General features: G+C 57.9%; 49 protein-coding genes, 1 tRNA gene, 1 other RNA gene and 1 pseudogene (1 of these 52 running past the window's edge). 27 read left to right on the forward strand and 25 right to left on the reverse strand.

Annotated features, from left to right (window positions below; genetic code table 11):
- Positions 1–92: 92 nt before the first annotated feature.
- From EII23_RS06180 to EII23_RS06205, 6 genes are all read right to left on the reverse strand, one after another.
- Positions 93–554: a pyridoxal-phosphate dependent enzyme gene (locus EII23_RS06180; RefSeq protein WP_124792522.1), complete on the reverse strand. Its 462-nt coding sequence runs from the start codon at positions 552–554 to the stop codon at positions 93–95.
- Positions 555–589: 35 nt separating this feature from the next.
- Positions 590–3,022: an endopeptidase La gene (gene lon, locus EII23_RS06185; RefSeq protein ID WP_124792523.1), complete on the reverse strand. Its 2,433-nt coding sequence runs from the start codon at positions 3,020–3,022 to the stop codon at positions 590–592.
- 173 nt (positions 3,023–3,195) lie between these two features.
- A complete protein-coding gene (clpX, locus tag EII23_RS06190; protein ID WP_124792524.1) occupies positions 3,196–4,488 on the reverse strand; it encodes an ATP-dependent Clp protease ATP-binding subunit ClpX in 1,293 nt (430 codons plus the stop codon).
- 1 nt (position 4,489) lies between these two features.
- Positions 4,490–5,098: an ATP-dependent Clp endopeptidase proteolytic subunit ClpP gene (gene clpP / locus EII23_RS06195; RefSeq protein WP_124792525.1), complete on the reverse strand. Its 609-nt coding sequence runs from the start codon at positions 5,096–5,098 to the stop codon at positions 4,490–4,492.
- Between the two features lie 211 nt (positions 5,099–5,309).
- Positions 5,310–6,650 (reverse strand): trigger factor, encoded by a 1,341-nt coding sequence (tig, locus tag EII23_RS06200; protein ID WP_124792526.1) that lies wholly within the window; start codon positions 6,648–6,650, stop codon positions 5,310–5,312.
- A 29-nt stretch (positions 6,651–6,679) separates the two neighbouring features.
- A tRNA-Leu gene (locus EII23_RS06205) sits at positions 6,680–6,763 on the reverse strand.
- A 405-nt stretch (positions 6,764–7,168) separates the two neighbouring features.
- On the opposite strand from EII23_RS06205, the gene EII23_RS06210 reads away from it, so the two are divergent.
- Both EII23_RS06210 and EII23_RS06215 read left to right on the forward strand, forming a co-directional pair.
- Positions 7,169–8,461 (forward strand): YncE family protein, encoded by a 1,293-nt coding sequence (locus EII23_RS06210; RefSeq protein ID WP_124792527.1) that lies wholly within the window; start codon positions 7,169–7,171, stop codon positions 8,459–8,461.
- Positions 8,462–8,587: 126 nt separating this feature from the next.
- Positions 8,588–9,250: an HAD hydrolase-like protein gene (locus EII23_RS06215; RefSeq protein WP_124792528.1), complete on the forward strand. Its 663-nt coding sequence runs from the start codon at positions 8,588–8,590 to the stop codon at positions 9,248–9,250.
- On the opposite strand, the gene EII23_RS06220 is transcribed toward EII23_RS06215, so the two are convergent.
- From EII23_RS06220 to EII23_RS06240, 5 genes are all read right to left on the reverse strand, one after another.
- Entirely contained in the window at positions 9,233–10,438 is a 1,206-nt protein-coding gene (locus EII23_RS06220) for an HD-GYP domain-containing protein (RefSeq protein ID WP_124792529.1), read from the reverse strand. The two genes, EII23_RS06215 and EII23_RS06220, sit on opposite strands and share 18 nt — an antisense overlap.
- Before the next feature lie 76 nt (positions 10,439–10,514).
- Positions 10,515–11,738: an aspartate kinase gene (locus EII23_RS06225; protein ID WP_124792530.1), complete on the reverse strand. Its 1,224-nt coding sequence runs from the start codon at positions 11,736–11,738 to the stop codon at positions 10,515–10,517.
- A 103-nt stretch (positions 11,739–11,841) separates the two neighbouring features.
- Positions 11,842–12,333 carry a tRNA (adenosine(37)-N6)-threonylcarbamoyltransferase complex ATPase subunit type 1 TsaE gene (tsaE, locus tag EII23_RS06230; RefSeq protein ID WP_124792531.1) on the reverse strand — a complete coding sequence of 164 codons (492 nt, stop codon included), beginning with the start codon at positions 12,331–12,333 and terminating at the stop codon, positions 11,842–11,844.
- Positions 12,315–13,955 (reverse strand): NAD(P)H-hydrate dehydratase, encoded by a 1,641-nt coding sequence (locus EII23_RS06235; protein ID WP_124792532.1) that lies wholly within the window; start codon positions 13,953–13,955, stop codon positions 12,315–12,317. Before EII23_RS06235 ends, tsaE begins: the two co-directional genes overlap by 19 nt.
- Complete coding sequence (locus EII23_RS06240; RefSeq protein ID WP_124792533.1) at positions 13,956–14,327, reverse strand: holo-[acyl-carrier-protein] synthase; 372 nt, start codon at positions 14,325–14,327, stop codon at positions 13,956–13,958.
- A gap of 127 nt (positions 14,328–14,454) precedes the next feature.
- Between EII23_RS06240 and EII23_RS06245 the strand changes: the two genes are divergently transcribed.
- Positions 14,455–15,792, forward strand: coding sequence for a UDP-glucose/GDP-mannose dehydrogenase family protein (locus tag EII23_RS06245; protein WP_124792534.1), 1,338 nt, complete (start codon positions 14,455–14,457; stop codon positions 15,790–15,792).
- 27 nt (positions 15,793–15,819) lie between these two features.
- Here the strand turns inward: EII23_RS06245 and EII23_RS06250 are convergent, their stop codons facing one another.
- Positions 15,820–16,770 (reverse strand): rhomboid family intramembrane serine protease, encoded by a 951-nt coding sequence (locus EII23_RS06250; protein ID WP_124792535.1) that lies wholly within the window; start codon positions 16,768–16,770, stop codon positions 15,820–15,822.
- A gap of 32 nt (positions 16,771–16,802) precedes the next feature.
- Positions 16,803–17,012, reverse strand: a complete 210-nt coding sequence (rpmB, locus tag EII23_RS06255; protein WP_124792536.1) for a 50S ribosomal protein L28 — start codon at positions 17,010–17,012, stop codon at positions 16,803–16,805.
- Positions 17,013–17,137: 125 nt separating this feature from the next.
- Between rpmB and EII23_RS06260 the strand changes: the two genes are divergently transcribed.
- From EII23_RS06260 to groL, 3 genes are all read left to right on the forward strand, one after another.
- On the forward strand, positions 17,138–18,034 hold the full coding sequence (locus EII23_RS06260; protein ID WP_124792537.1) for a DMT family transporter: 897 nt from the start codon (positions 17,138–17,140) through the stop codon (positions 18,032–18,034).
- Between the two features lie 192 nt (positions 18,035–18,226).
- Positions 18,227–18,514 (forward strand): co-chaperone GroES, encoded by a 288-nt coding sequence (gene groES / locus EII23_RS06265; RefSeq protein WP_124792538.1) that lies wholly within the window; start codon positions 18,227–18,229, stop codon positions 18,512–18,514.
- A 43-nt stretch (positions 18,515–18,557) separates the two neighbouring features.
- Positions 18,558–20,204 carry a chaperonin GroEL gene (gene groL, locus EII23_RS06270; protein ID WP_124792539.1) on the forward strand — a complete coding sequence of 549 codons (1,647 nt, stop codon included), beginning with the start codon at positions 18,558–18,560 and terminating at the stop codon, positions 20,202–20,204.
- Positions 20,205–20,406: 202 nt separating this feature from the next.
- Here groL and EII23_RS06275 read toward each other — a convergent pair whose 3' ends face one another.
- Positions 20,407–21,096, reverse strand: coding sequence for a helix-turn-helix transcriptional regulator (locus tag EII23_RS06275; protein ID WP_124792540.1), 690 nt, complete (start codon positions 21,094–21,096; stop codon positions 20,407–20,409).
- Positions 21,097–21,275: 179 nt separating this feature from the next.
- Here EII23_RS06275 and EII23_RS06280 point away from each other — a divergent pair, with 179 nt between their 5' ends.
- Both EII23_RS06280 and EII23_RS06285 read left to right on the forward strand, forming a co-directional pair.
- The gene (locus EII23_RS06280; RefSeq protein WP_124792541.1) at positions 21,276–22,061 is read left to right on the forward strand and encodes a sirohydrochlorin cobaltochelatase; all 786 of its coding nucleotides are present in this window, start codon (positions 21,276–21,278) and stop codon (positions 22,059–22,061) included.
- A 117-nt stretch (positions 22,062–22,178) separates the two neighbouring features.
- Positions 22,179–23,027 carry a hypothetical protein gene (locus EII23_RS06285; RefSeq protein ID WP_124792542.1) on the forward strand — a complete coding sequence of 283 codons (849 nt, stop codon included), beginning with the start codon at positions 22,179–22,181 and terminating at the stop codon, positions 23,025–23,027.
- A 103-nt stretch (positions 23,028–23,130) separates the two neighbouring features.
- On the opposite strand, the gene EII23_RS06290 is transcribed toward EII23_RS06285, so the two are convergent.
- The 3 genes from EII23_RS06290 to mqnE are packed head-to-tail and all read right to left on the reverse strand — an operon-like array spanning position 23,131 to position 26,315.
- On the reverse strand, positions 23,131–23,970 hold the full coding sequence (locus EII23_RS06290) for a menaquinone biosynthetic enzyme MqnA/MqnD family protein (protein ID WP_124792543.1): 840 nt from the start codon (positions 23,968–23,970) through the stop codon (positions 23,131–23,133).
- Positions 23,971–24,026: 56 nt separating this feature from the next.
- On the reverse strand, positions 24,027–25,172 hold the full coding sequence (gene mqnC, locus EII23_RS06295) for a cyclic dehypoxanthinyl futalosine synthase (RefSeq protein WP_124792544.1): 1,146 nt from the start codon (positions 25,170–25,172) through the stop codon (positions 24,027–24,029).
- Positions 25,173–26,315 (reverse strand): aminofutalosine synthase MqnE, encoded by a 1,143-nt coding sequence (mqnE, locus tag EII23_RS06300; RefSeq protein ID WP_124792545.1) that lies wholly within the window; start codon positions 26,313–26,315, stop codon positions 25,173–25,175. It abuts the gene before it with no gap.
- A 151-nt stretch (positions 26,316–26,466) separates the two neighbouring features.
- Here mqnE and EII23_RS06305 point away from each other — a divergent pair, with 151 nt between their 5' ends.
- The 8 genes from EII23_RS06305 (at position 26,467) to EII23_RS06340 (ending at position 35,676) form a co-directional block, all read left to right on the forward strand.
- On the forward strand, positions 26,467–27,315 hold the full coding sequence (locus EII23_RS06305) for a 1,4-dihydroxy-6-naphthoate synthase (protein ID WP_260424621.1): 849 nt from the start codon (positions 26,467–26,469) through the stop codon (positions 27,313–27,315).
- A gap of 58 nt (positions 27,316–27,373) precedes the next feature.
- Positions 27,374–28,792 (forward strand): MATE family efflux transporter, encoded by a 1,419-nt coding sequence (locus EII23_RS06310; protein ID WP_124792546.1) that lies wholly within the window; start codon positions 27,374–27,376, stop codon positions 28,790–28,792.
- 99 nt (positions 28,793–28,891) lie between these two features.
- Positions 28,892–30,253, forward strand: a complete 1,362-nt coding sequence (locus EII23_RS06315) for a folylpolyglutamate synthase/dihydrofolate synthase family protein (RefSeq protein WP_124792547.1) — start codon at positions 28,892–28,894, stop codon at positions 30,251–30,253.
- Complete coding sequence (selA, locus tag EII23_RS06320; RefSeq protein WP_124792548.1) at positions 30,246–31,691, forward strand: L-seryl-tRNA(Sec) selenium transferase; 1,446 nt, start codon at positions 30,246–30,248, stop codon at positions 31,689–31,691. Before EII23_RS06315 ends, selA begins: the two co-directional genes overlap by 8 nt.
- Before the next feature lie 9 nt (positions 31,692–31,700).
- Complete coding sequence (locus EII23_RS06325) at positions 31,701–33,095, forward strand: aminopeptidase (RefSeq protein ID WP_124792549.1); 1,395 nt, start codon at positions 31,701–31,703, stop codon at positions 33,093–33,095.
- Positions 33,096–33,186: 91 nt separating this feature from the next.
- Complete coding sequence (locus EII23_RS06330) at positions 33,187–34,914, forward strand: YeiH family protein (protein ID WP_124792550.1); 1,728 nt, start codon at positions 33,187–33,189, stop codon at positions 34,912–34,914.
- A gap of 61 nt (positions 34,915–34,975) precedes the next feature.
- The gene (locus EII23_RS06335; protein WP_124792551.1) at positions 34,976–35,236 is read left to right on the forward strand and encodes a hypothetical protein; all 261 of its coding nucleotides are present in this window, start codon (positions 34,976–34,978) and stop codon (positions 35,234–35,236) included.
- A gap of 11 nt (positions 35,237–35,247) precedes the next feature.
- Positions 35,248–35,676 carry a DUF523 domain-containing protein gene (locus tag EII23_RS06340; protein WP_124792552.1) on the forward strand — a complete coding sequence of 143 codons (429 nt, stop codon included), beginning with the start codon at positions 35,248–35,250 and terminating at the stop codon, positions 35,674–35,676.
- Here the strand turns inward: EII23_RS06340 and EII23_RS06345 are convergent.
- The 7 genes from EII23_RS06345 to galU all read right to left on the reverse strand — a co-directional run bounded on the left by EII23_RS06345 (position 35,645) and on the right by galU (position 45,038).
- Complete coding sequence (locus EII23_RS06345) at positions 35,645–36,496, reverse strand: 1-acyl-sn-glycerol-3-phosphate acyltransferase (RefSeq protein WP_124792553.1); 852 nt, start codon at positions 36,494–36,496, stop codon at positions 35,645–35,647. The two genes, EII23_RS06340 and EII23_RS06345, sit on opposite strands and share 32 nt — an antisense overlap.
- Positions 36,493–37,722: a replication-associated recombination protein A gene (locus tag EII23_RS06350; RefSeq protein ID WP_124792554.1), complete on the reverse strand. Its 1,230-nt coding sequence runs from the start codon at positions 37,720–37,722 to the stop codon at positions 36,493–36,495. The genes EII23_RS06345 and EII23_RS06350 overlap by 4 nt, the downstream gene beginning before the upstream one ends.
- On the reverse strand, positions 37,719–38,477 hold the full coding sequence (locus tag EII23_RS06355; protein ID WP_124792555.1) for a 16S rRNA (uracil(1498)-N(3))-methyltransferase: 759 nt from the start codon (positions 38,475–38,477) through the stop codon (positions 37,719–37,721). The genes EII23_RS06350 and EII23_RS06355 overlap by 4 nt, the downstream gene beginning before the upstream one ends.
- Positions 38,474–40,189, reverse strand: coding sequence for a hypothetical protein (locus EII23_RS06360; RefSeq protein ID WP_124792556.1), 1,716 nt, complete (start codon positions 40,187–40,189; stop codon positions 38,474–38,476). The genes EII23_RS06355 and EII23_RS06360 overlap by 4 nt, the downstream gene beginning before the upstream one ends.
- Positions 40,190–40,405: 216 nt before the next feature.
- The gene (locus EII23_RS06365; protein ID WP_124792557.1) at positions 40,406–41,686 is read right to left on the reverse strand and encodes an OmpP1/FadL family transporter; all 1,281 of its coding nucleotides are present in this window, start codon (positions 41,684–41,686) and stop codon (positions 40,406–40,408) included.
- Between the two features lie 63 nt (positions 41,687–41,749).
- Positions 41,750–44,128, reverse strand: coding sequence for a primosomal protein N' (gene priA / locus EII23_RS06370; protein WP_124792558.1), 2,379 nt, complete (start codon positions 44,126–44,128; stop codon positions 41,750–41,752).
- 37 nt (positions 44,129–44,165) lie between these two features.
- A complete protein-coding gene (gene galU, locus EII23_RS06375; RefSeq protein WP_124792559.1) occupies positions 44,166–45,038 on the reverse strand; it encodes a UTP--glucose-1-phosphate uridylyltransferase GalU in 873 nt (290 codons plus the stop codon).
- Positions 45,039–45,330: 292 nt separating this feature from the next.
- On the opposite strand from galU, the gene EII23_RS06380 reads away from it, so the two are divergent.
- The 3 genes from EII23_RS06380 to EII23_RS06390 all read left to right on the forward strand — a co-directional run bounded on the left by EII23_RS06380 (position 45,331) and on the right by EII23_RS06390 (position 49,986).
- Complete coding sequence (locus tag EII23_RS06380; RefSeq protein ID WP_124792560.1) at positions 45,331–46,788, forward strand: 30S ribosomal protein S1; 1,458 nt, start codon at positions 45,331–45,333, stop codon at positions 46,786–46,788.
- A gap of 4 nt (positions 46,789–46,792) precedes the next feature.
- On the forward strand, positions 46,793–48,217 hold the full coding sequence (locus tag EII23_RS06385) for a DegQ family serine endoprotease (protein ID WP_124792561.1): 1,425 nt from the start codon (positions 46,793–46,795) through the stop codon (positions 48,215–48,217).
- A 119-nt stretch (positions 48,218–48,336) separates the two neighbouring features.
- Positions 48,337–49,986 (forward strand): alpha-D-glucose phosphate-specific phosphoglucomutase, encoded by a 1,650-nt coding sequence (locus EII23_RS06390; protein WP_124792562.1) that lies wholly within the window; start codon positions 48,337–48,339, stop codon positions 49,984–49,986.
- Positions 49,987–50,051: 65 nt separating this feature from the next.
- Here EII23_RS06390 and EII23_RS06395 read toward each other — a convergent pair whose 3' ends face one another.
- Positions 50,052–50,930: a pseudouridine synthase gene (locus EII23_RS06395; RefSeq protein ID WP_260424622.1), complete on the reverse strand. Its 879-nt coding sequence runs from the start codon at positions 50,928–50,930 to the stop codon at positions 50,052–50,054.
- A 180-nt stretch (positions 50,931–51,110) separates the two neighbouring features.
- Between EII23_RS06395 and EII23_RS06400 the strand changes: the two genes are divergently transcribed.
- The 8 genes and pseudogenes from EII23_RS06400 to EII23_RS06435 form a co-directional block, all read left to right on the forward strand.
- The gene (locus tag EII23_RS06400) at positions 51,111–51,737 is read left to right on the forward strand and encodes a recombination-associated protein RdgC (protein ID WP_124792563.1); all 627 of its coding nucleotides are present in this window, start codon (positions 51,111–51,113) and stop codon (positions 51,735–51,737) included.
- A gap of 39 nt (positions 51,738–51,776) precedes the next feature.
- A complete protein-coding gene (locus EII23_RS06405) occupies positions 51,777–52,298 on the forward strand; it encodes a hypothetical protein (RefSeq protein ID WP_124792564.1) in 522 nt (173 codons plus the stop codon).
- 94 nt (positions 52,299–52,392) lie between these two features.
- Positions 52,393–53,346 carry an ABC transporter permease gene (locus EII23_RS06410; protein WP_260424625.1) on the forward strand — a complete coding sequence of 318 codons (954 nt, stop codon included), beginning with the start codon at positions 52,393–52,395 and terminating at the stop codon, positions 53,344–53,346.
- Positions 53,347–53,360: 14 nt separating this feature from the next.
- Complete coding sequence (locus EII23_RS06415) at positions 53,361–54,182, forward strand: ABC transporter permease (protein WP_124792566.1); 822 nt, start codon at positions 53,361–53,363, stop codon at positions 54,180–54,182.
- Between the two features lie 56 nt (positions 54,183–54,238).
- Complete coding sequence (locus EII23_RS06420; RefSeq protein ID WP_124792567.1) at positions 54,239–55,867, forward strand: DNA repair protein RecN; 1,629 nt, start codon at positions 54,239–54,241, stop codon at positions 55,865–55,867.
- 243 nt (positions 55,868–56,110) lie between these two features.
- Positions 56,111–56,632: a hypothetical protein gene (locus tag EII23_RS06425; RefSeq protein WP_124792568.1), complete on the forward strand. Its 522-nt coding sequence runs from the start codon at positions 56,111–56,113 to the stop codon at positions 56,630–56,632.
- Between the two features lie 43 nt (positions 56,633–56,675).
- Positions 56,676–57,053, forward strand: a transfer-messenger RNA (tmRNA) gene (ssrA, locus tag EII23_RS06430).
- 234 nt (positions 57,054–57,287) lie between these two features.
- Positions 57,288–57,671: pseudogene (locus tag EII23_RS06435) on the forward strand (IS3 family transposase); it runs 499 nt beyond the window's last position.

Genomic DNA, 57,671 nt, shown 5'->3' on the forward strand with positions numbered 1-57,671 from the left:
GCCCCATATGGGCATCGGTGGTATCACCCCGGCCATGAAACTGAAACGGGCGGCATAGGCTCTACTTTTGAGCACTACCACAAATGGGGAGATTACAAGGGGGCGGCTCCCCTGGGCATAAAGACCACGGCACCCAGCCCCAGTTTCTGGGCTGTCCAGGCCAGCGCCCGGCCGTGATTGCCGTCGGTCGCCGTCACCAGCGTGATGTTGCCCAATCTGCTTCGGACTTCTTCGGAGAAAACTGCCTCTACTGTCAGGGCATCAGCGGAAATGCCAAGCCGGGAGGCTATGCACCGCGCTGTGGCCCAGGCGCATCCCAGCACCTTGAAAGCGTCAAGCCCGAAACGAAGGGATTCGTCCTTTACAGAGATGCCTCCCAAGCCCCAGAGCCTGGCCAGAACACGCAGGCGTACCAGAGGCGTGGGCGCATACTCTGAAAAACTCTGGTGAAAAGAGCGAACACATCGGGAAAGATGCGGCCCCAAAGAGCCGCATGCTGTTTCGGCAGTAGGCGGAATCCGCCGACTGTTGCAGCAAAAGTCCACAAGGGGCATGCTATCCTGCCTGTGGAAAAAGTGCCGGGCAGTACCTACTGCGCGGGCTGGCTGTCATCGCTGTGCTTTTCCGCGCGCAGGGAGTGACAAAGGGGAGAGGCAGAAGCACGGCCGGAGAAAATTTCTTCCGCACGCGCGGCCAATGCCTGCGGCAGAACATCGTCCACATGCTCCACAAACACGATCTCAAGACCGCGCAAAACCTCCGCGGGGACCTCCTTGAGATCCTTTTCATTGTCTTGCGGCACAAGCACCTTTGTGATGCCGCTGCGGCGCGCGGCCAGCAGCTTCTCGCGCAGACCGCCGATGGGCAGAACGCGCCCGCGCAAAGAAATTTCTCCGGTCATGGCCACATCGTTACGTACAGGAATGCCCAGCAGGGCTGACGTGATGGACGTTGCCAGCGTAATGCCCGCAGAAGGGCCATCCTTGGGAGTCGCCCCCGAGGGGACATGCACATGAATGTCCACCTTGCGATGAAAACGGGGATCAAGCCCCAGCAACTCCGCACGCGAACGTACATAGGAGAGGGCCGCCTTGGCCGACTCTGTCATGACATCGCCGAGTTGCCCCGTGGTCACCACATGCCCTGTGCCTGACATGATGCTGGTTTCCACCAGGAGAATTTCTCCGCCGCGCTGGTTATAGGCCAAGCCAGTGCAAACGCCGATTTGGGGAGCGTCTTCGCGTTCGCCATGGCGAAATTTTTTCACCCCCAGCATGGCGGGCAGATTCTGACAAGAAACAGTGACGCACTGCTCCAGATCATTTTTTTCCACAAGGCGGATGGCCGTTTTGCGGCACAGGGCCGCAATTTCGCGCTCCAGATTGCGCACACCGGCTTCGCGCGTGTAGGAACGGATGATTTCGAGGATGGTCTTGTCGGAAATACGGATATTGTTTTCCCGTATCCCGTGTTCCCTTATCTGGCGCGGGAGCAGAAAACGGCGCGCGATATGTCTTTTTTCCGTTTCAAGGTAGCTGTTCAGTTCGATCACTTCCATCCTGTCCAGCAGGGCAGCGGGAATGGTGTGCAGCGAGTTGGCGGTGGTGATGAAAAACACCTTGGAAAGATCGTATTCGAGATCCAGGTAGTGATCCATGAACGTGTTGTTTTGTTCAGGATCCAGAACTTCCAGCAGGGCAGATGCCGGATCTCCCCGGTAGTCTGAAGTCATTTTGTCAATTTCATCCAGACAGAACAGAGGGTTGTTGTATTTTACCCGCTTCAGGGACTGAATGATCTTTCCCGGCAAAGCCCCTACGTAGGTACGGCGGTGGCCGCGTATTTCTGCCTCGTCACGCACTCCGCCCAGAGAAAGACGAACAAAATCGCGGCCTGTGGCGTGCGCAACAGATTTTGCCAGCGATGTCTTGCCCACTCCGGGCGGCCCCACAAAGCAGAGGATAGGCCCCTTCAGGCCTTGCGACAATTTTTGCACGGCCAGATATTCAAGAATACGCTCTTTGGGTTTTTCCAGCCCAAAGTGTTCGCCGTCCAGGATATTGCGGGCTTTTTCAATATTGATGTCAATCTGTTTCAGGTCATTCCACGGCAAATCAAGAATCCAGTCCACATAGTTGCGTACAACCGTGTATTCGGCAGCAGACGGCGACATGCTGCGCAGCTTGCGAACTTCGCCCAACGCCTTTGCCCTGGCCTCGTCAGGCATGTCGCGGGCCTTGATCTTTTGTTCGATTTCTTCAAGTTCTGCCTGAGGATCGTCGTCGCGCCCCATTTCCTTGTTGATGGCCTTGATCTGTTCGTTCAGGTAATATTCGCGCTGGTTACGCTCCATCTGCACCTTGACGCGGTTTTTGATGCGCTTTTCCACGGAAGAAAGCGCGACTTCTCCCTGCAACAGTTCGTAGGTCAACTCCAGACGCACCGTGATGTCATCGGCCTCCAGAACTTCCTGCTTTTTGCGGTAATCGACCTTCAGGTGAGGCATCACGGCGTCCGCCAAGGCACCGGGATCCTGAAGCGACAGAATGGAAAGCACGGCTTCCTGAGAAATCTTTTTGTTGTTTTTGCCGTACTCCTCAAGCGCCTCGTGGGTGGCGCGCACCAGCGCAGGCCCCTCCTCAGGGCGGCTCCGGTTTTCACGGCAACGGCGAACGCTCGCCAGCGCGCAGTGTCCGTCCTCATGCAGTTCCTGCCATACAGCACGGTACATGCCCTCAAAAAGCACCTTGATTGTGCCGTCCGGAAGGCGGAGCATCTGCAAAACCTTGCAAACAACTCCCACCGGGGCAAGGTCGTCGGCCTCGGGTTTTTCCTGATCCGGTTCACGCTGGGTAACGAGGAATATCTGTTTGCTGTAGCTTGCCTGCGCCACCTCGATGGCTTTTATGGAGGCTTCGCGTCCCACAAACAGGGGCATGATGGAGCGGGGAAACATGACCACTTCACGCAGGGGCATGATGGGAAGGGTCAGAAAAACGTCCGTGTCGGCATTTTCTGCCATAGATTTTTCTCCGGAACTGAAAACCATTGGCGTATTTTCGCCACAGTTTTTTTGTGCAAAAGTGCCGCCTCAAAAAATCTTACGGCAGCACGGCGGTCATGGAGCAGGGCATCCCCGGACAGCCGGGAAAATATCTGGCAGTGACAAAGCACTGCCGTTGCGCAGGCCGGTGTTCATGAGGCCTTGTTTTTTTCTGCCGGGGTCGGCTCCGCAGAGGATTTTTCTTCGCGCTCGCCGTAGAGCAGAACAGGGTCTTTCCCCTTGTCGATAACAGCCTGATTGACGAGGCATTCGCGCACTCCGGGCAGGGAGGGCAGCTTGAACATGATGTCCAGCATGGTCCTCTCCATCACGTTGCGCAGGCCACGCGCGCCGGTTTTCCGCTCAATGGCTTTGGCCGCAATCGCTTTAAGGGCATTGGCCGTAAAGCGCAAATCCACCTTTTCCATTTCAAACAGCTTCTGGTATTGGCGCACCAGAGCGTTTTTGGGCTCCGTGAGAATGCGCACCAGATCAGCCTCGTCCAGTTCGTCCACATGGGTGATGATGGGGATGCGCCCCACAAATTCCGGAATCAGGCCAAATTTGATGAGATCCTGGGGATGCACCTTGTCCAGAAGTTCGCCCAGGGGCATTTCCTTGTTGCTGCGCACTTTGGCGCCAAAGCCCATCCCTCCGCCGCTCATGCGCGAGGCCACGATCTTGTCCAGCCCCACGAAAGCGCCCCCCATGATGAACAGGATATTGCCCGTGTTCATGCGGATGAATTCCTGCTGCGGATGCTTGCGGCCTCCCTTGGGAGGAATATTGGCTTCCGTGCCCTCAATGATCTTGAGCAGAGCCTGCTGGACGCCTTCCCCCGACACATCGCGGGTGATGGACGGGCCGTCCCCCTTGCGGGATATCTTGTCGATTTCATCGACATAGATGATGCCCTTGCTGGCGGCTTCAATATCGTAGTCGGCATTCTGCAGGAGTTGCACAAGAATGTTTTCCACATCTTCGCCCACATAGCCGGCTTCGGTCAATGTGGTTGCATCGGCAATGGCAAAGGGGACGCGCAAAACGCGCGCCAGGGTTTTGGCCAGCAGCGTTTTTCCGCTGCCTGAAGACCCCACCAGCAAAATATTGCTTTTTTCCAGTTCAACATCGTCACCCAGGGCATCGCCGTAAAAGACCCTCTTGTAGTGGTTGTGCACGGCAACAGCCAGGATTTTTTTTGCTTCGTGCTGTCCTATGACATATTGATCCAGGCGATCCTTGATTTCCTGGGGAGAAAGCAGGCCTTCCTCGTTGCCGGAGCTTTCCATATGATCACGGGCAATGATTTCCGTGCACGCCTTGACGCACTGATCACAAATACTCGCGTTGTCCTGTACGATAAGATTGCGCACTTCAAGCTCGCTGCGCCCGCAAAAGGAGCAGTGCAGGTGTTTTTCCGTTGCGCGTTTGCTGTCTTTCGCCATGTCATTCGCCCGCTTGTTGCGTCATTTCATTGCGGGAAACCAGAACCCGGTCAATAATGCCGAGATCTTTGGCTTCTTCGGAGGTCAAAAAGTTGTCGCGTTCCGTTGCGGCCACAATTTCTTCATAGGATCGCCCGGTATTTTTTGCCAGCATGTGGTTGAGATGCTCCTTGAGGCGGAGGATCTCACGGGCATGGATTTCAATATCCGTAGCCTGACCGCGATATCCGCCGGAAGGCTGGTGAATCATGATCCGGCTGTTGGGCAGTGCAAAACGCATGCCGGGTGTTCCGGCAGCTAGCAAAAAAGCTCCCATGCTGGCGGCCTGTCCCATGCATACGGTGGAAACCGGCGCAGTGACAAAGCGCATGGTGTCATAAATGGCAAGACCGGCGGTCACGCTGCCGCCGGGCGAGTTGATATAGAGATAGATCTCTTTTTCCGGGTCCTGTGATTCCAGAAAAAGCAGTTGCGCGCAAATGAGCGAAGCCACCACATCGTCCACTTCCGAACTGAGCAGGATGATGCGGTCCTTGAGCAGGCGGGAGTAAATATCATAGGCGCGCTCGGAGCGTCCTGTTGTTTCGATGACATAGGGAACGCTTACCATAAGCCCTCCTGTAGGCTCTGTTTCTGTTATTGTGCTTTTGTACGGAGCATGCATGCACAGGCCGTTTTTTTGCGGCAAGCGCATTGTGCGACCGGGGTACTGTGCAAAGCATGTCTGGCACCAGGGGACAGAAAAACCCCTTTTGAGCGCCAAAACCGCCGCGTCAGAAACGGGCGGTTTTTTGTTCTGCGTTGTGACGCTGTCCGCCTTTTCAGTCGCTTTTCTCTTGCCCGCTCGCATCGTCCGTTGCGGTGGCGTCTGTTTTTGCTTCTACTTCCGTGACCCTGGCTTTGGCATAGACCATATCCATCGCCTTGTCAGCCAGCATCCGGTCGCGCAAAACAAAAATCATGCCCGAGCGCTCATAGCTTTCGCGCAGGCTCTTGAAATCTTCGCCAGTTTCCATAGCCAGGCGATACAGGTGCAGGGATACTTCGTTTTCGCTGACCTCAAGGCCTTCCTTTTTGGCGATGGAGAGCAGGAGCACTTGGGCGCGCGCCAGTTCGTCTGCCTGCGGCTGCATTTCCTTGCGGAGATCCTCAAGACTTTTTCCCAGAGAATCAAGGCTGCGCCCCTGACGTTCGAGCCGCGATGCCATATCGCCCAGCAGGGTACGCATCTGGGTTTCCACAACGCTGGGGGGGAGCTCAAAATCCACAAGCTTGAGCAGGCGATCCAGAAGAATTTTCTGCGCGGCGCTCTTGTGCAGGTTGGTGCGGCTCTGGGTATAGCTGTTGAGGATGGACTCCCTGAGTTTCTCCACGTTTTCCAGGCCCAGACTTTTGGCAAGATCATCATTGAGTTCGGGCAGCCTGCGCTCCTTGACGGCATGTACCCTGACCTTCATGGTCACGGTTTTTCCCGCCAGATCCTTGGCCAGAAAATCTTCGGGGAAGCTGATCTGTCCCTCACCTGCCTCGCCGTACGGCACGGTTTTGACCAGTGCTTCAAATTCTTCCAGCGCCTGACGTTCGCCAAGGGCCAGATCAAAATTTTCTGCCCGCACGCCTTCCACGGGCTTTCCGTCTTCAAAGGCCTCAAAGTCAATGGTGGCTATCTGGCCGTCCACGGCGGGAGCCTTGCCGTCCACAGGAACCAGTTGCGCGCGGTCACGGAGGATGCGGTCAATCACTTTCTGCACCTCTTCCGGAGCAACAACAACTTTTTCCTGCTCCACCTCCAGGCCTTCGTACGGCGGAAGATCAAAAGCGGGGAGCACCTCGAATTCGATGGAATAGATATAGCCACCGCCGCGCCGGAAAGGCGCGTCCGCATCTACGGCCACGCCGGAAAGCGGCGCAACGCCAAGCTGCTGCATGACGTCATTGATGTGAACATTGATCAAGTCCTGACGGGCTTCTTCGTAAATCTTGTCGCGAAAACGCTGTTCAATGACCGATGCCGGAACTTTTCCCTTGCGAAAGCCGTCTACCTGTACAGAACTCTTGTAGAGAGCCACAGCTCCCATGATGGCCGCCTCAACTTCCTGCGGGCCGGTGGTGATGACGACCTTTTTTTTGACCGGCGAAATGTCTTCTGCGCTATATTCCACAAGGGACTCCTTTTCTGGAAGATTGTACCTGGTGCGAGAGGGGGGAGTTGAACCCCCAAGCCAGAGGCGCTGGATCCTAAATCCAGTGCGTATACCAATTCCGCCACTCTCGCAAAGTTTTTCTTGGTAGCACAATCGGGAGTGGCTCGCAAGGCGGGAAGATGGTTGCCTGTCTTTTCTCCGGCAACGACTGTCCTTTCGAGACATTCATCTTTATGATGATTTTTCAAAAAATTTGTTTTGAATTTCATATGGTTGAAGTACGGCTTTCATTGAAAGCGTGAAACTCTCGTCCTTTCAAACTCTTTGCCATTTTAGCCCAAACATTGTAAGGAATAAAGAGGTCATACCTTCTCCCATAACGGGTGCACCCCGCTTGACAGAAAACATCAGGCACCAGCGAAGGGCATGCCCTGCCAAAACCGCCTGGCAACACCACTGCGCATGCAGTGCGCTGAGCGCTGGCAGGCAACAAGGGGCGGCCCGTTGCAAAAACCACAAACAAGGAAGAACCTCTCATGCGCAGGCACACACTTTGCGTTCTGGCTACAGGGCTTGTCTGTCTTTTTTTCTGGTTGCCGCACGGGCATGCCGGGCAGACGGCCGCTTTGCCGGAGGGGGAGATGATGTGCAGCGGCCAAATATATGCTCCGCGCGGGGGCATGCGCGTTCGCCAGGGAGCTGTGCGGTGTGACGAACTGGTTTCGCCGAAGTCGGCCAATTTCAGCCCTGACGGAACCCGCCTCTACCTCAATGCACTGGAAAGTTCCTTCACTCTTGTCTATTCCTTCCCCGAACTCCAGCAGGTTGCCGCTATCCGCCATGCCTTCGGTCCTGCCGACGGGCATCTTTTTCAGGGGGAGAACACGGTTTTTTCCTACCAGTATTACAGCAAACCTGCCGGCGGCAATCCCAACATCTTTTGGGGCAAACCTGTGGAGGCGGCTTTTTCGCACGGGGGGAAATATCTCTGGATTCCCTACTACCGGAGAAGCTTTGACGCCAATGCGTCCAGCCCCTCGGCAACAGCCATCATTGAAACGGCGAGCAACACGATTGTGCGCGTCATGCCCACCGGCCCCTTGCCCAAGGTCGTGGCCATTTCCCCCGACAATACTCTGGCAGCGATCACGCATTGGGGGGACAATACCGTTGGCATCATTGACATCAGCAGTGACAACCCCCAGGACTTCCGCTATGTCGGGCAACTGGTTGTCGGGTACAAGCTCTCCACCGCGGGTATTCGCGGCGACAGGGATCGCAACTGCGGCTTTTGCCTGCGGGGAACGGTTTTTACTCCGGACAGCAAGCACCTTCTGGTGGGACGCATGGGCGGCGGCGGCATAAGCTGCTTTGCCATGCCCGAAGGCAAGCTGCTCGGCTCTCTCTCCTCTTTTTGCAACACGCCGCGCCATCTCGCCCTTGATCCCGAAGGCAAATACCTCTATGCCAGCAATCACAAGGAAGGCACTGTCGGGCGGGTTTTGCTTGCGAACTTTCTCAAATCCGCTGCCAACGCCGGAGGAAAAAGCGTGGCGGGTCCGGCGGGAGAAAAAATACATGTGGGCCGCGGCGTACGGACGATAGCCGTGTCTCCTGACGGAAAAAAACTTTATGCTGCCGTCAACGTGGCATCCCTGCTTCTGGAAATCGACATCCCGTCATGGCGCGTTGTGCGCAAGACCCGCGTATCTCCCTTTGCCGTTGGCCTTGGCGTGCATCCCGATGGAAGTCATGTGGCGGTAACGTCGCAGGGCAGAGAAGGTTCCGGCGGCAACTCTGTGGAAATTTTCCAGACGTCCCTGCCGTAAAATACAAAAGCACCTGCCACAAAAGAGCCCCGCAAAAACACAGCCCGCTTCAGAGAAATTTTTTCACTGTTTTTTCTGAAGCGGGAGTGTGTTCCTGCGTCAGGCGCCAAAACAGCCCGGGCTGCCATGAAAAAACATATTTTTTTCGATCTGGACGGAACCATCACGGACTCAAAGGCAGGCATTGTGCGTGCAGCGCAGTATGCGTTGCAGGCCTTCCGGATATCCATGACAGAAGAAGAGCTTTTGCCGTTCATCGGGCCTCCCTTGCAGGATTCTTTCGGAAAAATTTTTCCCCATTCACCGGAAAAAGTGGAACTGGCAAAACAAAAATATCGCGAATATTACACGGAAACAGGCATTTTTGAATGCCAGCTTTATGAAGGTATTGCGGCTCTGTTGCGCGAGCTCTGCCGCACAGGGCACAGGCTCTGCCTTGCCACATCCAAGCCCGAAGTTTTTGCCCTCCGGATTCTGGAGCATTTTTCCCTTTCCGATTGCTTTCTCCACGTGGCTGGCGCGGAACTTTCCGGCCCCCGCAACAGCAAGCCGGACGTTTTGCGGCATGCCTGTGCCCTGTGCGGAGCAGATGATATGCAGTATTGCCTGATGGTGGGCGACAGAAAATATGACGTGTGCGGCGCGCACGAACTGGGGATGGATTGTGCCGCCGTATTGTACGGCTACGGTTCGCGCCGGGAACTGGAAGAGGCCGGTGCAAAGTGGATGTATGAAACGGTGGAAGATCTGCGCCGGGCGCTCTTTTTCTGGTCAGGCATTGCACGGTAGGGAGAGAAATGCCTCCACGTCAATGTCCTTGTCCTCCGCGTGGGTGAGGGGGCGCGTGATGCTTACGTCCGGGCATTTGTACAGATCGATGCCGTGCGTATCGGCAACAGGGCGTCCGTGCGCGTCCGTGATGACCAGCACCTTCGGCTGTGTGGGGAATGTCATGTTGGCCGCATGCACCACGCCATACTCTCCTGTGGAAAGAAGCACCGTGGATCCCACAGGGTAAACGCCCATCATCTTGATGAACCGCTCTACCCAGCCGGATGCCCAGGCCTGCCCCCGCATCTTGTACATGATGGCCAGCGCTTTCGTGGGTGCCAGTGAGGGTTTGTACACCCTTTTGGCCACAAGTGCGTCATAATTGTCGCTGATGGAAATGATGCGGCCGAAAACGCCGATTCTTTTGCCGGAAAGTTTGTGGGGATAGCCTGTTCCGTCATGACGCTCGTGATGTTGTACCGCCCCTTGCAAAATTTCGGGGGCAATGCCCGGCAGCTTTTTGAGGCGCTCATATCCGAGCAGGACATGCGAACGCATGAGCGTCAGTTCTTCAGGTGTCAACTGGCGTGGAGCATTGAGCACTTCGGAGGGAATCGCGGACTTTCCGTAATCATGAAACAGGGCAGCCAGTCCCACAAGGTGCAGGGCATCTTCGGGCAGGTTGAGAAAATGCGCGTATGCGACCGCAAAAATGGTCACGTTGACGCAGTGGGTATAGGTATATTCGTCAGAAGTCTTGAGTTGCGCAAGAGAGAGCAGGGCATCGGCGTTGCGGTCAAGGCTGCCGATGATCGACTCCACATACGGCTGGGAGGCTGCAATGTCCGCAGTGCCGATGGACGATGACTCCATGAAATTTTTTACAAGATCGAAAGAGTCGGCGTAGATGCTTTGGGCCTGCCCCATTTCTTCATTCAGCGGCACGGTCGGTTGCTGTGTCGTGGAGGCTTCCGTGGACTCCGCAGGCAATTCTTCCGGTTCATTTTCCCCGGCAGGCGATTTCATCCGGGACGGGTCATGGTAGACCTCGCGGTAGCCCTGCCTGTAGATTTCGGCAATTTCTTCCTCCGAGGAAATGAAACCTTCTTCCATATACAGCAGCGGGGCTTTTATCCAGGAAATATCCGGACGCACAACGTACATTCCCGGCCGCAGATCAGTGATGGCAATTTTTTCTCTGGACATGGTCAAACAAGAGGTTTGTCGACCGTTGCCGCAGAGAGAATTTGCCCGCTACAACGGCCACGGAGGAACAGAAGCGTCAGTCAATATCCCAATCAAGGCCGAAGGCGTCGTGCAGGATGCGCACAGCGAGTTCGACATACTTTTCCTGAATGAGAATGGTGATCTTGATTTCCGAGGTGCTGATCATCAGTATGTTGATACCTTCCTGGGTCAGGGCGGAAAATGCCCTGGCCGCCACACCCGAATGGTTGCGCATGCCCACACCGATGGCGGAAACCTTGGCAACGCTCACATCATGGATCACTTCCGAGGCACCTGTCCGGGGCGCGACATCTTCCATGATTTCCAGCGTCTGGCGCAGGTCCTTGCGGGGGATGGTGAAGGTGATGTCCGTACGCCCGTCAAGGCTGGTATTCTGCACGATCATGTCCACCAGAATACCTTTTTCGGAAAGAGGGCCGAATACGGCCGCCGCGGTGCCCGGAATATCAGGAAGGTCGCGCAACGTGACGCGGGCCTGATCTTTGTCATAGGCGATGCCGGATACAAGAACAGCTTCCATCCGTGAGTCCTCCTGAGTCACAAGCGTGCCGGGATCATTGCTGAAAGTGGAACGCACCCTTACGGGAACCTTGTATTTTTTGGCAAACTCCACAGAGCGTATGTGCAAAACCTTTGCTCCCATGCTCGCCATCTCAAGCATTTCTTCATACGCGATGTGATCCATCTTGCGGGCTGTGGAACAGATATTGGGATCCGTGGTGTACACACCGTCCACATCAGTATAGATTTCGCATTCCACGGAGTTGAGAACCGCAGCCAGGGCCACCGCAGAGGTGTCTGATCCGCCACGGCCCAGTGTTGTGATTCTGCCGTCAGCAGTGCGGCCCTGAAATCCGGCCACAACAAGCACATCGTATTCCGCGAGGCAGTCTTTCAGTATTGCGCTGTCAATGGAACGTATGCGCGCATTGCCGAAATCGTCATCCGTGACAATGGGAATCTGCCAGGCCAGCAGAGAACGCGCCCGGATACCGGCGTCCTTGAGCATCATGGCGAACAAGCTGACGGATACCTGCTCGCCCGTGGAAACAAGAGCATCAGTTTCCGCCAGATCGGGGGAGGCAGACCATTCTTCGGCAAGAGCCAGAAGTTTGTTGGTTTCGCCTGCCCTGGCCGAAAGAACGGCGACAACCTTGCATCCCTGCGCCAGCCCGGACAGAACCTTTTCGCGGACGCGCTTCATGCTTTCCGGAGTGGCAACCGATGTGCCGCCGAATTTCTGCACCAGTATCTTCATATCACAGTCCTTGCCTGTCCACGCATTCCCGGCAGGGGACAGGGCATGTCACAAATTCCGGAGGCAACGCGTACATTGCCCGAGCATGCTACGCGTGCCGCATTCAGGGTTTCTGCGGTTTCACAGGCCACACATCATGCAGCCGCTGCAGGACTTTCCCGGCCGGGACTCCGTGCGCCTGTATTGTGCAGTGCCTGTATTCAATACACGGTTGCAGAAAAATGTCCAGATAATGCTGCGGAGTATACAAGGAGAGGAGGTATTCCGCCCATTCGACGATGGTCAGAACACCAGGATTTTCCAATCCTTCAAAAAGTTCGTCAGGCAGGTTTTCGGGGGTGCGGTACAGGTCGTGGTGCGCCACAGGGGGCAGAGTGGGGTAATAATGACACAGGGTGAAAGAAGGGCTGGCCACTTCCGCCTGATCTCCGTTGGGGAGAGCCTCCACCAGCGACCGGACGAGAGAGGTTTTTCCGCTGCCCAGAGGTCCGCGCAATAGCAGCACATGCATGCCGGGATACTGCTGCACGCTGGCAGCCAGAAAGCGCCCAAGGCGTTGCGTGGCGGCAAGATTTTCTAGTGCGATGACGGCCATGGAAATTCGTCTCCACAATCTTGTTCCGCCGCGTACTGACCCATGACCAGCGGGAGAGCGTCGGCAAGGGCAGAAGGGGTATTGCCCCGCACAGGATAGCGGGATGCCAGCCACAGCCCGGCCAGAGCGTGCAGGGCCACAGCCGCCCCGGCGGCAGCCTGGGCGCGGGATATGCCGGGGGGGAGAAAATATTTTTCCCGAAACAGCGCACCCCTTGAGGCCAATATGCCGCCTACACAGCCAGCCAGCACATCGCCCGAGCCTCCCACAGCAAGCTGGGGGATATCGTAAGGGCAGAGCAGCACGGAAGATGCGCTTTGCCCCACAAGGCTTCCCGCTCCCTTCAGAATAACAACGCCCTTGCAGAGCCCGCACAAACGGCGCAAGGCCGTCGGTCTGTCCGCCTGGATCTGCGCTGTGCTTTCGCCCAGCAGGGCTGCCGCTTCCCCCGGATGGGGAGTCAGCACATCTTCAGAAGTGATCCGGGCAAGAAGGCGGGGACTGGTGGAGAGAAGTACCAAGGCATCCGCATCGAAAACCGTGGGAGGTCGATGGGGAATGTCCAGCACAAGCTCCAGAAATTTTGCGGCCTCGGGGCTTCTGCCCATTCCGGGGCCGATGACCAGAGCCGTACTTTTTTTTGCCATGTCCACCAGAGAGGCAGGCAGATGCGAAGGCCAGCAGCGCGGAGAACCCGGCAGTTCCAGCGTCATGATTTCGGCCCATCCGTTCCTGACGCTGCCCAGGCTCGCCGCAGGCGCCGCAGCGGTGACGAGCCCTGCGCCGCAGCGCAGGGCCGCGCGCGCGGCAAGGTGCGCCGCCCCTTCATAATCGGGGACTCCTCCCGCAACGAGAACATGCCCGAAGGTTTGCTTGTAGCTTTCTTCGGGGAGCGGGGCCAGAGCATTCAGACAGTGCCCGTCAGCAAGAAACCAGGAACACGGCGCGCTTTGCCGGACACAACGGGGAATGCCGATGTCCCGCACATGCACTCTGCCTGTCCAGGGGCGGGCGTGCGGCATCAAAAGCCCCGGCTTGCCCGCCGCAAAGCATACCGTGGCCGCAGCCCGCACGGCTTCGGGGCTGGGGCGGCCCGTGCGCCCGTCCAGGCCGGACGGTGCGTCAAGAGCCAGAACAAAACTTCTTTTCGCCAGCATATTGATGGTGCGAACGTGCGCCAGAATATCCGCCCGCAACGTGCCACTGAAGCCCGTTCCCAGCAGACCGTCGATCACCATGTCTGGCGGGTTTTCCCTTGGCAGGGCGGACGGGTGCAGCAGCCTGAAGGCAACCCCTGCTGCCCGGGACAGGCGCACATGCCTGCCGCACGCGCCCGTGTATGCCCTGAGGGGCTTTGTGTGCAAAACCAATGGGATGCAACCCTGATCAAGCAGGTGGCGCGCCAGGCAGGCTGCATCCCCACCGTTGTTGCCGCCGCCCATAAAAAGCCAGACGTGCCTGCCCGCAAGCTCCGGCTGACAGCCACGCAGCACGTCAAGGGCGGCCCGCGCCGCATTTTCCATCAGAACCACTTCGGGCAGCCCCAGATCCACAGCGCCCTGATCCCAGGCACGCATTTCCCCAGGCAGGGGCAGGGGAGGAAAAACCGTCAGCGCGCTCATTCAGCCCTCGAACAAAACGACAGCCACGGCTGACGTGCGGTCATGGCTGATGGATATGTGGTGGGTGCGTATTCCAAGTTTTCGGGCACGCTCCTGCGCCGGGCCGTGCAGGTACAGGCACGGCTGCCCCAGAGGGGTGGGCAGAACTTCGATGTGCTGCAAGCTGATGCCCAGGCTGAAGCCCGTGCCCAGAGCCTTGACCGCAGCCTCCTTGGCGGCGAAACGGCCCGCAATGTACGGAACAGGGGCAGAGGGCAGGAGGGCGCGTTCCCGCCCGGTGAGGACTTTTTCGAGAAAACGCTCCCCGAACCTTTCATAGGCCGCACGGATTCTCTGTATCTCCACAATGTCCGTGCCAAGGCCAACAATCATTGCCCTGCCTCCGCAAGGAGCGGTTGCTCCCTGAAAAAAAATAGCGTATCCACCTGCATCTGGATGCATTTTGCCCATGCCCGGCCAGGGCGTCAAGACTTCCCCTGAACATACGGAGAACTCGCGGATGAAGTTGTGTATTGTCGGCACCGGATATGTGGGGCTTGTGAGTGCGGCCTGCTTTGCTGAAATGGGGAATACCGTCACATGCGTTGATGTGAACCCCGATGTTGTGAAAAAGCTCAACGCTGGCTCTGTGCATATTTTCGAGCCGGGGCTGGAGCCCATGGTGCGGCACAGCCGGGCCGACGGGCGGCTCGCCTTCACCACCAGTCTGGAAGAAGGCATCAGGGATGCGGATTGCGCGTTCATCTGCGTGGGGACTCCCCCCCAGCCGGACGGATCGTGCGATTTGAGCTATGTGCGTCAGGTCGCGGGCGACATTGGCCGCCACATGCAAAAAGACCTTGTGGTGGTGGACAAATCCACTGTGCCCGTGGGCACGGCTGACGAGGTCAAGTCCATCATCCGGCAGCAATTGGATGCCCGCAAAGTTTCCTTGAAAGTGGATGTGGTGTCGAATCCGGAGTTTTTGAAAGAGGGTGACGCCATCGCCGACTTCATGAAGCCGGATCGTGTCGTTTTGGGGACGGATTCGGAGCAGGCTGCGGCACTGATGCGCGAACTGTACTCGCCTTTTGCCCGCACCAGAGACAAGATCATTGTCATGGGCGTGCGTAGCGCGGAAATGACCAAATACGCCGCCAACTGCATGCTGGCGACAAAAATATCCTTTATCAACGAAATTGCCAATATTTGCGAAAAGGTTGGTGCCGATGTGCGGGATGTGCGCACGGGGATCGGCTCTGACTCGCGCATCGGTTACCAGTTCATCTATCCGGGCGTGGGCTACGGCGGATCGTGCTTTCCCAAGGACGTGAAAGCCCTTATCCATACGGCGGAAAAGGCGGGCGTGGAGCCGAGGCTGCTCAATGCCGTGGAAGAGGTGAACAAACGCCAGAAGCAGTATATGGCGCGGCGCATTCAGGAATATTTCGAGCCGCAGGGCGGTGTGCAGGGCAAAACCCTGGCTGTCTGGGGCCTGGCTTTCAAGGCCAACACCGACGACATGCGCGAAGCCGCTTCCATCAGTATTGTCAATGACCTGACTGCTGCGGGCATGAAAATCCGCGCCTTCGACCCTGTTGCCGCCGACAATGCGCGCGTGATTTTTCAGGGCAACGGGCTTGTGGAAATTGTGGACAGCCAATATGCGGCGTGCGACGGGGCACAGGCCCTTCTGGTCGTCACCGAGTGGAATCAGTTCCGCAATCCCGACTTTGACCGTATCAGGCAGTCGTTGACTGCCCCCATACTTTTTGACGGGCGCAATCTCTACTCGCCGTCTTCCATGGCGCAGCGCGGTTTTGCGTATTTCTGCATCGGCCGCAGGGCCGATGCCTGAAGCCTTTTGCGCGGAGATGCTTTTGTCTCATCCCCGCGCAAAAGCCCACAACCAGGCCGATACAGGCAGGAGCAGCGCGCAAAAGGCAGCCAGAATCTGCCCTCCACGCCCTTGATTTTTGGGGCCATGCCACGCCTCAAAAATCCCCAGGGCAAGGCCGCAGAAAAAACCTGCAAGATGCCCCATGTAATCGGTGTTTGCGCCTTCTGTGCCGAGAAGGGCGAGAATGCCCGCAGCGCCAGCCACAGGCAGGATGGCCCGGCGTCTTTGCGTTTCGCGGCAGGCCATGATGCCCGCCATAATGCCCACAGACGCAAAAAGCACGGTGGAAAAGCCCGTGCTCCGGGCTGGCGCGTCCCGCAAAAAAACACTTGCGGCATTGGCCAAAACGCCTCCGGCAAGCGAGAGCCACAGGGCCTTTCCCGCTCCTGTCAAACGTGCCAGCAGCGTCAAAAACAGAGCCCCAAAGGCGACATTGCCCCAGAGGTGGCTGTCGTCGGCATGCAGTGTTGTGGCGGTGACCAGGCGATACCACTGGTCAAAAATACGCACCTTCACGGTATCAAGCACACCGGCAGCGGCCCATGTTTCCGGCGGGGGCAAAAAGGGTGGGGCATTCCACCATCCTCCGCGCCACCCGTGCCAGAGGATGAGGGGCACAAGAGCAAGCGTGGTCAGATAACTGTAGGCACAGGCGGGAACCCGCGGAGGCGCTTTTTCCGGAGTCTCTGCAAGAAACTCGCGCAGTTCCGTGTTTGCCATGCGGGCATGCAGGGGAGGCGCATACACGGTCTTTCTGCCTGCCCAGGAAATAATCTTGTGCGGAATATTGCGGGCCGAGAGCACCAGCATCTGGTCACGAAAACGCGTGTATCCGTCCGTCGGCCCAAAATGGAGAACAGCGCGCCAGTAGGGGGGCAGGCTGTTTGGCCTGCGCCGGATGCGCCAGCGCGGCACACAGGAAGATGGGGGGCACATGCAAAAAAGCCCCGATGTCTCGGGGCTGGAATCTATCCCTGCTTGCGGACAACAGGCTTGGTTACCACGCCGGAGCGCAGGCACCGTGTGCACACCGTGAGCGTCTGAACGCGGCCGTTGGCGAACTGGTGGCGCACACGTTGCAGATTGGGGGCAAAACGGCGTTTTGTCTTGATGTTGGAGTGGCTGACGAGGTTGCCCACTTGCGGCTTTTTTCCGCAGAAAACACATTCCTTGCTCATATATCCTCCGGATGCAGAATCTGTTTTGTATAAATGGTAGAGTGCGCCTGGAGCAGACGCGGATACGACCACCGAACGGCCAAGCTGGATACATAGATCACAAAACAAATAAAGGCAAGGTTTTTATGCCCGACAAGAATGCTTCTGCGGCTGTCCCCTCACCCAAAAATCCGGCAGTGCGTAGCGCATTGGTCCGCATGCACGCGGCCACGGTCCTGTTTGGCATTTCGGGCATTTTTGGCAAGCTTTGCCAGAGCAGTTCCTTTGCTCTGGTATGCGGGCGGGCGCTGGTTGCCGTTGGCGCTGTGGGCATTCTTTGCCTTGCCCGTCAGGGAGCGCCCTGGCGGGGCGTCAGGCCGCAGGATTTGCCGGGGTTGCTGTTGAGCGGTGTCTTGCTTGCCGTCCATTTTGTCACTTTTTTCGAGGGGATCAAACTTGGCGGTGTGGCCGTGGGCACGCTGGGTTTTGCCAGTTTTCCGGCTTTTACGGCCCTGTTTGAAAGCATGGCATACCGCGAACGGCCAGCAGCGCGTGAACTGACCTGCATGTTCTTTGTCAGTATTGGCCTTGTGTGCATTGCCCCGAATTTTTCTTTTTCCCATGAGGCCACACAGGGCCTTTTGTGGGGCATTCTTTCCGCCGTGGCCTATGCTCTTGTGGCCATTTCCAATCGCCGTTTTGCCGCCAGCCTCACGGGCATGAAAACCTGCTGGTGGCAAAATATTGTTATTGCCGCCTGTCTGTTGCCTCTGACTATTGGGGAAATGCCCTCCATTTCCCTGCCGGACTGGTTCTGGATAGCCTGCCTTGGGTTGTTGTGCACAACTCTGGCCTATACTCTGTATGTTGACAGCCTTGCGGCCATCAAGGCACGCCATGCCGCCCTGATCATCTCTCTGGAGCCCGTGTATGCCGTTGTCGCGGCCTGGGCCTTTCTGAACGACATGCCAACGCTGCACACGCTGGTCGGCGGGAGCCTCATTCTCGGCGCAGTTTTTTCTCTCAATGCCAAGGCTGCATGAGCCACAGGCGGAGATTGGGGGAAAGCAAAAAAAATTTTTCTTTTCCCCCCTTTTCAACCGGAAAGGCGGTCTTATTGTATAGGCCGTGCGGGACAATGCCCGTTACGCACCATATTTCAGAGCTTTTGCCCCTTGCGGCGGCTCTGCGTCCGCAAGGGACAAGAAAAAACATTTCTGGGAGGATCTGAGATCATGAAACTGAAACCCCTCAATGACCGTGTGCTGGTCAAGCGTCTTGAATCCGAAGAAAAGACGGCCGGTGGCCTGTACATTCCGGATACGGCCAAGGAAAAGCCCTCCAAGGGACAGGTGGTTGCCGCCGGACCCGGAAAGCTGGGGGAAAAGGGTGAGCGCGTTGCCCTGGCTGTCAAGGCCGGTGATCAGGTGCTGTTCAACAAATACGCCGGAACGGAAATCAAGTTGGACGGCGTTGACCACTTGGTCATGCGTGAAGAAGATATTCTTGCCATTATTGACTAACTCTTTCCCCGTCGATCTATCCTAATCAGGAGGAAATACTGCGATGTCTGCAAAAGAGATTTTTTTTGACGCCAAAGCCCGTGAAAAACTTTCCCGCGGTGTTGACAAGCTTGCCAATGCCGTCAAGGTCACCCTCGGCCCCAAAGGCCGCAACGTGGTTATTGAAAAGTCTTTCGGCGCTCCTGTCATTACCAAGGACGGTGTCACCGTTGCCAAGGAAATTGAACTGAGCGACAAGTTTGAAAACATGGGTGCCCAGCTCGTCAAGGAAGTTGCCTCCAAAACTTCCGACGCTGCCGGTGACGGCACCACCACCGCCACCATTCTGGCACAGGCCATCTACCGCGAAGGCATCAAGCTTGTTGCTGCCGGTCGCAATCCCATGGCCATCAAGCGCGGTATCGACAAGGGTGTGGAAGCCCTGACCGCCGAAATGGCCAACCTGAGCAAGCCCACCCGCGACCAGAAAGAAATCGCCCAGATCGGAACAATCTCCGCCAATGCGGACGCCACCATCGGCAACACCATTGCCGAGGCCATGGCCAAAGTGGGCAAGGAAGGCGTTATCACGGTAGAGGAGGCCAAGGGTCTGGAAACCACCATGGATGTGGTGGAAGGCATGCGCTTTGACCGTGGCTATCTGTCCCCCTATTTCGTGACCAACTCGGAAAAGATGGTCTGCGAGATGGACAATCCCTACATCCTCTGCACGGAAAAGAAAATTTCCAGCATGAAAGACATGCTGCCGGTGCTGGAACAGGTTGCCAAGGTGAACCGCCCCCTGCTCATCATTGCTGAAGATGTGGAAGGCGAAGCTCTGGCGACCCTTGTGGTCAACCGTCTGCGTGGTGCCTTGCAGGTTGTTGCCGTCAAGGCTCCCGGCTTTGGCGACCGCCGCAAGGCCATGCTGCAGGACATTGCCACGCTTACCGGCGGTCAGGTGGCCTCGGAAGACATCGGCGCCAAGCTTGAAAACATGACGCTGGCCGAACTGGGCACAGCCAAGCGCATCACGGTGGACAAGGAAAACACGACCATTGTTGACGGTGCCGGCAAGAGCGAAGACATCAAGGCCAGGGTCAAGCAGATCCGCGCCCAGATTGAAGACAGCACCTCCGATTATGACCGTGAAAAGTTGCAGGAGCGTCTGGCCAAGCTGGTGGGCGGCGTGGCCGTGGTGCATGTGGGCGCTGCCACTGAAGTGGAAATGAAGGAAAAGAAAGACCGCGTCGAAGACGCGCTGAATGCCACCCGCGCCGCGGTGGAAGAGGGCATTGTGCCCGGAGGTGGCACGGTCTTCATTCGTGTGGCCAAGGTGCTCAACGACATTACACCGGCTGACGACGACGAACTGGCTGGCGTGAACATCATTCGCCGCGCCATTGAAGAACCCCTGCGCCAGATTGCCCACAACGCGGGCTTTGAAGGCTCCATTGTGGTCGAAAAAGTGCGTCAGGGCAAGGACGGCTTTGGCTTCAACGCTGCCACCGGCGAATACGAAGACCTTATCAAGGCAGGCGTTATCGACCCCAAAAAGGTGTCTCGTACCGCCCTGCAGAACGCGGCCTCCGTGGCCTCCCTCCTGCTGACCACGGAATGCGCCATTGCAGAAAAGCCCGAACCCAAGAAAGATATGCCTGCCATGCCCGGCGGCATGGACGGCATGGGCGGCATGGGCGGCATGTACTAGCATGACCTTTCCCGCCAAGCCGCACAGCGGCTTGGTGGCGCAAACTCCGCAAAACGGGGTTTGTCATGAATCTGAAAATCCCCCCGGCTTGCCGGGGGGATTTTCTTGCCAGTATCTTTGCGGTAAAGATCGGTCAAAAAGCCGACCATATCAGCTTGGTCAAAACTTCCTGCCGTGCGCGGTATGCTGAATCTGAAGAAGTTTACCGGTATTCCCGGCCAGACCAGAGAACGCGGCCAATCACGCGGAACTGCTCCGCGCTGTCGCCGCGCAGATCCAGACTCAAGGGAGGATAGGCGGGATTGACGCTGTGCAGGATGATTTTTCCGGGCACCTTGTCAATGCGCTTTATATAGATGGCGTCCTCAAAGCCAACAGCGTACAGCCGCCCAGGGCTGATTTCTGTCTGGCCGCGATCCAGAAGGACGAGATCGTTGTCAAAAATTTCGGGAACCATACTGTCCCCCGAAACACGCATGAGCACCATGCGTCTTGGATTGCCCTTGCGGTGCAGAAAGTCACTGCGAAAGGCATATCCTCCGTCCCCGGCGGCACTTGTCTCCAGGCTGCCCGTGCCTGCGGAAAGTCTGGCTTCGGCCAGGGGCACGGTAATGAGCTCGCAGTCACATTCCGCCTGCACGCTGGGCAGTTCGCCTTCGGCGGCTTCGGGCAGATGCATGGGGCCGCGCCCGAAAAAGAGCCAGTGTGCGTTGACCCCTGTCTGGGCAGCGCATGCCTGTATCCAGGAGGGCGGAACTTCCGCGCGCTTTCGCGCTCCGCTGACGGATTGCGGCGTAATGCCGAGTTTTCGGGCCAGTTCCGCATCTGTGGAGACATCCAGTGCCTGCATCAACCGTTGCAGCACATCCTGAAAACGGGAATTTTCGCGCATATGTTTCTCCTGCACACAAAAAACTGTGTCGCGGTTGACAATGCGGGAAGATGTATCATCCTGAGATGAATTTTGCAAGTTTCATATGGATGAAAATTTTGTATTTTCAGCTATTGATTGTCAATGAAACATGCCAACTGCCTTGCTTCTCCCGCGCAAGTGACGTACAAACACCCTTCATGAAACGGGCGATTCTTTTGGTGGCTTTTGGTGTTGGCAGCGCCCAGGGGCAGAGTGCGCTCATGCATTTTGATTTTCTGGTACGCCAGCGTTATCCGGGCATTCCTGTGCGCTGGGCCTTCAGCTCCCACTTGCTGCGCGAGCGCATGACTCTGGCCCGCAAGAAGAGCGACTCCGTGTTCAAGGCTGTTCGCCGCCTGGCTCTTGAGCGTTTTGCCCAGGTGGCGGTGCAGCCCCTGCAAACCATTCCCGGTCAGGAACATGCGGCAGTGGCTGCGGAGGTGGAAAATGCCGCGGCACAGGACGGAATCGTTTGCCGGATCGGCGCCCCGCTGCTTGCAACAGATGATGATGTGCATGACGCCGCCCGCGCGCTTGTGCGGCACCTCCCGGCGGAGCGTACCGCCGGTGAGGCTGTTGTGTTCATGGGGCACGGAACGCGGCACGAAGCCGTGTCCCGCTATGCGGATCTGGCGCATGCCGTGCGCTCCCATGACAGCCATGTGCATGTGGGAGCCATGTGCGGCGCCATGACGCTTGACCACATTCTGCCGCTGCTCACGTCCGCACGCGTCTGGCTGCTGCCCCTGCTGTCTGTTGTGGGCCGTCATGCCTTGCAGGACATGGCCGGGGGGGGAGCGTACTCCTGGCGCAGCCGGATTGAAGCCTGCGGGCGGCAGTGCCGTCCGGTGCTGAAGGGCTTGGCGGAGCATGCGGAGGTTGCAGAAATATGGTTGCGTCACCTTGACGCCTGCCTCGGCTCGCTTCCTGGCAGGAGCGGGTAACGGTTTGCGCCCCTGCCCGCCTGCCGTGTTCTGCGACGGCATGCCCTGACGGCATACCGCCTGCTCCGGCGTGGATTGTATACGGATCAAAAAATATTACAGTATCTGGAGGTGGCTATGCGCGGTTTTTTGCTCGTGATACTTTGTCTCTTTTGTCTGCACGGATGCGGCGCGCGTGGAGGAAACGACGGGGGAGCCGCGCAGGATATGGCACAGGCGTCTTCTCCCGCCGCAGGGCTGGGCGACAGGGTAAACGCATATAATCCCTATATGCGGGATGCGCTGCCCAGTCTGCGTTCGGCTTCTTCCGAAGGGCAGGCCATGCTTGCCCATATAGGAGGGCGTGTCCCCACCATAGAACGGGAAGCGGCGCATCGCCCGCACTGGAAAAACGAGATTTATCCCGTGGTGTTTGGCGATATCCGTGCCCCGCACGAAGTTCTCGTACTGCTTGATTTTGCGTCCCCCCAGAGTGAAAAGATCTGGCAGTCCGTGGCAGAGGCGTCCCGCTCCCTTGATCCCCGGCAGTGCAAGATTGTTGTTCTGGCCAACAGCAAGGAATATTACGGAACAGACCTCATGGGGATGGCCATCTGGATTTCCTATTCCCGTCCGGGGCAGGCCATGCCGTATCTGACCTACGCCCTGTCCCGCTGGAATGCGGCCAAGGCCGCACAAAAAAAGAGCCGTGGTCAGGCCGTGCGCTTCAATAACGAGTATGATGCAACGGTCAATCCCACAGATCTTCCCATTCATTACAGCTATATGGCGCAGCTGCGTCCCCCTGTGCGCGAGAGCGACGAATTTTCCATCGGCAAGTATTGCTATGATGCTGGCAACGTGAACCTGTATCAGGCGGAGCAGATCAGCCGCTTCTACGGGGCGGGCAAGCTGCCCGCAGTGATTGCCGACGGCAAGGTGCTTTCTTCTGTCTCTGCTGCGGGCATCCTGAAAGCGGTGCGCTGAAAACAAGAAAACCGCCGGAGCTGTGGCTTGCTGCCGCGTCTCTGGCGGGAAACGCAGCAAAAAATTGTTGCTCTTTTGGCATCTGCGCAGCACACGCGGCGTACTACATGCCAAAAAATTCCAGTTCCGGAACAGTGGGGATGAGCCCTGCGCCGCAAAGCTTTTCATAAAAAAGCAGAAGCCCCTTTTTTTCTTCCGCGCCAAGAGTATAGACAAGGCCTTCCGTATAATAGACCGTCAACTCCTTGCGGGACAGCGGGCAGCCGTGACCCGTGAGATCAAGCACAATATCCAGATGGCTGAGGCCCCAATCCCGTCCGCTGCGGAGGAGAGCGCCGGGATCCTGACCAAATGCGCCGGAATCCGCTGCGGCGCGGCTGACAACCCACAGGCCGAAAATAAAGGGAAGCCCCGTCCAGTTGCGCCAGGCTTCTGCCAGATCCAGCCTGTAGGGATAGTCGGGGTGGCTGCGCAGGCGCAGCGCCTCATCGCCGATGGCCAAAAAAGCGTCCGGCGGCGTGGCGCCGCGCAGGGAGGGGGTAACCTGGCCTGTGCTGTAGGTGACGTTGCAGTGGTAAAAGTCCCGCATCAGCAGGCGCAACAGAGCAACGGAGGTATGCGTTTCTCCACTGACCAGAATGTTTTTTCCGTCAAGCTGCATGAGGGGAACGCGCGAGAGCAGAAGAACGCTCATGACCGGCCCGCGTGACCCGATGGACAGATCGTCCACCAGATAATACCTCTCCGGGCGGGTGGCATATTCAAAACAGGAGCAGGAAGAAACGTGCAGTTCCCCGCGTGCCATCATTTCGTTGAGCAGGGCGGGAGGCCCTGAAACAAGCTCGAAGTCATGGGGCAGGATGCCCGCTTCCAGCGCGTGATAGATGGGCAGCACATTCAGATAGCCGATACGGCCCATGCGCAAGGGGAGAGGAGAGGCCATGTTTTCTCCAAATTCTCCGGCTCGGCGCGTTGCAAGCCCCGCGCAAACTTTGCCGGTCAGTCCGTCCCTGCCTGCTCTTCCGGTTGCGGTTTGACAGGCTGGTAGTCCATTGTTCTCTGCACGGGCGCAAAGCCTGCCGCCCGGATGACCTGATGGATTTCCCTGCGGCTCATGCGGAAAGAAACTCCCGCAGCGGCCACCACATTTTCTTCAATCATCAGGGAGCCGAAATCGTTGGCTCCGTAAAAAAGCGCCAACTGCGCGACCTGCGGCCCCATGGTCACCCAGGATGCCTGGATATTGGGGATATTGTCCAGCACCAGGCGAGAAACGGCCAAAAGGCGCAGATATGCGGGAGCGGGCAGGGGGTGAACGGGAATCTGCGTGTGGGCGGGTTGGAACGTCCAGGGGATAAAGGCTGTGAAGCCGTGGGTGCGGTCCTGCGTTTCGCGCACGGCAAAAAGGTGATCCAGGCGGTGCGCGGGCTCTTCTTCATGCCCGAACATCATGGTCGCTGTGGTGCGCAGTCCCAGCTTGTGGACTTCTTCCATCACCTGCAACCACTGCTCCGCGGTGCACTTGTTGGGCGAAACGCGGGCACGCACACCCGTATGCAGAATTTCCGCTCCGCCTCCGGGCAGGGAGTGCAGCCCGGCGTCTTTCAGGCGGCGCAAGACTTCCGGCACGGAAAGGCCGAATGTTTTTGACCAGAAAAAAATTTCCGGAGGAGAAAAGGCGTGGATATGGAGTGTGGGCCAGGAGGAGCGTATCCAGCGCAGCAAGTTTTCATACCAGTCCAGCGGCACATCGGGATGATGCCCCCCTTGCAGCAGTATCTGCGTGCCGCCAAGAGCCAGAGTTTCTTCGATTTTTTCTGCCAGTTCCTCCCGGCTGACAAGATATGCCTCGGGATGCCCCGGAGGGCGGAAAAAAGCGCAGAAGCGGCAGGCGCATACACAGACATTGGAATAATTGATATTGCGGTCGCCAACGTAGGAAACCGTCATCTCGGGGTGCAGGCGCATGCGCACCGCATGGGCCAGTTCCGCAAGGGTATGCAGACTGGCCTTGCTGTACAGGGCTTCGGCAAAACGGCGGTCAAGGCGGCGGCCCTCCCTGACGGCATCCGCCGCCTGAAGCACGTCCGCATATTCGGCGCCGTGCTCGTCAAACGGACTGTGGGCGTGGAATGGGGTCGTCACCTATTGGGCCTCCGTTCTTTCCTGCGCATCCGGCAGGGGAACAAACGTCGCGTTGCGGCGAACCGGCACAAAGCCGGAACTGCGAATGAGATGCTCCAGTTCGGCAATGGTCATGCCCTGGGCAGACTGCGCACCGGCCATATGGCCGATGTGCTCTTCAACAATGGTTCCGTCCAGATCGTCTGCTCCGTACCAAAGAGCCACAGGGGCCAGTTTGGGGCCCAGCATGATCCAGTACGCCTTGATGTGGGGGATATTGTCCAGCATCAGACGCGAAACAGCCACAGTCCGGAGCTGATCCAGGCCGCGCTGCGGGCCGATCTTGTCTTCCGGGAGCTTGAGGCGGCTGTTTTCCGTCAGAAAGGGAAGGGGGATAAAGCAGGTAAAACCTCCGCTCTTGTCCTGCTGCTCACGCAAGCGGCAGAGGTGGTCGATCCTGTGTTCCGTGCTTTCCAGATGGCCGAAAAGCATGCTGCAATTTGTCTTGATGCCCAGGCTGTGCGCTTCTCCGGCAATGCGCAGCCAGGAGGCCGCATCGGCCTTGTGGGGGCATATCTGCCGCCGCACCTCTTCGTCAAAAATTTCCGCGCCGCCTCCCGGCATCATCACCAAACCGGATTTTTGCAGACGTTGGAGAACTTCCAGAGTGCTGATGCCCTCAAGGCGGGAAAAATGCTCGATCTCCACGGCGGTAAAGGCTTTGAGGGGCAAGTGGGGATTGAAGGCGCGCACTTTTTGAAGCATGGTTTCAAACCAGGCAAGAGGGCGCGCAGGGTGGCAGCCGCCCACGATGTGCAGTTCGTCAAGGTGCAGGGGCGTGGCGTCAGCCGCGCGCAAACGGTCCAGCACTTCTTCGAGGCTCAGGCTGAATGCGCCGGGTTCTGCCTCGCTGTCGCGCCGAAAAGCGCAAAAGGTACAGCCGTTGACGCACACATTGGTATAATTGATCTGCCGGTTGACAACATAAAACGTCTTGTGGCCGTGCCTGCGGCAGCGGGCGTGCAGGGCCAGCGCGCCAACGGCTGTAATGTCCTTGCAGGCAAAAAGGGCCAGCCCGTCATCATGGCTCAGGCGCTCGCCAGCAAGCACCTTTTCGCGAATGGACGAAAGCCCCAGATTGGCATAGTATTTCGCGTCCAGCATGAAGAAACCCTGTACCGGGGCGGATGCCCTGTCTTGAATTGGGATTGTATGCGGGGTCGCGCCGCAAGGCGCGAGGGGCAGCACTGTTTTTGTGCCCTCGAAAAAACGCAAAATACTCCCGTCATCCGTCTGCTGTCAATGTGAGGAAAATGTGCCGCAGTCCTTGCCCCTGTCTCTCGGTATTTCGCCCTGTCCCAACGATACCCATATTTTCCATGCCCTGCTGCACGGCAGGGTTCCGTCCCCTGTGTCTGTGCGTGTGCATATGGCCGATGTGGAAGAACTGAACCAAATGGCCCGGCGGCAGGTGCTGGATGCCACCAAAATTTCTCTGGGGGCTGTTGCGGATATCATGGATGCGTATGCCCTTCTGTCCTCCGGGGCAGCGCTTGGCTGGGGATGCGGCCCCCTGCTTGTCGCGCGAAAAAATGCGCAGCCGACCTCCTGGAAAACAGCGACGGTGGCTGTTCCCGGCCGCATGACAACCGCCGGTTTGCTGTTGACTTTGCACGGCGAGTTTCAGGGACCTCGCACGGAAATGCTTTTCAGCAGCGTCATGCCCGCTGTGGCACGGGGCGAGGTTGATCTGGGGCTGGTGATCCACGAGGGGCGCTTTACCTTTGAAAAACTGGGGCTGGTGAAAGTTCTGGATCTGGGGCAGTGGTGGGAGGCTGCCCATGCCTTGCCTCTGCCCCTGGGAGCCATTGCCGTTCGCCGTGACCTGCATGAGGCAACAGCCCTTGGCCTGCAAAAAGCCATTGCGGACAGTCTGGCCTATGCCAATGCGCACCCCCTTGAGTCGCGCGACTTTGTCCGCGCCCACGCGCAGGAAATGGATGACGCCATAACCAGCCAGCATATCAAAACTTTTGTTACAGAATACAGCATGGATCTTCAGGAGGCCGGGCGTTCTGCCATAGAAGTGCTGGTGTCGGAGGCCGCCCGTCTGGCGGGCAGAGATCTTCCGGAAAAAAGCCTGTTTTTGTCAGCGCGCGGATAAGCGGACTTTTGCTTTCTCAGGCGTTTGGTCTGGCCGTTTTCATGAGGATTTTTTTGGTATGACAGCCAAATTTTTTTCCTGGTCCGAAGCCAGGCGCTTTTACGCCATCGGCCTGCCCATCTTTATTGCCCAGATGGCCCAGATGGGAATGAGCTTCGCGGACACGGCCATGACCGGGCAATTCAGCGCCGAGGCCATGGCTGCCGTGGCTGTGGCCAGTTCTGTCTGGGCGCCAGTGCTGATGCTGGGCATCGGCTGTCTGCTGGCGCTGCCCCCCCTGAGCGCGCAACTGGTTGGCGGTGGCAGGGCCGAGGGCGCGGCCCACCTCCTGCGGCAGGGAATATGGGTCACGCTGGGGGTAAGCCTGCTCCTTGTCGCGGTTCTTCACGGCATTTCCCGCAAACTGGAGGTTTTTGGCCTGACGCCGGAGCTTGCCCATCTGGCTGGCGGCTATCTGCGTGCCATCATGTGGGGGATGCCGGGCTTCATGCTTTTCATCAACATGCGCAGCTTTCTGGAGGGCTTTTCCCATACGCGCCCGGCCATGGGCATTGCCCTTCTCGGTCTGGCGCTCAATGTTCCCTGCAATTACATTCTGATTTACGGCAAGCTTGGTCTGGAACCCATGGGCGCTGTGGGCTGTGGCGTGGCTTCGGCCCTGTGCTACTGGTTCATGGCGGCATGCATGTTCTGGCATTTGCGGCGCGCTCCGCACTATGTGCCCCTGCGCCCCCTGTTTGCTCCCATGCTGCGCCCGGGGATTTTCCGCAGCCGCAAGGCCGAGCCGTGGCTTGACGGCAGGCTGATCCTGCGCATTCTGCGCCTTGGCCTGCCTGCGGCATTGGCCCTGTGCTTTGAGGTTTCGCTTTTTGCCCTCAGCGGCATCCTGCTCGCGCCGCTGGGCACGGTCACGGTTGCCGGGCATCAGGTCGCCCTCAATGTGGCCAGCCTGATTTTTGTCATTCCGCTTTCCATCGGCATGACCGCCACCATCCGCGTGGGGCGCTGCCTTGGTGCGCGACAGGTGGAGCGGGCCCGCCTTGTTGCCCGGACGGCACTGGGGCTCAGCGTGGGAAGCGGGATCATCATTGCTCTTCTTACCCTCCTTTTCAGGCATGCCATTGTGCGCATCTACACCCATGATGCGGATGTCATGGCTCTGGCGGCGCATCTGCTGTGCTATCAGGCCGCCTACCAGATACTTGACAGTGTTCAGACCGCGGGCATCGGCATTCTGCGCGGATACAACGACACCCGCATCATTTCGGTCATCTGTTTCGTCACCTACTGCATTTTGGGCCTGCCCGTGGGATTTTTGCTGGCGCGCACGGATGTTCTGGCCCCGGCCATGGGTGCGGCGGGATTCTGGGTCGCGTACATTGTTGCTCTGGGCTTTGGCGCTGCCTGCTATCTTGTGCGTGTGCGTTCCCTGCACGCCAACTCGTGGGAAAACGTCCTGCAGCGTGTGGGGCGCTGACGCTTTTCAGGCATAGTAGGAAAAAGAAGGGCACATGACACGACAAGGCATGTTGACTCCCGCCACGGACAGTCCGCGCGCTTGCCACAGGATACCTTCATGAGCAGCGATTTTCACAGCCTTGACCATGTCTGGCGGCATTTGGAAAAACTGGACTTCTTTCACATGAATATAGGCCTTGAGCGCGTACTCCGGGCGCTGTCAGCCCTGCGACCCGGCCGCCTCCCTTTTGTGACGGTTCAGGTGCTCGGAACCAACGGCAAAGGCTCCACCTCCGCCTTTCTGGCTTCGCTGGCCAAGCATCACGGCTGCCGTGTGGGCCTGTACACATCGCCGCATTTTGTCAGCCCGGCAGAACGCATCCGCATCTGTGATCCGGACCAAGGCTTTCTTGCTCCAGACAAGCAGGAAAACGAAGCGATCTGGCTTGCCTCTGCCAATGCCGTACACAGGGCAAATCCTGACCTGACCTATTTTGAATTTCTCACCGTGCTGGCTCTGGAAATTTTTTCCAGACAGAGCGTGGATCTGACCATATTGGAAGCAGGTCTTGGCGGGCGGCACGATGCCACCACAGCGGCTGCGGCCGATGTGCTCTGCTATACGCCCATAGCCATGGACCATCAGGATGTTCTGGGAGCAAGCCTTGCGGCCATTGCCGCTGACAAGGCCGGAGCCGTGCATGCCGGGTGCGCGGCCGTCTGCTCCGCAAGGCAGTATCCGGAGGCTGCAAAGGCGCTGGCAGCCTCGGTTCGCGCTCACGGCGTTCCCCTGTTGCAGGCCGAGCCAGCCAGCACGGAAATTCCGCTCGGCCTTGCCGGTGCTCACCAGCGAACCAACGCGGGGCTGGCCCTGACCGCATGGCAGGTTCTTGCTCCCCTTTTGGGCAGGGCCGCCAACGATCCGGCAAGGCAGCGGGCGGGTTTGCGCGGTGCTTTTTTTCCGGGACGTTTTCAGCATGTTCCGGCAAGCTCCCTGCATCCGCCCCTGCTCTTGGACGGCGCGCACAACCCCCACAGCATGGTCGCCCTGCTCAAGGGCATGCGTGCGGAGAGCATAAGCCCTGCCGGAGCCGTATTTTCCTGCCTTGCGGACAAAAACTGGCTGCCGGGGCTTTGCCTGCTGAAACATTTTCTCGGGGACGCCCCCATTTTTGTTCCCACCCTGTCCAACCGGCGGGCAGCCAACAGCGAAGACATTGCCCTTGCCTGCAACCGCCTGCCTCCGGCTACAGCTATTGCGCTGGGAGAAGGGGAGCACGCTCTTGAAGAAATTCTCCTGCAAAGCCGCTCTCTTGCAGACATTGGAGCAGATCGCCCCTTGCTGGTGACGGGCTCCCTGTATCTGTTGGCAGAGTTCTTTGCCCTGCATCCCGCATGGCTTGCGCCAGCTGCGGCACCGTCCCGAGTTTCCGGCCAGAACCCTGTGCCCCGTACTTCAACAGGAGGCTGCCATGTCTGAACTTTTCCGCCATATTCCCTCTGTTGACGCCAGCCTCTCCGCTCTGGAACAGGCGGATCCGGCATTTGTGCACGGTGTCCCACGCGCAGTGCTGCGCGATGCCGTCACGCAATTCTGGGACGAGCTGCGCGCGCAGATCCGCACCGGAGCATATACCGCGCCAGACCAACTCGCCCTGGCGCGGCACTTGCCGTTTCTGCTCAAGCATGTGCGCCGTTTTTCCCGCCCGCGTTTTTCTTCTGTGATCAACGGAACCGGGGTTATTGTGCACACCAATATGGGGCGTTCTCCCCTGGCTGCGGAAGCACGCCAAGCCGTGCTGGCCGCTGCGGAGGGCTACTGCAATGTGGAGCTGGACATGCAGACCGGGGGACGCGGCAGTCGCCATGCGCTCACCGAGGGTCTTTTGTGCCGCCTCACCGGCGCAGAGGCCGCTCTTGTCGTCAACAACAATGCCGCTGCCGTTTTTCTGGTTCTGGACAGTCTGTGCGGTGGCGGAGAAGTGGTGGTTTCCCGCGGGGAGCTGGTGGAGATCGGCGGCAGTTTCCGCATTCCCGATGTCATGAAAAAGAGCGGGGTGACATTGCGTGAAGTGGGAACCACCAACCGCACGCACGTGCAGGACTATCGGGATGCCGTCGGCGAGAATACCCGCGCGCTCATGCGCGTGCATGCCTCCAACTACAGGATTGTGGGCTTCCATTCCGCCGTTGCCCTGAAAGAACTGGCAAACCTCGCGCACGAGCACGGGCTTCCGCTTCTCAATGATCTGGGCAGCGGCTGCCTTGTAGACTTCAGCGCATATGGCTTGCCCGGAGAACCCGTGGCTTCTTCCGCGCTGGCGGACGGAGCGGATGTGATCACTTTTTCCGGCGACAAAGCCCTGGGAGGCCCGCAGGCGGGCATTATCGCCGGCCGTGCGGATCTGATCCGGCGCATCAAGCGCAATCCCCTTGCCCGCGTTCTGCGCTGCGACAAGCTTTGCCTGGCGGCTCTGGAAGCCACTTTGCGGCTTTACCTTGATCCGGAGGAGGCTTGGCGCCGTGTACCCACCCTGCGTATGGCGACTTTCTCCTGCGAGGAGATGCATGCTGCCGCGCGTGGCCTGGCCTCACGCCTGCGCAGGCTGTTTTCCAGCCATGCCGTGCCGTGCCGCGTGGAATTGCGCAGCGGAGTTTCCCGCATGGGGGGCGGGGCCTTTCCGCAATACGATCTGCCGACAACATTGGTATGCCTGCGGCCACAGGGATGCAGCGCCACGGCGCTCAAGGATGCCCTGCTGGCAACGGATCCTCCCGTACTGGGAAGACTGGAAAACAATGCTTTTTGCCTTGATCCGCGAACCCTGAAAAAAAGGGAATACCCGCTCCTGCTGCGCGCGGTACGTCTGGCGCTGGAGGAAAATGCCCTTTTGGGGAATACAAACAGCCACACATAAGGAAAACACATGAAAAAAAATCTCTCCTATGCGCCGCAGAATGCCTGGAGCAGCGCAGATGCCAAAACCCGGCAGGCCATGGAAAAACTCTCCCGCCGCTATGTGGATTTTTTGAGCCGGTGCAAGACCGAGCGCGAAACCGTGGAGTATGTACGCAAGCGTCTTGAAAAAAAGGGCTTTTCACAGGATTTTTCGCACGACCGCGTTGTGCGCCCGCTGCGCGGCAAGGCCATTTTTGCCGCACGAAAGGGAGCTATGCCGCTGGAGAGGGGGCTTTCCCTCTTGGCGGCACATGTGGACACCCCGCGTCTGGACTTCAAGCAACGCCCGCTTGTGGAGCAGCCCTCTGTGGTGCAGGCCAAAACCCATTACTACGGAGGAATACGCAAATACCAGTGGCTCGCCCGGCCGTTGGCCCTGCACGGGATCATTGTGCGCGAAAACGGCGAAGTGCTGCCGGTGACCATTGGTGAGAAGGAAGGCGAGCCGGTGTTCTGCATTGCGGACCTTCTGCCCCATCTGGCGCAAAAGCAGGTCACACAGTCCGTCAGCGAAGCATTTGAGGCGGAAAAGCTCAACATCATTCTGGGGCACAGCATTGGCGCTGGCACACAAAAAAAAGCCGGAGATGCTCCCAAAGACCCTGTAAAAACGCGCCTTCTGGAAATTCTTCATAAAAAATATGCCATTACGGAAGAGGATTTCATTACCGCGGAATTGCAGGCTGTGCCTGCCGGGCCTGCCCGCTTTGTCGGTTTTGACAAGGCGCTGGTGGGCGGATACGGCCAGGATGACCGCATTTGTGTTTTCTGCGCTCTGGAAGCCCTGCTGGAAGCCGGGGCCACCGGGCGCAGCATGGCCGTGATCTTTTGGGACAAGGAGGAAATCGGCTCTGACGGCGCCACCGGAGCCGCCTCACGCTTTTTTCAGTACTGCGTGGAGGATCTTGTGCGGGCTTGGGCCAAAAATGTGCCCGTTTCACAGGTTTTTCTGGAAACGCGCGCCATCTCCGCGGACGTGCAGGCGGCCCTTGATCCGGACTATCAGGACGTGCACGAAAAACAGAATGCGGCCCTTCTGGGCTATGGGCCATGCTTTTCCAAATTCACGGGATCCCGCGGAAAATACGGCAGCAGCGAGGCGGATGCGGAGTTTTTTGGATCGCTGCGGAGCCTGTACAACAGGCATGGCGTGCCCTGGCAAACAGCGGAACTGGGCAGGGTGGATCTTGGCGGCGGCGGAACCGTGGCCCTGTTTCTGGCGGCATACGGCATGCACGTCATTGACCTTGGCCCTGCCGTGCTTTCCATGCACAGCCCCTTTGAACTGGCGAGTTGCGCCGACATTCATACCTCATGGCTGGCCTACAGATTTTTTCTGGAATCTCGGATTGAGTATTCCTGAGTTTGCCTGTATAGATAGCTATCAATGTGATGAACGGCAGTTTTGGGATGCCGTTTCGACAAACAGCGGTTTATGACCAGGAGGAATCAGGATGTCTCAAGACGCATCAGCAATTGTTGTCGACAGGGCAAAATCACAGTGGTCCGACCTGTGGAAAAAAGAAGACTATCTGGCTATCTGGATCGGCCTGCTTATTCTTGGCATGGCCCTGTATCTGGTTTTTGGAGGTCGGCAGGAACTGGAAGCCAAGTATGACCAATATGCGGAGGTCATGAAGACAGAATCCGCCAAGCCCTTCAAAACCATAGAATGGTATGAGGCTTCCGCCGCCCGGAAAGGGCTTGAAGGGCAGAAGCTGCCCATGGTCAAGACGCTGATTGACCAGTTGAAAAGGCCTGCGCGCTGGCAGTCCAACCCTCTGGATTCTCTGATGCTTTCGCAGGCCCAGGCCGACAAGCTCAATGCGGCCGCAAAGCCGAAAGCGGACGAGGCCAAGAGCGCTGAGGCCCAGGCCCTGTCCGCAGCCAAGGAAGCCCAAGCGGCTGCGGCTGCAGCCTCCTTTGGCGATGCCACGCTGAACGCCGCTGCGGAAAAAAGCATCGGCGAATGGCAGGCTGCCAAAAAAGCTTCTGCCGATGCCGCCAAAAAGCTGGTCAAGCCCTTCAACCGTATTCCTTCCCTGATCATCCTGGGCATTGCGCTGGCTCTCCTGACCAGCGTCGGCGCCAAGTGCATGGGCCTCAATGTGGGCAAATTCGTGGTCGCCTTTGTGGTGGTGTATGCCCTGTGTGTGCTGGCCAACATCCTGGGCAACCAGAAGACCATGCGCCTCTATGGCATCAATGCCGAAATCTGGTCCATCGTCATCGGCATGCTTGTCGCCAATATCATCGGCACGCCCAACTGGCTCAAGGAGGGCGCGCAGGTAGAATACTACATCAAGACCGGCTTGGTGCTGCTGGGCGCGGAAGTGCTTTTCCACAAGATCATGGCCATCGGCATTCCCGGCATTTTTGTGGCCTGGGTCGTGACGCCCATCGTGCTGATTTCCACCTACATTTTTGGGCAGAAAGTGCTGAAAATGCCCTCCAGAACCCTGAACATCGTCATTTCGGCAGACATGTCCGTGTGCGGCACCTCGGCGGCCATCGCCACGGCGGCGGCAGCACGGGCCAAAAAAGAGGAACTGACCCTTTCCATAGGGCTTTCCCTGACCTTCACGGCCATCATGATGGTGGTCATGCCCATGGTCATCAAGGCTGTGGGCATGCCTGAAGTGCTGGGCGGCGCGTGGATCGGCGGCACGGTCGACTCCACGGGCGCTGTGGCCGCTGCGGGCGCCTTCCTTGGCCCCAAGGCTCTGCAGGTGGCGGCCACGGTCAAGATGATCCAGAACGTACTCATTGGCGTGACCGCCTTCTTTGTTGCCCTGTACTGGTGCACCAAGGTTGATGCGCAGAGCGGAGAACGTGTGGGCCTTATCGAAATCTGGCATCGCTTCCCCAAGTTCGTGCTTGGCTTTTTGGGTGTTTCCATCATCTTTTCGCTTATCAGCAGCGGCCTTGGGGGCGACCTCGGCAAGATGCTGGTGGACAACGGCACCAACAAGGTTTCCGTTCCCCTGCGTGGCTGGTTCTTCGGCCTGTCGTTTGTGGCCATCGGCCTGACCACCAACTTCCGTGAACTGGGCAAGTACTTCAAGGGCGGCAAGCCCATCATCCTGTATGTGTGCGGTCAGTCCTTCAACCTGATGCTGACCCTGCTCATGGCCTGGATCATGTTCTACAAGGTGTTCCCGGAAATCACCGCCAAGATCTAAACCTTCTATCTGGCGAGGGCCGCTGCGGAAACGCAGCGGCCCTCTTTTTTTGGAGGAGTGCATGCCGTCTGCAGTGAAAAGCGTGTTGAAGCTGGGAGGCTGGGCCTTGGGGTTCTGGATATTTTTTGCAGTCCTGACGCCGCGTCTTGTGGCCCTGTCGCCCGCCTGGCAAAAGTATGACGCGGTTCAGGAACAATATGGCCTGGACAGCGGAGCCATGTACTACACCAATGTGCCTGTCAGCCTGGAGTCCGAGGAAGCCGTGCGCCGCGCGGTGCGCGCCGGCATGGAGGAAAGGCGCAAGCAGGCCGCCGCACGCTGAGCACAACCGGCATGCGATATGTCGTCAGCGCCTGTCTGGCCGGGCACTTTTGCCGGTATGACGGAAGAAGCCACCCCTGCGCTTTGGTTATCCGTCTGGTGCAAAGCAAGCTCGCTGTGCCCCTTTGCCCGGAATGTCTGGGAGGGCTGGAGACGCCCCGCATCCCCTGCGAATGCAGGGACGGGCGGGTCATCAGCCGTGATGGCCGGGACATGACGGAATTTTTTGCGCACGGCGCGGCTGTTTCCTTGGAGCTGGCCAAAAAAGAGGGGTGCAGGGCGGCCATTCTCAAAAGCCGGTCGCCCTCATGCGGTTTTGGCCTGATCTATGACGGCAGCTTTCGCGGAACGCTTTGCCGGGGCGAAGGGGTCTGGGCCGCATTGCTGCGGCGGGCGGGATTTGCCCTGTTCAGTGAAGAAAATCTGCCGGAGGGCATGTGATGTTGTTTCCGTCCTGTGCGCTCCACTGCGCCAGATGCCCGGCAATATAGCTGCAGATGGCCTGATGTTCTTCCTTGCCCTGCCCCTCAATGCGGACAGGGGCGGAAAACTTGTAGCGAACGGGCATGCCCGGTGTGACCGGCCCCAGCTCCTTGATTTTTTTTCCCTGTCCCCAGGCATCGGTTTTGAGAACGAGCGGCACTATGGGCACGCCGGACTTTTTGGCCAGCTTGACGCCGATGGAGTTGAACCGGAGCGGATCAAAAGTTTGCGTCCGGGTGTGCTGCGGAAAGATGATCAGAGAAACCCCCTTGCGCAACCGCTCAATGCCGCCGGAAAGAACCGCCGCAAGGTCTTCGCGCGGGTTGACGCGCCCAACAACAATGGGATCGCGGGACCGCATGACCGGGCCGAAAAAGGGCATGGTGGTAAGGCTTTTCTTGACCACAAACGTTACGGGGCGACGCGGGCGGATGATCCCCGGCAGCATGAAGGTTTCCAGAGTGCTCATGTGGTTGGCCACAAAAATGCACGGCCCGTCCACGGAATCCATGACATCCATTCCTTCAATATCAACGGGGCAGCCCATGCGCTCCACCAGTTCCGCCACCCAGACGCTGGCATGAACCCATGCGGCATCATCGCAACGGCCTGCGGCAGCCCGGCGGCAAATCCAGTGCACAGGCCCCAGAAAGAGGCGGCTGTAAAAAGAAAAAGACGGCATCATGCGACTGAAAAAATCCGCGCTGGCCGCAAGGCTGCGGTAGGTATTTCCTGTCAGGAATTTTTGCGCAAAAACGCCGTCAACAAAAGGATTCATGCCTGTTCGTCCGTTTTTTTGATTTTATGGAGTTTGCGCCACCATTGGCTCAAGCGTGGTTCCTCGCCGTTGTCACGGGGCTGATAAAAGCGTCGCCCTTCCAGCTCCTTGGGCAGATAGCTCTGCTCAACCCAGGACTCCGGATAATTGTGCGGATACTTGTATTCCTTGCCGTATCCCCACTCCTTGTGCAGCTGTGTCGCAGGATTGCGCAAGTGCAGGGGGACAGGATGAAAACCGTTGAGTTTTATCTCACGGGCCGCATTGAGATAGGCCGCATATGACGAATTGCTTTTTTTGCTCAGGGCAAGGTAGACAACGGTTTCGGCAAGAGGGATAAAACCTTCGGGCATGCCCACAAATTCCACGGCCTGCTGGCAGGCAACCGCCAGGGAAAGGGCAGAGGGGTCAGCCAGCCCCACATCCTCCGATGCGGAAAGAACAAGGCGGCGGCAAATGAAACGCGGATCTTCCCCTCCTTCCAGCAGGCAGGCCAGATAGTAGAGAGAAGCATCAACGTCGCTCCCGCGGATGGACTTGATCAGGGCAGATGCCAGTTCGTAATGGTTGTCGCCGTCTTTGTCGTGCCTGACCAGAATTTCGGGAAGAAGCGCCTTGATCTGCTCCACGGTCTGGCAATCCTTGGGCAGTTGGGCCACATATTCCACAAGGTTGAGCAGGGTGCGCGCGTCTCCGTGTGAAACGGTGGCCAGAAGCTCCGCCACAGCGTCAGGCAAGGCGAAGTGCATATCCTGGGCGCCGCGCTGCGCCAGAGTCACCAGCTCTGTGCGCCCCAGTGCCCGCAAGCGCAATACGTGCAACCGCGAGAGCAACTGCCGTGTCACGCTGAAAGAAGGATTTTCCGTTGTTGTGGCCAGAAGCGTCAGCTCGCCCGACTCGATGAGCGGAAGAAAAAAATCCTGCTGTGCCTTGGAAAAGCGGTGAAGTTCATCCAGTACAAGAACTTCCATGCCGTTCAGGGCGCGGCGCAACTGCTGCAACCCGGCCTCGGGCGCGCTCAGGCGCAGATAGGGCTTGCCCGAGGACTTGGCCAGCAACAGGGCAAGAGTGGATTTTCCGCAGCCCGGAGGCCCGAAGAACAGAAGACTGGGCAATCGGGGAGCCTGCATGAAAGAGTTCAGGCGCTCCTTGAGGTGCGGCTGCCCCAGAAAAAGCGCAAGATCGTCCGGCCGCATGCGCTCCGGCAAGGGCCTGGACGGCGTCATGGGCGCACCTCCGGTCTGGCATCGGGCTTGCCCGGCAGTTGCGAACTCCACCAGTGCAGCCCCAGGCACAGCGTGGCTGCCGTTTCGCAGCGCAAAATCCTTGCGCCAAGGCTGACAACGCAAAAGTTGGCCGCGCCAAGCGCGGAAAGCTCTCTTTGCGAAAACCCGCCTTCCGGGCCGATCACATAGACGGTCAGCCCGTTCTGTCCCGCCATGTCGGGAGTCAGCAAAGGAATGTCGCTCTGGTGCTCCCAGGGCAGTATCCGGTGATCTGCTGCGGAGCAGTGGGCAATCAGTTCGCTCACGCCGCCGGAAAAAACGCGGACTTCCGGCAGCCACGGGTTCCTGCACTGTTTTGCCCCGGCAATCAACTGCCCCTGACAGGAAAAGGCGGCGTCAGGCGAAAGCCTTCCTTGGCTGTGATCCCCCTGCCACAACCAGATGCCGTGCGCGCCCAATTCCACTGCCTTTTCAAGAAAAAAACCGCGCCGGACAGCCTTGCTGAAGGCCAGTGCCACAACAGCGCGGGCCTTGGGCTCCGGAGCAAAAGTTTCGGACTGCATCTCCAGCCGGACGCCTTTTTTTTCCAGTGCGCGTACGCAAAAAACGCCCGTGCGGCCACGCCCGTCCAGAAGTGCGACCGTATGGCCGGGAGCCAGCCGCAACACCTGACTCATGTGTTTTGCTTCCTGCCCGTCAAGAAAAACGGCAGAGCCCCATGCGTCCGGCGGCAGATAGAAAAAAGGCGTACTCATGCGTTGCCTTCCTTGCTCAGACGCGCCTTGCGAACAGCCCTGAAGCTGTCCTGCAATGACACCAGACGGCGGTAATTTTTGCGTATTTCTGCGCCGGCAGGAGTGAGCGTGTCTTCCGAAACATCAATATAGCGGCGTTTCAGGTATCTGTCGTGCAGTATTTTTTCAACACATCCGATAATATTGTCCACCAGTGGCGGAAAAAAGTTCACTATCTCATATTGCAGATCGTTCAAAAGGGCGATGACCTCACGGAACATGTGAAGATAGGAGATTTGCGCCCCCTTGTAGAGCCTTCTGCTCAAGTCTTCAAGAATCCGCACATTTCTTGCCTGCTGGATATAGCTGAACCGTGAGCATACCTCCTGATAGAGTTCGCGCAGGGTAATGAAATTATCGTCATTTTCCGGAGAGTAGAGGTATTGTGTGAGCACCTTGCTGACATTGCAGAAAAAATCATCGCTGTAGCTTATCATGCGGCGCTGGTGTTTTGTCAGCCACGAATACAGAAATTTGAGTCTTTTTTCGTGTGTTTCCGTATTTTCCACAACTTCGGTGCGCTTGTAGATAATGCGCCCCGTATATTCTCCGCGCACAATGTCGTTGAGGCGCAGAAACATGTTGGAGGCGTCCTTGATGATGTTCAGGCCCCGCAAAGGTTCCCCGGTCAGGGGGTGGAGTACTTCCTGCCCGCACACCGAGAGGGCGCGGTCCTGGCGCACGTTGGCCGGATCAAAGGCATGCTGCCTGTACGTTACGCGCAGAATGACGACACGCCGTTCCCTGTCCAGAAAAAAGCCGTCCCGCCCGATACATTCCAGCGCCTCTTCCTGATCCGGGTCCACCGCGACCAGAGCGATTTTTTCCAGCGCGGGGTATTGGGTATTTTCTCCTGTGGCCAGATATGTTGTCAGGGTGCGGTCTGTCTGCCCCAGAACGCGCAAAAGAAAGCGTTCACCCATTTTGTGCAGCCTGCGCGCAAAAAGGGCGCTGGAGGTCCGGCGCTCCGACACGATGGGAAAGCCGTAAAGCTCCATGAGGTACTGGTAGACAAACATGCGGTTGCGCTCGTACAGCGCGTTGTCGCCGTAAACGAACTTTCCTGTTCTGATTCCGAACCTTTTGATTTCGCTGTCGATATCCGAAGGAAAAGACGCAAATACCCCCGCCAGATGAAAGCGGTTGTCTGCTCCCCAGGCCAGCACATGCGCCCTGTCCATAAGGAGAAGGTATTCCATCATTTCCGGATAGGTTTCAAGAAGCACAGTATCTGTGGAGCGGAATTTCTGGCGAAAGGCCTCCTGATGCACGCGCGGGAGGCGGGAGGTCAGTGTTTGGAGATTCTGTACCATGACCTGATTTTCAAGCGGGCAACAGGCTCCATCTTCTTCGGTAATGATATTGTACAGTTTGTCGAACTGAAAAATTTCGGAAAAATAGTCAAGCTGCCGGGCAAAAGCCACCATGGCAAAACCCGGCAGGTCCTTGTATTCAAACATGTCGCTGTCAAAGGACGGCAGGAGCTCGCGCGCTTCAACCAGAGGGTAGCAGGGGGCTTCCTGATAGGGCTTGACCAGGCACAACCGAACATGCACTGCATCCAGAAAATGCTTGAGCTTTTCCAGATCGCCGATGTCGACGGGGGTCGATACATGGCTGGCGTCCTGCCATTGCAGTCCGTTTTGCGAGAAGATTTCCTGCCATGCAATCATTGCTGTGCTCTGCAACCCTGTCGCGCGCTTTCTGCTCCTGGGCCAATGCCGAAAAAACCCCTGCGCCTGCCGCAAGGGCAACGCAAAAGGCAAGCCCTCAAAATGCTATAACAATGCCAATATTCTGGCAACTCCCGCCCGCGCAGGCGGGAGTTGCCCCGCAAAGATGCCGCGTTCTGCCAAAAATACGGCACAGGGAAACGCAACTATCCGAACTTAAAAGGAATAGCCCACCGAGAACATGTAGATGTTGGCTCCCACGCCGCTGGAGTGCCCCCCCTGAATACCGGCCGAGCGTATGCCCTTTGCATCCGTGCGCCCATAGCCCAGAGAGTTGATCCACAAATGCGCATACGCCAGATCCAGAGTCCAGTTGTTCCACCGCACGCCTGTGCCCAGGCTCAGTGTCTGGCGTCCGTTGGTGGGCATGAGGTAGTCGCTGTGATTCTCATTCACTACCGGTGTTTCATACGAAAAACCGGCGCGCAGGGTCCACCAGTCAAGGGGTTTGTATTCAACACTGGCATTGAAGTTCCAGCCGTCGCGCCATTTTTTGTTGTTGATGGCCGCATAGCCGTTATCCATATAAATATTGAGGGCATTGTAGGTGGACCAGCGCGTCCACACCGTGCCCACTTCACAGCTCAGATTTTCCAGAGGCCTGTAGGTGACTCCCAGCGCCAGAGAGTCCGGCAGTTGCAGCGTGGCATGGGTGGAGCAGTCCTTGGCATAGGGCAGGTGCTGGTTGAAAGGGGGGCCGCTCAGAACATTGGGGCCCTCATAGGCAAAATCCGTATTGCCGGTGATGTTCAGGGTTATCTGGCTCTTGTAGGACGCCCCCACGGACCATTGGTCGTTGAGGCGCATGTGCAGGCCTGTATGAACGCCGACTCCCCAGCCGCTGCCTTCGATCCGCATGTCATTGTCAAATACGCTTGGCGGCGTCACCATGGTGGGGACTTTGCTGCCCATGTGCATGTGGGCATAGAGTGCTTCAATGCCGAGGGAAACAGAAAAAATGTCGTTGAGCTTGACCGCCAGTGTGGGAACAAAGGAAATGCTCTGCAATTCCACTTCATAGACATTGTACCTTCCGACCCAATTCTCAGCATAGCTGTTGCCGAGGCCGAAGCGGGAAAATATCCCCAGCCCCAGCCAGAAGCGGTCATTGAACTGATGGCTGGCAAAAGCGTGCGGCACCGGCCACAGCGCAGGTTTGGTGAACGTGCTGCGCTCTTGCCCTCCCTGCCTGCTGACGATGCTGCCCTGGGGAGCGATCAGGGCCAGACCGCCCATCATGTGCGTTCCCGGAAGCTGGGTGATGCCCGCGCCGTTGTAGGCCAATGCCGAAACATCGTCCGCGCGCCCCACCATGCCGCCTGCCAGGGATACTCCCCGTGCGCTCCATTCGTTCAGGGCAAAGCCCTCTCCCAGAGCCTGCGCCGTACAGCAGACAGTACACAGCAGAGCAAGCCAGACAATGCGCAAAGCCTTCATTGTTCCTCCCCAATTTTACTGAAGCGTTTTCCTGTCGGCGGAAAGTCCTGCCCAAACAGGTATTCACAACATGGTAATGGGATCAAGGTCAAGAAAAAGTCGCAAGGATCGTGCAGGTTTTTGCGCTTGGGCAAAAAGGTGGAGGTCGCGCATGGCCTGCCAGTGTTTTCCTTTCAGCAAGCAGGCAAAACGTCGGCGGCCACGGAGCAGGGCCAGGGGAGCGGGGGCGGGCCCGAGCATCTGGACGCCCAATGTCCCGGCATGCTTGCGCAGAAGCGCAGCCAGTTCGTGGAGGGCAGCCGCGCCGCGGGCATCGTGCATGTCGTGGGAAATGCGCAACAGGCCAAGGTGCACAAAAGGCGGATACCGGTACCGGCTGCGGCGCTCCAATTCCGTACGGTAAAAGCCCTCGTAGTCGGCAGTGCGTACATATTGCCAGCAATAGTGCCGCACGTCCCTGGTCTGGATCAGAACCTGACCGGGCTTTTCACCCCTTCCGGCACGGCCCGAAGACTGCACCAGAAGCTGGAAGGTGCGCTCCGCAGCGCGATAGTCGGGAAGGTTCAGCCCCAGGTCGCCGTCGGCAATGATTGCCAGAGTCACTTCAGGAAAATGGTGCCCTTTGGAAAGCATTTGTGTGCCCACAAGGATGGGGGCTTCCCCACGGGCGAAAGATGCCAGAATTTCCTCCATGCGCCCCGGCCTGCGGGTGCTGTCCCTGTCCAGCCGCAAAACAGGACGACCGCCGGACAGCGTGCTCAAATGCTCTGCAAGACGCTCTGTGCCTTCGCCCATGGGCAGAAAGTTCGCGCTACCGCATTCCCCGCAGGGCGAAGGAAAGGGGAGGGTGAAGCCGCAGTAGTGGCAGACAAGCTTTTCCAGCCCCTTGTGGTAGGTAAGGCCGATTTCGCAATGGGGGCAACGCGCCGGGCGGTGGCAGTCCAGACAATACATGACAGGCGCATAGCCCCGCCTGTTGAGCAGAACAATGGCCTGTTCTCCCTTGGTCAGTGTTGCGCGCAGAGCATCCTCGCTTTCCGGAGCCAGAAGACTTTCTCGACTGGCGGCAGAGGCTGCGGCGGAGGCAATGTCCACCAGTTCCACCGGCGGCAGGGCGCGTCCGCTGATGCGCTGCGGCAGGTGCACCACGGGCAGGCGGCCATTCTCCGCGGCATGAAAGGTTTTCAGATCCGGAGTGGCGGAGCCCAGCACCAGCAGCCCCCTGGCCTGAAGCGTGCGGAACCATGCCACCTCCTTGGCATGGTAGGGCAGATTTTCTTCCTGCTTGAAAGAACTGTCGTGTTCTTCGTCCAGCACAATGCAGGCCAGATGCGGCACAGGCAAAAACAGGGCGGAGCGTGTGCCGACGACAATGCATGCCTCCTGCCTTTCCGCCAGTTGCCGGAAAATTTTTTCGCGCCGGGCTGGTGGCTGGTAGCCGTGATAAAAAAAGAGGGGGGCATGGGGCAGGCTGCATGCCGCATCGCGGCGCAACTTGTGGGCCAGGGCCACTTCCGGCGCGAGCAGAAGAAGGCTCTGGCCACGGGCCATGCAGGCCTTGGCCAGTTCCATATACACCGCGGTCTTGCCGCTGCCGGTGACGCCGAAAAGAAGAACAGACGCCGCATCGTCAGCAGCAAGAAAATCCAGCAGGCTTTGCAGGGCGTTCTGCTGGTCTGCGTTCAGAACAACAGGTGCTGGGGGGGGCGGCAGAAGGTTTTGCCCTGCATCATCGGGAAAATCGTCTTCTTTCTCCGCGTGGGCAAGGCGCACAAGGCCCGCAGCCTGGAGGCTCTTGAGGGCCGGTGCCAAAGACTGCCCCAGTTGCCGGAGCAAAAGGCGGCGGTTGGACGGGCCATGCTGGTGCAGATGGTCCAGCATCTGAATCTGGCGCTTGGCCGAAGGACGCACGGGCCAGGGAGGATCCTGCGTCAGCAGGCAGACCTCCGAACTGGCGGGATCCGATGCCACGGGCAGCATACGGGCTTTTTGGTCACAGAGGGCCTGGGCAAGCCGCGCGCGCTCCCCGGAAGGGGCATCGCGGAGTTGCTGCAATGTCCAAACTTCAGCCTGGCCGCTCTCGATCAGGTGCAACCGCACACGGGTTTGGCGCAGCCCGTGCGGCAGAACATGGCCCAGAACCTGCCCGGGAAAAAGCCCCTGTCGGCGGGAGAGGTCACAAGCCAAGGCCAGCAGATCCCGACTGATCAGGGGAGCGCTCTCCAAAGGCCAGCAAAGCTCTTTTTGCGCAACTCCGTCAGGTATGTCCGACTCGCTGCACGTGTCCAGCAGAACTGCGGCGCGCAACGCAGCCTGTTGCCCTCTGCCCAGGGGAACGGCTACACGCAGGCCGCTTTTCCAGAATGTGTCGGAAAATTCGGGCGGCAGCGTGTAGCTGAACGTGGCGTACGGGAGGCCCAGAAGCGCGACAGAGGCGTACATGCACTTGTATGGTCAACGCCACAAAAACAGGGGTCCGTTACTGAAACTGCACGAAATTTTTGAGCATTCCCAGCAGCTCGTACCGCAGTTCCTCTTCCTGAAGGGCAAAATAGATATTGGCTGTCAGATATTCTGCCCAGTCGCCGGCATCAAAGCGCATCCCCGCCATGCGCACGGCCATCATGCCGCGCTCCTGCGCCATGGCCTGCAGGGCATCGGTAAGCTGGATTTCCCCACCATGCCCCGGCTGGACTTTTTCCAGATAGTCAAAAATGTCGGGGGTCAGAACGTAGCGTCCCACAATCGCCATCCGCGAAGGGGCATTTTCGCGGGAGGGTTTTTCCACCATATGTTTGACGCGAAAAACTCCGGGGGTTATTTCCTCTCCGTCAATGATGCCGTAGCGGTTCACCTTTTCCCAGGGAACCTCCATGACCCCGATGACCGGCATTTTTTCCGCAATGGCCACTTCAATCAACTGACCGATGCCGGGCACCCCTCCGAACATCAGATCGTCACCGACCATGATGGCAAACGGCTCGTCGCGCAGCAGCTCACGGGCGCACAGCACGGCATGCCCCAAGCCCAGTTGCTTTTTCTGGCGAACAGACATGATGTTGGCCATCTCCGCCACCCGGCGCACTTCCGCCAGTTTGTCGAGTTTGCCCGAGCGCTCCAGCACGGCTTCCAACTGAAGGTTGTAGTCAAAGTGGTCTTCAATGACGCTCTTGTCCCGGTTGGTAACAAAAATGACATCCTGAATATTGGCCCGCTGGGCTTCTTCCACCACATACTGAATGACCGGTTTGTTGTAGATGGGGAGCATTTCCTTGGGAATATTCTTGGTTGCGGGTAAGGAGCGCGTTCCCCAGCCTGCCACAGGAATGACGACCTTGCGAATATTCTGCATGAGCACCTCCCACTACGGTGTATTCCGTGTTTATTATCTTCGGTCAAAACGCCAGGCAAAGCAAGCAAAAGCTCGTGCCCCAGACGGGGCATCCGGTTTTTCCTTTCGGAGCTGCGCACGGGCAGCCGGGGCAGGCAATTGTTTTTCGCCGTGTTCTGGCATATTCTGGGCAGCGCCGAGGCGGACCGCGCAAAAACGCGTGCGGCGCACGCCGGTTTTTCTGCATGACGCCTGCGGGAAAGGGCGTATCAAGGCGCGCAGCCACGGCCAAGGATTTTTTGAGGAGAAAAATATGGTGGAAGATACAGTGTCCCAATCTCAGGAAAATGATGACGATTTTGCTGCCATGCTGGCACAGCACGAAACGCCGGGAGATTTTTTGCAGCCGGGACAAAAAGTTTCCGGAACGATCATCGCAGTCACGGCTGATAATGTGTTTGTTGACATAGGCGTCAAGCTGGACGGGATCATGGAAAAAAAAGATCTTCTGGGCCTGGACGGCAAAGAAGATTTTGCTCCGGGCGATACCATAGAAGCTTGGGTTATCAGTTCCTCCGCGCAGGAAGTGCGGCTTGCCCGCTCCATGACGGGGAGCGGCCTTGCCGCGCTTGAAAACGCCCAGGAGGCTGCGGTTCCGGTGGAGGGAAGAGTGGTCGCCGTATGCAAGGGCGGCTACTCCGTTGAAGTGTTGGGCAAAACGGCTTTTTGCCCGGGCAGCCAGATCGGTGCATCCACAGAGGACGCCGCGTCCCTCGTGGGCCGCACAATGCAGTTTCTTGTGACCCGCATGGAAAACCGGGGCCGCAACATTGTTGTTTCACGCCGCGCGCTGCTGGAACGCGAGCGTACAAAAAACTTGGAATCCCTACTGGAAACTCTCAAGGCCGGTGATACCATTGAGGGGCGCATCACGCGCCTGACGTCCTTCGGGGCTTTTCTGGAGCTTGCACCTTCGGTGGAAGGCATGGTGCATATTTCGGAACTTTCCTGGTCGCGCGTGGGGAGTGCGGACGAAGCTGTTTCGCTCGGCGATCTGGTGCGCGCCAAAGTGCTGCGCATTGAAAAAAATGACAAGGGACAGGTGCGCATCGCGCTTTCGCGCAAACAGGCAGAAGGTGACCCGTGGGAAAATATTTCTGAACGGCTCCATGCCGGAGCCGTGGTGCAGGGCAAGGTAACGCGCCTTGCCCCCTTCGGAGCCTTTGTGGAGTTGCTGCCCGGCGTGGAAGGCCTGACGCACCTTTCGGAGATGTCCTGGAGCAAGAGGATCACCGCAGCAGAAGAAGTGCTTGCCGTCGGCGACACGATTTCCGTAAAAATCAAGGAAATTGATGCAGGTTCGCGCCGCATATCCCTGAGCCTGCGCGATGCGGAAGGCGATCCCTGGCAGGACATTGCCTTCACTGTCGGACAGACTGTGGAAGGCACGGTGGAAGGGCAGAGCAAGCACGGCCTTTTTGTTACCCTTGCTCCGGGCATTACCGGGCTTCTGCCGCTGGGAGTCATGAAAAAGTCCGGGCAGGCCGGACAGTATGCCAAGCTTGGCAGGGGAGACGCCGTGACGCTGACCATTCAGAGTGTGGATGTGCCCTTGCGGCGCATCGGCCTTGCCCCGGAAGGCGAAACAAACCTTCATGCATCGGATGAAGAAAATGCGTGGAAGCAGCATGCGCAGAGCAAAGCCTCCTCGGGCGACACGGGCATCATGGCGCAGGCGCTGCAAAAAGCCATGCAGAAAATGGAGAAATAACCTGATGAATGCAAAAAAATTGTTCCTGACTCTGGCTCTGATGCTCCTTGCGCTGCCCATGGCGGCGTGGGGGGCTGCATTGCCGGACTTCAGCGATCTGGCCGCAAAAAGCGGTCCCGCAGTTGTGAACATCGGCACGGAAAAAAAGTCATCTTCCGGGCCTCAGGACGACTTTCTGGGAGAGATGTTTCGCAACATGCCTCCGGGATTTGAAAAATTTTTTGAGCAGTTTGATCCTCACAAGGGAGGAAAACGCCCCCAGTCAAAGCAGAAATCCCTGGGGTCGGGATTCATCATTTCCGCTGACGGCTATATTGTGACCAACAACCATGTTGTCGCAGATGCGGATGTCATCAGGGTCACTCTGGATCAGAGCAACGGCAAAAGCGAGGCGCTTTCAGCAACCCTTGTGGGTGCGGACGAAGAAACCGATCTGGCCCTGCTCAAGGTAGACGCCAAAAAGAACCTTCCGTTTTTGGAGTTCGGCAATTCGGACAATCTGCGTGTGGGCGAATGGCTGCTGGCCATCGGCAACCCCTTTGGCCTGGACCATTCGGTCACTGCGGGCATCCTTTCTGCCAAAAACCGCAACATTCACGCCGGCCCCTTTGACAATTTCCTGCAAACAGATGCGTCTATCAACCCCGGCAACAGCGGCGGCCCCCTGCTGAACATGAACGGGCAGGTTGTGGGCATCAACACGGCCATCATTGCCAGCGGGCAGGGCATAGGTTTTGCCATTCCCAGCAATATGGCCGCAAAAATCATCGAGCAGATCAAAAGCGGCCAGAAAGTCAGCCGTGGCTGGATAGGAGTAAGCATTCAGGACGTTGATGCAAATACGGCCAAGGCGCTGGGCCTCAAGGACACCGCCGGGGCGCTTGTGGGCAATGTCATGGATGGCGAACCGGCTGCCAAGGCCGGCATGAAGGACGGCGATATCATTCTTTCGGTAAACGGCAAAAAAATTGAAGATGCCGCAGCACTGCTGCGCGCGATCGCCGACACCCAACCGGGGAATACCGCCGCAATCACCGTGTGGCGCGACGGCAAAAATGTTGACCTGAGTGTGACGCTGGGGGAACGCAAGTCTTCCGCCAGTGCCGGTCAGCGTGGCGGCAAGGGCAAACAGCAGAAAAGCGAGGGGTTGCTGGGCATCGCCGTGCGGCCACTCACTGACGAGGAGCGCCGGGATCTGAAAATCGGGAAAAATGATGGCCTGCTCATAGTGGAGGTCAATCAGAACAAGCCGGCGGCGGAGGCTGACCTGCGCCCGGGCGACGTCATCCTCAAGGCGAACCTGAAACCGGTCAACAGCGTTGAGGCCTTGTCAAAAATTGTTGAGGAAGAAGGCGTTAAGCGTGGGGCTGTCATGCTCCAGATTTCCCGGCGGGGCGACATTTCTTTCCGCACCGTTTCCCTCCAGTAATACTTGAAAGACGGTTTTTTCGGAGCTGCCGCACGGCGGCTCCGAAAAAACCGGGAAAGAAGCAGCCGCGCGGCGGTACTGCAAGCTTTTGCCGGATATTTCAGCCACAGGGGGAGAGCATGTCGGCCGTTCATAAAAATGCGGGGCAACTGCCCCTGGCGGAAAACCTGGAAAACATCCCGGCGCTCATGAGCGCCTATTACACGGACTTTCCCAATCCTTCCGTTCCCGCGCAGCGTGTTGCCTTTGGCACCTCGGGGCACAGGGGAACCTCTCTTGCGTGCAGCTTCAACGAAGAACATATCTACGCCATCACGCAGGCAGTGTGCGACTACCGGAAAGAACAGGGCACTGACGGGCCGCTTTTTCTGGGGGGGGACACGCATGCCCTTTCCGAAGCCGCGTTTCGCTCGGCACTGGAAGTTCTGGTGGCCAATGATGTGCACGTCCGTATTGCGTACAATGGAGCCTGCACGGCAACCCCCGCGATTTCCCATGCCATTCTCTCCTGGAATGCGCGCCGGACCAACGGGCTGGCGGACGGCATTGTCATCACGCCTTCGCACAACCCGCCGCGTGACGGGGGATTCAAATACAATCCTCCCCACGGCGGCCCGGCAGAAACGTCTGCCACAGGCTATATCGAGAAAAAAGCCAACGAATACCTGGAAAACGGCAACAAGGGGGTACGCCTTACGCATTTGCGGGCCGCGCTGACATCATCCCTTGTGCAGGAATACGATTTTGTCGCGCACTATGTGAATGATCTTGCCCATGTTCTGAACATGCAGGCCATTGCCGCCTCCGGGCTTTCGCTTGCCGTCGATCCGCTCGGAGGGGCCAGCCTTCCGCTCTGGGAGCCCATCGCCGATACCTACAAAATCAACCTGACCATCCTGAACAGGGCCGTGGATCCCACATTCCGCTTTGTCCCCCGCGACAGGGACGGAACCGTTCGCATGGACTGCTCATCGCCGTATGCCATGAAAAAACTGCTGGACGAGAGCGGGCGCTTTGATCTTGCCTTTGCCTGCGACCCCGATGCGGACCGGCACGGCATTGTTACCCGCCAGGGATTGATGAATCCCAACCAGTATTTGAGCGCGGCTGCCTGGTATCTTTTTCGGACGCGCGACCGGTGGCCCGCAGAGCGGGGCCTGGGAAAAACCCTGGTGACCAGCGCCATGCTTGACAGAATAGGGCAGGATCTGCGGCGGCCTGTGGTTGAAGTGCCCGTGGGATTCAAGTGGTTTGTTCCCTATCTGCTGAACGGGCGTTGCGGCTTTGGCTGCGAGGAAAGCGCGGGAGCTTCCTTCCTGGCCTTTGACGGAGCACCGTGGAGCACAGACAAGGATGGCCCGCTCATGTGCCTTCTGGCCGCAGAGATGATGGCCGTGGAAAAGGCATCTCCCGCAGAGCTGTATGCCTCTCTTGAAAAACGGCTTGGCGCTCCTGTGTATCAGCGTCTTGACGCTCCGGCGGACGATCATGTACGCGCCAGACTCCTGAATCTCACGGCAGAGGATGTGGGCCTGAAATCGCTGGGCGGATCGCCCGTGACAGAAATTTTGACGCGCGCGCCCGGCAACGATGCTCCCATAGGCGGCGTCAAGGTGGTGAGCCGGGACGGCTGGTTTGCCGTTCGCCCATCGGGCACCGAAGCCATTTGCAAGGTATATGCAGAAAGCTTTCGTGATGAGGAGCACTTGCGGGCCATCCAGAAAGATGCCGTGGGTTTTCTGGACAAATTGCTCACAGGGCGGGAATAGTTTTCACCTGCGCCACGGCATGGGACCGCTGTGCCCGCGCAGCAAAAATATGCGAAAAAACATGCTCATCCGGCAGGGGAGAGCCCCACGCTGGCGCGGAGTCGGCGTATTTCTGACGGCAAAAGGGGGCGCACCGTTCCGGAGGGCAGGTCGCCAAGTTGCAGTGGCCCTTGCGCTACGCGGCGCAGCCGCAATATGGTCAGGCCAAGGTCACGGCACATGCGCCGTATCTGGCGGTTCAGCCCCTGACGCAAAACCATGCGCAGCAAGGTATCAGCGCGCTGACCGCCCGCTTCAACAGCCACATCCGCCGGAAGGGTAGCGTCACCCTCTGCCAGGCGCATTCCCTGGCGCATGGCGTCAACAGCTTCCACGGAAACAGTGCCGCGCACGAGCACCTCATAGGTTTTGGGCTGGTGATGGCGGGGATGCATCAGGCGCTGGGCCAGTTGCCCGTCGTTGGTGAGCAGCAACAATCCCTCGGAAAAATAATCCAGGCGGCCCACAGGGTATACACGTTGCCTGCGGGCGTCCGCAGGCAAAAAGTCCAGCACTGTGGGGCGTCCTTCAGGATCATCTGCCGTGCAGACCACCTGCGTTGGCTTGTGCAGCAAAAAATAGGCATGGGCCTGGGGCGATGCAAGGACGCGCCCGTCAACAGAAATGCTGTCCGTGGGAAAAACCTGACGTCCGGGATTGGTCTCCGGCATGCGGTTGACAGAAACACGCCCGGCAAAAATCAGTTGGTCAGCCTTGCGGCGTGAGCACAGCCCCGAAGCCGCAATGGCCTTGTTCAGTCTGACGGGGCTGCCGCCCGCGCTGTTGTTGGCATGGCCGACAGGCTCCTGACCAAATGTTGCTTGCCCGGATGTTTGCTCAGAACCGGCAGAAGCTTGGGCTGATACTTGGGCTGACGCGTCCCAATGGATCATCATTTTTTTCATGGCAGTCAGGCAGGTACGGGTGGCTGGAAATGTTGGAAAAGTGTGCGTGAAGGGAGCGGCAGCGTCAAGTGGCCGGGGTTAAAAGTTTACATAATTATCATTATGGGACAATATAAGGGGGCCGCGCGGTCTTGCCCCTGCGCCGCGTCTGGCGTACAAAGGGCGCAAAAGGAGCACCTCATGGGTTTTGTCAGCAGTTCCTGCAGTTTTACCCGCTTTCGCATTCTGGATCAGATTCCCGATGGACTATGGTTGCAGATTCCCGAGAAGTTGAAGCAATTTGCCATCATGGACATCGACGAAACCACAGAACTGCGGGCACACGGCTGGACATGTTTTGAAGACATGCTCGACACAACCTGGGGGACAGCCCCGCCCCAAAAAGGCTCTTATATTGTGTTTTCCCTGCGGCTTGATACGCGGCGCATCCCCGCCGGTGTGGTGAAAAAGCATCTTGCGCTGGCCATTCGGGAGGAAAAACAGCGGGCTCAGGCTCAAGGCAAAACCTTTCTTTCCCGCGAGCGAAAAAAAGAACTGAAAGAGCACGTCATGCTGCGCCTGAGGGCGCGCTTTCTGCCTGTTCCCGGGGAGTTTCACGTTGTGTGGGCCACAGACAGAAACGAGGTCTGGTTTGCCTCCACGCAACAAAAAATGCTTGATCTTTTCATGGAAGAATTTTTGCGCACCTTCGAGCTCCATCTGGAACAGATGACGCCGTATACCTTGGCGCTTTCCCTGCTTGACGAGGAAGGGCTCTCGCGTCTTGACTATCTTGAGTCCACCCGTTTTGCCCCGCAAACGCATTGAGCATCTGAACCGTCACAAGCCCAAGGAAGGCAGACTCTCATGACAACGTCCGGCGAATCCACCGACAGCATTCTTGGTCAGGAATTTCTCACATGGCTCTGGTATCAGAGTGATGTTGCGCCCGGAGCTTTTGTGGACAAGGCGGGCGCGCCCTTTTCGCTCTCCATGGAGCAGCGCGTTGTGGTTGAAGGCGGCGAAGGTGACCTGCGTGAGGTTGCCACGGTGTCCGGCTCGCTTTCTCCCCTGCGGGAAGCCAGGTTTGGTCTGGGCACAGGGAAAAAAGTTACCCGGGCGCTTGTTCGCCTGGAAAAAGAGGAACTTGCTTTTCAGCTCAGCCTCAAGGCCGAAGATTTTTGCCTGAACAGCCTCAAAACTCCAAAAATCGACAAGGGCGATGCTGACGACGATCCCGATGCCCTCCTGCTGGAAAAATTCTACCTTGTGGAAACATGCCTTGATCTGCTGGATGCGCTCTATGCGTATTTTCTCGCCTTGCGTCTTTCCCCCCGCTGGGATGCGACAGTGGCCGACATGCGCCAATGGATGACCCGCACGGAGTGACGCTTTTCACATGACCGCCCTCTCCTGCCAGCCTTTCGCACGCAAACGCCCTCTCCTCGGCATTATCCTGGCCATATGCAAAAAACTGTGCTGGATGCTGCTTGTGCTGTGGGGTATTACGCTGATCAGCTTTTGGGTCATCCATCTCGCCCCCGGTTCTCCCACAGATATGGAAACCACGCTGAACCCGCTGGCCGGAGAGGCTGCCCGGCAGCGGCTTGAGGTTCTTTACGGGCTGAACAAGCCCCTCCATGTTCAATATCTGGACTGGTTGACCCGCCTTGTGCATCTTGATTTCGGCAATTCCATGTCTGCCGACGCACGGCCCGTCCTGACAAAAATTCTGGAGCGCCTGCCGCTGACCGTGAGCATGAACGTCATTTCACTGGCGCTCACTCTGCTCATTGCCATTCCTGTGGGCATTCTTTCTGCCTGCCGACAGAACACTCTGCTGGATCGCACCATTACGGTGCTTGTTTTTCTGGGCTTTGCCATGCCCTCCTTCTGGTTGGCCCTTCTGCTCATGATATTTTTCGGCATTGATCTCCAGTGGCTCCCCATTTCCGGCCTCACATCCATGAACTATGCCCAACTGGGCTTGTGGGAAAAATTTTGTGATCTGGCAAAACATTTGACCCTGCCCATTCTGGTCTACACGGTAGGGGGGGTGGCCGGTATGTCCCGGTATATGCGGGCCTGCATGCTCGAAGTGCTGCGTCAGGACTATATCCTCACGGCCAGAGCCAAGGGCTTGTCGTCTGGCGCCGTGATCTGGCGGCATGCCCTGCGCAACGCCCTTTTGCCGGTCATTACCCTGCTGGGGCTTTCCGTACCGGGGTTGATCGGCGGCAGCGTCATTATTGAATCCATTTTTGCGCTTCCCGGGCTCGGGCAGCTTTTTTACGCGGCTGTCATGGCGCGCGATTATACGATGATCATGGGCAACCTTGTTCTGGGCGCGGTTTTGACTCTGGCGGGAAATCTGCTGGCCGATGTGTGCTACGGGCTGGCGGATCCGCGCATACGCAAAACCGGAGGGCAAGAATAGTGTTTGCGGGCCGGATGAAAAGCCTTTTTGTGCGCAACAGCATGCTGCCTCTGGGGGCCGCTATTGTGCTCTGCATGTCGGCAAGCGCTCTGCTTGCGCCGTACATTGCCCCGTATGATCCCAATGCCATACACCTTGACCATATTCTGGAGCCGCCCTCCTCTCTTTTCTGGCTGGGAACCGACAGGCTGGGGCGAGATGTTTTCTCCCGCCTCCTGTACGGGGGCAGGGTGTCCCTTTGGGTTGGTTTTGTCGCTGTGGGAATTTCCATCACCATCGGAACAACCCTGGGGCTTGTGAGCGGATATTTTCGGAGCTGGGTTGACGAATGCATCATGCGCATGGTGGACATCATGCTCTGCTTTCCCTCCTTTTTTCTCATTCTGGCTGTTATCGCCTTTCTTGAGCCGGATATGGGCAATATCATGGTTGTCATCGGCCTGACGTCGTGGATGGGCGTGACGCGCCTTGTACGCGCGGAAACCTTGAGCTTGCGCGAACGTGAATTCGTTGCTGCCGCCCGCCTGGCAGGAGTGCCTGCGCAAACAATTCTTTTGCGGCATATTTTGCCCAACGCTCTGGCTCCGGTACTCATTACGGCAACACTGGGCATTGCCGGCGCCATTCTGGTAGAATCCAGCCTGAGCTTTCTGGGGCTTGGCGTACAGCCGCCCACAGCAAGCTGGGGCAATATGCTCATGGACGGAAAAGCGGTCATGGAAAGCGCGCCCTGGCTGTCTGTCTATCCCGGCATGGCCATTCTGCTGACAGTGCTCGGATACAACCTTCTGGGGGAAAGCCTGCGGGACATTTTTGATCCGAGGCTTGCGCGATAGGCAAGGGCGCGATACCGCGCGAAAACACGGAAATCTGTGGGGCAACCTGTCAAACCATGCTGGAATATCTGCGTATCCGCAATCTTGCGCTCATTGAAGACGTGGAACTGGAGTTCTCTCCCGGTCTGAATGTGCTTACAGGGGAAACAGGAGCAGGCAAAACCTTTGTTCTGAAAGCTCTGGGTTTTCTTCTGGGGGATCGGCTTCTGGCAGAAATGGTCCGTTCAGGCGCGGAACGCGCACAGGTGGAGGCCCTGTTTTACCTTGAAGGCGAAGAGCTGGTCGTGCGCCGTGAGCTTTCGGCCGACAGCGGGCGGAGCCGCCTGTATATCAATGATACGTTGCGCTCGCAGGACAGTTTGCGCGAAATGCGCGACCGCCTCGTATCCTATACAAGCCAGCACGCTCACCAGAAATTATTGCAGGCGTCTTTTCAGGCCCGCCTTCTGGAAGGCGCCCTCGCTTCTCCGGAATTGCTGCACGAACGCGATGCCCTGCTGACGCGCCTGGACGAACTGGCCCAGGAACGCGCCGCCCTGGAAGAACGCCGGAATCATCTGCTGGAGCGCCGCGACCTCCTTGAAATGCAGCAACAGGAGATAGACAGGGTTGCGCCGCAGGAAGGCGAGGAGGAACATCTGGAAAACCTCCGCGCCCAGGTACGGGCCTGTGAACAGAACGAGAAAAACCAGGCCGCTGCCCTTGCCCTGCTCTATGGAGAAGACTCCGGGGGGCTTCTGGATTTGCTCTCCCGGTTTGAAAAAGTGCTGCACCGCATGTGCGATGCCGACACAATTTTTCAGGAAGACGTGGAAACCGTTGCGGCTTTTCGCCAACAGCTTTCCGATATGGGGGCGCGCTTGCGCCGACCGCGGCAGAATGCACCTTCTGCAGCAGACATCAATGCGCTGGAAGAAAGGCTGTTTGCGCTGGCGCAGCTCAAAAGAAAATTGCAGAAAACCCTGCCGGAAATTCTTGCCCTGCGTGAAGAAATTGCCAACAGCCTGTCGTTTCTTGACGCCTGCGCCCTGGACATCCTGCATCTGGACAAACAGACGGAGCAGAAAAAGAAAGAGCTTGCCGATGTGCTCATGCGGATAATCCCGGATCGGCGCGAGTCTGCGCACACCATTGCCCGAAAACTGGAACAGGAACTGCGGCAACTGGGATTTTCGGACCAGGCGCGGGTTATTCCGGACTTTGTGCCGCACGAAATATGGCCGGGCGTTGCGGACGAGCGCGGGCAGATCCTCTGGGCTCCCAATCCGGGACAGCCGCCGCTGCCGTTGCACAAAATTGTGTCCGGCGGGGAATTGTCCCGCTTTTTGCTGGCCCTTGCCAGCATCCGGCCGGATTCTGCAGGGGCAACCTTTGTCTTTGACGAGGTGGATGCCGGTGTGGGCGGACTCACCCTGAACAAACTCTCGGAAAAACTGTGCGGATTGGCCTGCAAGCATCAGGTGCTTCTCATCACCCACTGGCCTCAACTGGCTGCCCAGGCGCATCGCCATTTCCAGATCAGCAAGGTGGTTCGCGCAGGAGAAACCTTTACCCTTTGTGCACCCCTTGACCCAAAGCGCCGCCATGAAGAACTGGCGCGCATGGCCGGGGGAGGAACGCAGGGCGAAGCTTTGGCCCGCAGTCTTGACCCTCTTTATACGGAAAAAACCGACAGCAAAGCCTGATGGCTGTGGCCAGACCGGCAGAACTGGAAAAATTTTCCTCCCGACGCACAGGCGGGCACAATGTTTTTTTCCGCTTCCCATACTTTTGCTGCCGTCCTCCCCTCCCCCAATTCCCTCTCAAGAGGGGACAAGAAAGAATTTTCTAAAAAATTTCTGGAATACGGAAAAACTGGCATCCATTTTGCTTCTGTTCGGCATGAAAAGTTTTGCGGAATTTTTGACCACAACCCAACGGGGGCTTTTGTGACCGCCGACAGCCATAACCACATTGACGTCATGCTTCGTGTGCAGTCTGGCCTCTCCTCTCCCCCCCAGGAACTCTTGCCGTTGCAGGAGGCAGAGGAAGAAAAGCTTCTTCCCGCTCTGCAGGGGCTGTCTCTTGACGGAAAATCCTTTGTACGGATTCTGGAGGGGCGGCTGGACTCCATGCAGGAAATCTTTCTGGATATGCTCAATGCCCAACTGGCGGAGCATTGTTTGCGCCCAGAAGGCCGCCTGCAACTTTTTCTCTCGCCTGCGGGAGACCTGACAGTCGAAGGCAATGCCCACGATTCTGCCCTGCTGCAGGAAATCATAGCGCAAAAACCCCTGCTCCAGCGGCAATTTCAGGAAATGGCCCAGGTTGCCCTGCTCTCGCACGGAATGGACATGGCGGTTCAGGCCAGCAGCTGCCTTCTGGATCAGCAGGAACAGACGGAAAATCCCCAACTGGGGCGCTTTCATCTGTGCCTGAAAGGATCACTGTCCCATTTTTACCTGCGGTAGAGGTATTGCCAATTCATGGTCGTGTAGATATATTTTCATGACTGGGGGCGCACTGGTTTCGACGAGGATGTGGAAGCCGGAGTGGCAGGCCGAGGCGCCGCTGGCCTCGTAAAAAGCGGCACACAAGTAATTGCCAACAACGATTACGAATACGCCTACGCCGCATAAGCGCGCGTAGGTTCTGACCGCAAGACGGTCACGTTGTCCGGGGGGACGCCTGATAACCCTGGGCAGCGACACGCATCAGGCTGGCGCAAACCGGTTCTTGCCGGGGTTCTGCGCGAGGATGTTACCGGCAAGATTGCGGCACTGAGCCCGGTCAGGGGCAGCCAGGGCCGTGAAATCCATACCTGACCTAAGCCTGTAGATGCTTCGCGTGGAGTATTCGCGGACGGGGGTTCAATTCCCCCCGCCTCCACCAACTTTTAATCTCACAAAGTCCCGCAAGGTCTAATAATCCTTGCGGGGCTTTGTTTTTGCGAAAAACACTCCTCTCTTGTAGTCCCACAAAGTCTGTGGACATACCCCAAACTTTTGGGGTAATTTTCGGGGGTAACAGGGCAGATTGAAAAACGCTTACCCTGTACCCCTCCCTTAAAATATAGTCCAGACCAAAACTGGAGACTTCTGGTAATCCATCCTCAGTGAGGAAATTATGAAGAAGTCACGGTTTTCTGAGCATCAGATCATTGCCATCCTGAAGTCCGTCGAAGCGGGGAGGACCGCCAGGGACGTGTGCCGCGAGTACGGTATCAGCAATGGCACGTTTTACGCCTGAAAGAGCAAGTTCGGCGGTATGGAAGCTTCCGATATCAAAGGTATGCGCGATCTTGAGTATGAAAACGCCCGGCTCAAATGTACGCGGACTTGAGCCTGGAAAACCGGGCCTTGAAGGATGTGCTCGAAAAAAGCTCTGAGGCCAGCCGGGAAGCGTGAGGTCGTGCTGTTCATTCATGAAGAACATGGCCTCTCCGTCAGCAAGGCGTGCAAGAGCCTGCCCAGCCGAGCCCCAGTCCGCCTGGAGGCGCAAACCGCCGTC

The organism is Desulfovibrio sp. OH1186_COT-070 (genome assembly GCF_003860215.1).
Taxonomy (GTDB): domain Bacteria; phylum Desulfobacterota; class Desulfovibrionia; order Desulfovibrionales; family Desulfovibrionaceae; genus Desulfovibrio.

Coding starts and splice junctions, on each gene's coding strand:
- EII23_RS06180 (WP_124792522.1), bottom strand. CDS start 554: ATGCCCCTTGTGGACTTTTGCTGCAACAGTCGGCGGATTCCGCCTACT.
- lon (WP_124792523.1), bottom strand. CDS start 3,022: ATGGCAGAAAATGCCGACACGGACGTTTTTCTGACCCTTCCCATCATG.
- clpX (WP_124792524.1), bottom strand. CDS start 4,488: ATGGCGAAAGACAGCAAACGCGCAACGGAAAAACACCTGCACTGCTCC.
- clpP (WP_124792525.1), bottom strand. CDS start 5,098: ATGGTAAGCGTTCCCTATGTCATCGAAACAACAGGACGCTCCGAGCGC.
- EII23_RS06210 (WP_124792527.1), top strand. CDS start 7,169: ATGCGCAGGCACACACTTTGCGTTCTGGCTACAGGGCTTGTCTGTCTT.
- EII23_RS06215 (WP_124792528.1), top strand. CDS start 8,588: ATGAAAAAACATATTTTTTTCGATCTGGACGGAACCATCACGGACTCA.
- EII23_RS06220 (WP_124792529.1), bottom strand. CDS start 10,438: ATGTCCAGAGAAAAAATTGCCATCACTGATCTGCGGCCGGGAATGTAC.
- EII23_RS06225 (WP_124792530.1), bottom strand. CDS start 11,738: ATGAAGATACTGGTGCAGAAATTCGGCGGCACATCGGTTGCCACTCCG.
- tsaE (WP_124792531.1), bottom strand. CDS start 12,333: ATGGCCGTCATCGCACTAGAAAATCTTGCCGCCACGCAACGCCTTGGG.
- EII23_RS06235 (WP_124792532.1), bottom strand. CDS start 13,955: ATGAGCGCGCTGACGGTTTTTCCTCCCCTGCCCCTGCCTGGGGAAATG.
- EII23_RS06240 (WP_124792533.1), bottom strand. CDS start 14,327: ATGATTGTTGGCCTTGGCACGGACATTGTGGAGATACAGAGAATCCGT.
- EII23_RS06245 (WP_124792534.1), top strand. CDS start 14,455: ATGAAGTTGTGTATTGTCGGCACCGGATATGTGGGGCTTGTGAGTGCG.
- EII23_RS06250 (WP_124792535.1), bottom strand. CDS start 16,770: ATGTGCCCCCCATCTTCCTGTGTGCCGCGCTGGCGCATCCGGCGCAGG.
- rpmB (WP_124792536.1), bottom strand. CDS start 17,012: ATGAGCAAGGAATGTGTTTTCTGCGGAAAAAAGCCGCAAGTGGGCAAC.
- EII23_RS06260 (WP_124792537.1), top strand. CDS start 17,138: ATGCCCGACAAGAATGCTTCTGCGGCTGTCCCCTCACCCAAAAATCCG.
- groES (WP_124792538.1), top strand. CDS start 18,227: ATGAAACTGAAACCCCTCAATGACCGTGTGCTGGTCAAGCGTCTTGAA.
- groL (WP_124792539.1), top strand. CDS start 18,558: ATGTCTGCAAAAGAGATTTTTTTTGACGCCAAAGCCCGTGAAAAACTT.
- EII23_RS06275 (WP_124792540.1), bottom strand. CDS start 21,096: ATGCGCGAAAATTCCCGTTTTCAGGATGTGCTGCAACGGTTGATGCAG.
- EII23_RS06280 (WP_124792541.1), top strand. CDS start 21,276: ATGAAACGGGCGATTCTTTTGGTGGCTTTTGGTGTTGGCAGCGCCCAG.
- EII23_RS06285 (WP_124792542.1), top strand. CDS start 22,179: ATGCGCGGTTTTTTGCTCGTGATACTTTGTCTCTTTTGTCTGCACGGA.
- EII23_RS06290 (WP_124792543.1), bottom strand. CDS start 23,970: ATGGCCTCTCCTCTCCCCTTGCGCATGGGCCGTATCGGCTATCTGAAT.
- mqnE (WP_124792545.1), bottom strand. CDS start 26,315: ATGCTGGACGCGAAATACTATGCCAATCTGGGGCTTTCGTCCATTCGC.
- EII23_RS06310 (WP_124792546.1), top strand. CDS start 27,374: ATGACAGCCAAATTTTTTTCCTGGTCCGAAGCCAGGCGCTTTTACGCC.
- EII23_RS06315 (WP_124792547.1), top strand. CDS start 28,892: ATGAGCAGCGATTTTCACAGCCTTGACCATGTCTGGCGGCATTTGGAA.
- selA (WP_124792548.1), top strand. CDS start 30,246: ATGTCTGAACTTTTCCGCCATATTCCCTCTGTTGACGCCAGCCTCTCC.
- EII23_RS06325 (WP_124792549.1), top strand. CDS start 31,701: ATGAAAAAAAATCTCTCCTATGCGCCGCAGAATGCCTGGAGCAGCGCA.
- EII23_RS06330 (WP_124792550.1), top strand. CDS start 33,187: ATGTCTCAAGACGCATCAGCAATTGTTGTCGACAGGGCAAAATCACAG.
- EII23_RS06335 (WP_124792551.1), top strand. CDS start 34,976: ATGCCGTCTGCAGTGAAAAGCGTGTTGAAGCTGGGAGGCTGGGCCTTG.
- EII23_RS06340 (WP_124792552.1), top strand. CDS start 35,248: ATGCGATATGTCGTCAGCGCCTGTCTGGCCGGGCACTTTTGCCGGTAT.
- EII23_RS06345 (WP_124792553.1), bottom strand. CDS start 36,496: ATGAATCCTTTTGTTGACGGCGTTTTTGCGCAAAAATTCCTGACAGGA.
- EII23_RS06350 (WP_124792554.1), bottom strand. CDS start 37,722: ATGACGCCGTCCAGGCCCTTGCCGGAGCGCATGCGGCCGGACGATCTT.
- EII23_RS06355 (WP_124792555.1), bottom strand. CDS start 38,477: ATGAGTACGCCTTTTTTCTATCTGCCGCCGGACGCATGGGGCTCTGCC.
- EII23_RS06360 (WP_124792556.1), bottom strand. CDS start 40,189: ATGATTGCATGGCAGGAAATCTTCTCGCAAAACGGACTGCAATGGCAG.
- EII23_RS06365 (WP_124792557.1), bottom strand. CDS start 41,686: ATGAAGGCTTTGCGCATTGTCTGGCTTGCTCTGCTGTGTACTGTCTGC.
- priA (WP_124792558.1), bottom strand. CDS start 44,128: ATGTACGCCTCTGTCGCGCTTCTGGGCCTCCCGTACGCCACGTTCAGC.
- galU (WP_124792559.1), bottom strand. CDS start 45,038: ATGCAGAATATTCGCAAGGTCGTCATTCCTGTGGCAGGCTGGGGAACG.
- EII23_RS06380 (WP_124792560.1), top strand. CDS start 45,331: ATGGTGGAAGATACAGTGTCCCAATCTCAGGAAAATGATGACGATTTT.
- EII23_RS06385 (WP_124792561.1), top strand. CDS start 46,793: ATGAATGCAAAAAAATTGTTCCTGACTCTGGCTCTGATGCTCCTTGCG.
- EII23_RS06390 (WP_124792562.1), top strand. CDS start 48,337: ATGTCGGCCGTTCATAAAAATGCGGGGCAACTGCCCCTGGCGGAAAAC.
- EII23_RS06395 (WP_260424622.1), bottom strand. CDS start 50,930: ATGAAAAAAATGATGATCCATTGGGACGCGTCAGCCCAAGTATCAGCC.
- EII23_RS06400 (WP_124792563.1), top strand. CDS start 51,111: ATGGGTTTTGTCAGCAGTTCCTGCAGTTTTACCCGCTTTCGCATTCTG.
- EII23_RS06405 (WP_124792564.1), top strand. CDS start 51,777: ATGACAACGTCCGGCGAATCCACCGACAGCATTCTTGGTCAGGAATTT.
- EII23_RS06410 (WP_260424625.1), top strand. CDS start 52,393: ATGCTGCTTGTGCTGTGGGGTATTACGCTGATCAGCTTTTGGGTCATC.
- EII23_RS06415 (WP_124792566.1), top strand. CDS start 53,361: ATGAAAAGCCTTTTTGTGCGCAACAGCATGCTGCCTCTGGGGGCCGCT.
- EII23_RS06420 (WP_124792567.1), top strand. CDS start 54,239: ATGCTGGAATATCTGCGTATCCGCAATCTTGCGCTCATTGAAGACGTG.